General features: G+C 61.2%; 51 protein-coding genes (1 of these 51 running past the window's edge). 44 read left to right on the top strand and 7 right to left on the bottom strand.

Features of this window, described 5'->3' with window-relative positions; genetic code table 11:
• The 28 genes from ABIC76_RS17815 to ABIC76_RS17680 form a co-directional block, all read left to right on the top strand.
• Positions 1–431, top strand: partial view of a flagellar biosynthetic protein FliR gene (locus tag ABIC76_RS17815; protein ID WP_354534786.1) — the 3' portion only. 415 nt of this gene lie to the left of the window's left edge; only the last 431 of its 846 coding nucleotides appear in the window; its start codon lies beyond the left edge, outside the window; it ends in the stop codon at positions 429–431.
• Positions 431–1522: an EscU/YscU/HrcU family type III secretion system export apparatus switch protein gene (locus ABIC76_RS17810; RefSeq protein ID WP_354534785.1), complete on the top strand. Its 1092-nt coding sequence runs from the start codon at positions 431–433 to the stop codon at positions 1520–1522. The genes ABIC76_RS17815 and ABIC76_RS17810 overlap by 1 nt, the downstream gene beginning before the upstream one ends.
• On the top strand, positions 1519–3594 hold the full coding sequence (gene flhA, locus ABIC76_RS17805; protein WP_354534784.1) for a flagellar biosynthesis protein FlhA: 2076 nt from the start codon (positions 1519–1521) through the stop codon (positions 3592–3594). Before ABIC76_RS17810 ends, flhA begins: the two co-directional genes overlap by 4 nt.
• A gap of 36 nt (positions 3595–3630) precedes the next feature.
• Complete coding sequence (locus tag ABIC76_RS17800; protein WP_354534783.1) at positions 3631–4392, top strand: flagellar hook-basal body protein; 762 nt, start codon at positions 3631–3633, stop codon at positions 4390–4392.
• A gap of 41 nt (positions 4393–4433) precedes the next feature.
• Entirely contained in the window at positions 4434–5225 is a 792-nt protein-coding gene (gene flgG / locus ABIC76_RS17795; RefSeq protein ID WP_354534782.1) for a flagellar basal-body rod protein FlgG, read from the top strand.
• Between the two features lie 26 nt (positions 5226–5251).
• Positions 5252–6316 carry a flagella basal body P-ring formation protein FlgA gene (locus ABIC76_RS17790; RefSeq protein WP_354534781.1) on the top strand — a complete coding sequence of 355 codons (1065 nt, stop codon included), beginning with the start codon at positions 5252–5254 and terminating at the stop codon, positions 6314–6316.
• Positions 6313–6903 (top strand): flagellar basal body L-ring protein FlgH, encoded by a 591-nt coding sequence (locus ABIC76_RS17785; protein ID WP_354534780.1) that lies wholly within the window; start codon positions 6313–6315, stop codon positions 6901–6903. Before ABIC76_RS17790 ends, ABIC76_RS17785 begins: the two co-directional genes overlap by 4 nt.
• Positions 6903–8042, top strand: a complete 1140-nt coding sequence (locus ABIC76_RS17780) for a flagellar basal body P-ring protein FlgI (protein WP_354534779.1) — start codon at positions 6903–6905, stop codon at positions 8040–8042. Before ABIC76_RS17785 ends, ABIC76_RS17780 begins: the two co-directional genes overlap by 1 nt.
• Before the next feature lie 35 nt (positions 8043–8077).
• Positions 8078–8461: a flagellar basal body rod protein FlgB gene (gene flgB, locus ABIC76_RS17775; protein WP_354534778.1), complete on the top strand. Its 384-nt coding sequence runs from the start codon at positions 8078–8080 to the stop codon at positions 8459–8461.
• A gap of 11 nt (positions 8462–8472) precedes the next feature.
• Positions 8473–8946 carry a flagellar basal body rod protein FlgC gene (gene flgC / locus ABIC76_RS17770; RefSeq protein WP_354534777.1) on the top strand — a complete coding sequence of 158 codons (474 nt, stop codon included), beginning with the start codon at positions 8473–8475 and terminating at the stop codon, positions 8944–8946.
• Complete coding sequence (gene fliE, locus ABIC76_RS17765; protein ID WP_354534776.1) at positions 8943–9263, top strand: flagellar hook-basal body complex protein FliE; 321 nt, start codon at positions 8943–8945, stop codon at positions 9261–9263. The genes flgC and fliE overlap by 4 nt, the downstream gene beginning before the upstream one ends.
• 67 nt (positions 9264–9330) lie before the next feature.
• Entirely contained in the window at positions 9331–10827 is a 1497-nt protein-coding gene (fliF, locus tag ABIC76_RS17760; protein ID WP_354534775.1) for a flagellar basal-body MS-ring/collar protein FliF, read from the top strand.
• Entirely contained in the window at positions 10824–11531 is a 708-nt protein-coding gene (locus ABIC76_RS17755) for a hypothetical protein (RefSeq protein ID WP_354534774.1), read from the top strand. The genes fliF and ABIC76_RS17755 overlap by 4 nt, the downstream gene beginning before the upstream one ends.
• Positions 11528–12346: a FliH/SctL family protein gene (locus ABIC76_RS17750; protein WP_354534773.1), complete on the top strand. Its 819-nt coding sequence runs from the start codon at positions 11528–11530 to the stop codon at positions 12344–12346. Before ABIC76_RS17755 ends, ABIC76_RS17750 begins: the two co-directional genes overlap by 4 nt.
• Positions 12343–13698: a FliI/YscN family ATPase gene (locus ABIC76_RS17745; protein ID WP_354534772.1), complete on the top strand. Its 1356-nt coding sequence runs from the start codon at positions 12343–12345 to the stop codon at positions 13696–13698. The genes ABIC76_RS17750 and ABIC76_RS17745 overlap by 4 nt, the downstream gene beginning before the upstream one ends.
• A 24-nt stretch (positions 13699–13722) precedes the next feature.
• Complete coding sequence (locus ABIC76_RS17740; RefSeq protein ID WP_354534771.1) at positions 13723–14193, top strand: flagellar FliJ family protein; 471 nt, start codon at positions 13723–13725, stop codon at positions 14191–14193.
• 116 nt (positions 14194–14309) lie between these two features.
• Complete coding sequence (locus tag ABIC76_RS17735; protein ID WP_354534770.1) at positions 14310–15137, top strand: hypothetical protein; 828 nt, start codon at positions 14310–14312, stop codon at positions 15135–15137.
• Complete coding sequence (locus ABIC76_RS17730) at positions 15134–15538, top strand: flagellar hook capping FlgD N-terminal domain-containing protein (protein WP_354534769.1); 405 nt, start codon at positions 15134–15136, stop codon at positions 15536–15538. The genes ABIC76_RS17735 and ABIC76_RS17730 overlap by 4 nt, the downstream gene beginning before the upstream one ends.
• 33 nt (positions 15539–15571) lie before the next feature.
• Complete coding sequence (locus tag ABIC76_RS17725) at positions 15572–16759, top strand: flagellar hook protein FlgE (RefSeq protein ID WP_354534768.1); 1188 nt, start codon at positions 15572–15574, stop codon at positions 16757–16759.
• Positions 16756–17757 (top strand): FliM/FliN family flagellar motor C-terminal domain-containing protein, encoded by a 1002-nt coding sequence (locus ABIC76_RS17720; protein WP_354534767.1) that lies wholly within the window; start codon positions 16756–16758, stop codon positions 17755–17757. Before ABIC76_RS17725 ends, ABIC76_RS17720 begins: the two co-directional genes overlap by 4 nt.
• Positions 17758–17806: 49 nt before the next feature.
• Positions 17807–18211, top strand: coding sequence for a FliM/FliN family flagellar motor switch protein (locus ABIC76_RS17715; RefSeq protein ID WP_354534766.1), 405 nt, complete (start codon positions 17807–17809; stop codon positions 18209–18211).
• Between the two features lie 208 nt (positions 18212–18419).
• Entirely contained in the window at positions 18420–18833 is a 414-nt protein-coding gene (locus ABIC76_RS17710) for a flagellar biosynthetic protein FliO (RefSeq protein WP_354534765.1), read from the top strand.
• On the top strand, positions 18826–19647 hold the full coding sequence (fliP, locus tag ABIC76_RS17705; RefSeq protein ID WP_354534764.1) for a flagellar type III secretion system pore protein FliP: 822 nt from the start codon (positions 18826–18828) through the stop codon (positions 19645–19647). The genes ABIC76_RS17710 and fliP overlap by 8 nt, the downstream gene beginning before the upstream one ends.
• 148 nt (positions 19648–19795) lie before the next feature.
• Positions 19796–20500, top strand: a complete 705-nt coding sequence (locus ABIC76_RS17700; protein ID WP_502947867.1) for a sigma-70 family RNA polymerase sigma factor — start codon at positions 19796–19798, stop codon at positions 20498–20500.
• A gap of 290 nt (positions 20501–20790) precedes the next feature.
• Positions 20791–21399: a hypothetical protein gene (locus tag ABIC76_RS17695; RefSeq protein ID WP_354534762.1), complete on the top strand. Its 609-nt coding sequence runs from the start codon at positions 20791–20793 to the stop codon at positions 21397–21399.
• Positions 21400–21507: 108 nt separating this feature from the next.
• Positions 21508–21954, top strand: a complete 447-nt coding sequence (locus tag ABIC76_RS17690; RefSeq protein WP_354534761.1) for an SMI1/KNR4 family protein — start codon at positions 21508–21510, stop codon at positions 21952–21954.
• Positions 21955–22409: 455 nt separating this feature from the next.
• Positions 22410–22832, top strand: a complete 423-nt coding sequence (locus ABIC76_RS17685) for a hypothetical protein (protein ID WP_354534760.1) — start codon at positions 22410–22412, stop codon at positions 22830–22832.
• A gap of 90 nt (positions 22833–22922) precedes the next feature.
• Positions 22923–24068, top strand: coding sequence for a tetratricopeptide repeat protein (locus tag ABIC76_RS17680; RefSeq protein WP_354534759.1), 1146 nt, complete (start codon positions 22923–22925; stop codon positions 24066–24068).
• On the opposite strand, the gene ABIC76_RS17675 is transcribed toward ABIC76_RS17680, so the two are convergent.
• The 3 genes from ABIC76_RS17675 to ABIC76_RS17665 form a co-directional block, all read right to left on the bottom strand.
• Entirely contained in the window at positions 24065–24457 is a 393-nt protein-coding gene (locus tag ABIC76_RS17675; RefSeq protein WP_354534758.1) for a hypothetical protein, read from the bottom strand. The genes ABIC76_RS17680 and ABIC76_RS17675 overlap by 4 nt on opposite strands.
• 209 nt (positions 24458–24666) lie before the next feature.
• Positions 24667–25242, bottom strand: a complete 576-nt coding sequence (locus ABIC76_RS17670; protein ID WP_354534757.1) for a tetratricopeptide repeat protein — start codon at positions 25240–25242, stop codon at positions 24667–24669.
• Between the two features lie 185 nt (positions 25243–25427).
• Positions 25428–26468, bottom strand: a complete 1041-nt coding sequence (locus ABIC76_RS17665) for a putative Ig domain-containing protein (protein WP_354534756.1) — start codon at positions 26466–26468, stop codon at positions 25428–25430.
• Between the two features lie 239 nt (positions 26469–26707).
• On the opposite strand from ABIC76_RS17665, the gene ABIC76_RS17660 reads away from it, so the two are divergent.
• Together ABIC76_RS17660 and ABIC76_RS17655 are read left to right on the top strand one after the other, a co-directional pair.
• Positions 26708–39703, top strand: coding sequence for a LysM peptidoglycan-binding domain-containing protein (locus ABIC76_RS17660; protein ID WP_354534755.1), 12996 nt, complete (start codon positions 26708–26710; stop codon positions 39701–39703).
• Positions 39704–39713: 10 nt separating this feature from the next.
• Complete coding sequence (locus ABIC76_RS17655; RefSeq protein ID WP_354534754.1) at positions 39714–40112, top strand: hypothetical protein; 399 nt, start codon at positions 39714–39716, stop codon at positions 40110–40112.
• A 169-nt stretch (positions 40113–40281) separates the two neighbouring features.
• Here the strand turns inward: ABIC76_RS17655 and ABIC76_RS17650 are convergent, their stop codons facing one another.
• Positions 40282–40428, bottom strand: a complete 147-nt coding sequence (locus tag ABIC76_RS17650) for a hypothetical protein (RefSeq protein ID WP_354534753.1) — start codon at positions 40426–40428, stop codon at positions 40282–40284.
• Between the two features lie 179 nt (positions 40429–40607).
• Between ABIC76_RS17650 and ABIC76_RS17645 the strand changes: the two genes are divergently transcribed.
• The 5 genes from ABIC76_RS17645 (at position 40608) to ABIC76_RS17625 (ending at position 45323) form a co-directional block, all read left to right on the top strand.
• A complete protein-coding gene (locus ABIC76_RS17645; RefSeq protein WP_354534752.1) occupies positions 40608–41261 on the top strand; it encodes a hypothetical protein in 654 nt (217 codons plus the stop codon).
• Between the two features lie 692 nt (positions 41262–41953).
• Positions 41954–42343 (top strand): hypothetical protein, encoded by a 390-nt coding sequence (locus tag ABIC76_RS17640; protein ID WP_354534751.1) that lies wholly within the window; start codon positions 41954–41956, stop codon positions 42341–42343.
• Positions 42343–42810 (top strand): DUF2846 domain-containing protein, encoded by a 468-nt coding sequence (locus ABIC76_RS17635; protein ID WP_354534750.1) that lies wholly within the window; start codon positions 42343–42345, stop codon positions 42808–42810. The genes ABIC76_RS17640 and ABIC76_RS17635 overlap by 1 nt, the downstream gene beginning before the upstream one ends.
• Positions 42811–42874: 64 nt before the next feature.
• Positions 42875–45118, top strand: coding sequence for a YcaO-like family protein (locus ABIC76_RS17630; protein ID WP_354534749.1), 2244 nt, complete (start codon positions 42875–42877; stop codon positions 45116–45118).
• 13 nt (positions 45119–45131) lie between these two features.
• Positions 45132–45323, top strand: a complete 192-nt coding sequence (locus ABIC76_RS17625) for a hypothetical protein (protein ID WP_354534748.1) — start codon at positions 45132–45134, stop codon at positions 45321–45323.
• 61 nt (positions 45324–45384) lie between these two features.
• Here ABIC76_RS17625 and ABIC76_RS17620 read toward each other — a convergent pair whose 3' ends face one another.
• A complete protein-coding gene (locus ABIC76_RS17620) occupies positions 45385–45978 on the bottom strand; it encodes a 2OG-Fe(II) oxygenase (RefSeq protein ID WP_354534747.1) in 594 nt (197 codons plus the stop codon).
• Between the two features lie 173 nt (positions 45979–46151).
• Between ABIC76_RS17620 and ABIC76_RS17615 the strand changes: the two genes are divergently transcribed.
• Entirely contained in the window at positions 46152–47138 is a 987-nt protein-coding gene (locus tag ABIC76_RS17615; RefSeq protein ID WP_354534746.1) for a hypothetical protein, read from the top strand.
• An 11-nt stretch (positions 47139–47149) separates the two neighbouring features.
• Here the strand turns inward: ABIC76_RS17615 and ABIC76_RS17610 are convergent, their stop codons facing one another.
• Entirely contained in the window at positions 47150–47473 is a 324-nt protein-coding gene (locus tag ABIC76_RS17610) for a type 2 periplasmic-binding domain-containing protein (protein ID WP_354534745.1), read from the bottom strand.
• A gap of 219 nt (positions 47474–47692) precedes the next feature.
• Between ABIC76_RS17610 and ABIC76_RS17605 the strand changes: the two genes are divergently transcribed.
• Positions 47693–48307 (top strand): response regulator, encoded by a 615-nt coding sequence (locus tag ABIC76_RS17605; protein WP_354534744.1) that lies wholly within the window; start codon positions 47693–47695, stop codon positions 48305–48307.
• 973 nt (positions 48308–49280) lie between these two features.
• Positions 49281–50504, top strand: a complete 1224-nt coding sequence (locus tag ABIC76_RS17600) for a porin (RefSeq protein WP_354534743.1) — start codon at positions 49281–49283, stop codon at positions 50502–50504.
• Positions 50505–50749: 245 nt separating this feature from the next.
• Here ABIC76_RS17600 and ABIC76_RS17595 read toward each other — a convergent pair whose 3' ends face one another.
• Positions 50750–50992 carry a hypothetical protein gene (locus tag ABIC76_RS17595; RefSeq protein WP_354534742.1) on the bottom strand — a complete coding sequence of 81 codons (243 nt, stop codon included), beginning with the start codon at positions 50990–50992 and terminating at the stop codon, positions 50750–50752.
• Positions 50993–51502: 510 nt separating this feature from the next.
• Here ABIC76_RS17595 and ABIC76_RS17590 point away from each other — a divergent pair.
• The 6 genes from ABIC76_RS17590 to ABIC76_RS17565 all read left to right on the top strand — a co-directional run.
• Positions 51503–51889 carry a hypothetical protein gene (locus tag ABIC76_RS17590; RefSeq protein ID WP_354534741.1) on the top strand — a complete coding sequence of 129 codons (387 nt, stop codon included), beginning with the start codon at positions 51503–51505 and terminating at the stop codon, positions 51887–51889.
• Between the two features lie 330 nt (positions 51890–52219).
• Entirely contained in the window at positions 52220–52663 is a 444-nt protein-coding gene (locus ABIC76_RS17585; protein ID WP_354534740.1) for a hypothetical protein, read from the top strand.
• 16 nt (positions 52664–52679) lie between these two features.
• Positions 52680–53432 (top strand): tetratricopeptide repeat protein, encoded by a 753-nt coding sequence (locus tag ABIC76_RS17580; RefSeq protein WP_354534739.1) that lies wholly within the window; start codon positions 52680–52682, stop codon positions 53430–53432.
• Positions 53433–53958: 526 nt separating this feature from the next.
• A complete protein-coding gene (locus ABIC76_RS17575; protein WP_354534738.1) occupies positions 53959–54156 on the top strand; it encodes a hypothetical protein in 198 nt (65 codons plus the stop codon).
• A gap of 235 nt (positions 54157–54391) precedes the next feature.
• Entirely contained in the window at positions 54392–55603 is a 1212-nt protein-coding gene (locus ABIC76_RS17570) for a hypothetical protein (protein ID WP_354534737.1), read from the top strand.
• 125 nt (positions 55604–55728) lie between these two features.
• The coding region (locus tag ABIC76_RS17565; RefSeq protein WP_354534736.1) for a response regulator at positions 55729–57671 on the top strand (1943 nt) is incomplete at its 3' end.

The raw sequence follows: 57671 nt of genomic DNA, 5'->3' as shown, positions 1-57671 counted from the left end.
TGGTGGTGTTCTTTCTTGTGAATGGGCACCACGCGCTGCTGCGCGGTTTGGCTTACAGCCTGGAGCGCTTCCCGCTGGGGCGGCCCTGGCCTTTCGCCGCGGCCATTGCACCGATCACCAAACAGGCGGCGGGTCTGCTGGGCTTGAGTTTTGCGCTGGCTGCACCGGTCGTGTTCTGCCTGCTCCTGGCGGAAATGGCTTTAGGCGTGGTGGCCAGGAATCTGCCGCAGATGAACATGCTGACGATGGGCATTCCCGTCAAGATCGCGGTTGGGGTGATTGCCGGGTCGATGTGGTTTGCTGGGGTCGGCAGCGTGATGTCGCGCGCCTACGATGAGATCTACCGTGTCTGGGGCGCAATCTTTGCGCCGGCGGCAGTGGAAGAAGGAGCGAGTCGCCACGCCCTCGAATCGCTTGGCGGGGCGCGCTGATGGCTGATTCAGATCTGCATAAGAACCAGCCGGCCACGCCCTACAAGCTGCAGAAGGCGAGGGAACGCGGCCAAGTCGCCAAGAGCCGGGATTTGATCTCTGCGGTGACCTTCACGGTCGCCATGGTGTTTCTGACATCGCAGGGCTGGCAGACGTGGCGTCGCCTATTTCAGTTGGACCGTCTGATTCTTGCACAGGCCGGTAGCGTCGAGGCGACGCAGCCCGCCATGCTGCATCTGGTCGATCAGTTGCTTTGGGCCGCGGTCGAGCTGGGCGGGCCGTTTCTGGCGACCCTGATGCTCTCGGCGGTCGCCGCCAATCTGCTGCAGACCGGTCCCATTCTTTCGTTTGAGCCCGTCAAGCCCGCGTGGGAGCGCGCTAACCCGATTCAAGGGTTCAAGCGGATGTTCTCGCTGCGCACGCTGTTCGACGGTGTACGCGCGTTGCTCAAGCTCTTCCTGCTCGGCCTGGTGGCGTACTTCTCGCTCAAGAGTCTGGCCCCGCAGTTTTATCACCTCGCAAGCCTCCCGGCGGTCCGGTTCGCGCAGACGCTGTTGGACGACATGGCGTCGCTCGGCATGAAGATGGCGGCGATGCTGATGTTCATCGCGTGCCTGGACTTCATCTACACGCAGCGCGAGTTCAGCAAGAAGATGCGGATGAGCCACAAGGAACTCAAGGACGAGTTCAAGCATCGCGAGGGCGATCCGAGAGTTCGCGCTCGGCTGCGCAAATTGCGGCTGGAAATGCTCAAGCGCGCCCGGTCAGTTGCTAAGACTCCTCAGGCAGACGTGCTGATCACCAACCCCACGCATGTGGCCGTGGCGCTTCGCTATGCGCATGGCGAGATGGAATCTCCGCTGCTGATTGCGAAAGGCGCAGGCGCGCTGGCGGCGGTGATGCGCAAGATCGCAGCGAAGCACCATGTTCCCGTGGTGCAGAACCGGGCACTGGCGCGCGCGCTGTTCGACACACTGGACGTCGACCAGTGCGTGCCGCCTGCGCTGTACGCGGACGTGGCCCGCATCATCGTGTGGGTGCTGGCCATGCGCGAAGCGCGCGAGCGGACGCTGATGGGGCAGGTGTCATGACGTTGCTCAAGCGCTTCTTCGGGGCCAACAGCGACATGGCCATGGTGGTGCTGATCCTCGGCGTTCTGGTCGTGCTGTTCGCGCCCATTCCGTCGGGGGTGCTGGACTTCCTGATCCTGACGAACGTCAGTTTTGCGTTCCTGATTTTGCTGCTGACGTTTTATATGGCGCGGCCGGTGGAATTCTCGACCTTTCCATCGCTGCTGCTGATTGCAACCTTGTTCCGTCTGTCACTGAACGTCGCGGCGACCCGGCTCATTCTCTCTGATGGCAACGCGGGGAGGGTGATTGCGGCGATTGGCTCCTATGTGGTCGGCGGCAACTACGTGATCGGGCTGATCGTCTTCCTGATCCTGATTGTCGTGCAGTATGTGGTGGTCACCAGCGGTGCGCAGCGCGTGTCCGAGGTGGCAGCGCGCTTCACGCTCGATAGCATGCCCGGCCAGCAGATGAGCATCGACGCGGATCTGAACATGGGATTCATCGATCAGGCCGAGGCGCAGCGCAGGCGCAAGAACCTGGAGAAGGAGGCGGCCTTCTATGGGGCGATGGACGGCGCCAGCAAGTTCGTCAAGGGCGATGCCATCGCCGGCATCGTCATCTTGCTGATCGATGTCGTGGGCGGTCTCGTCATCGGCGTGATGCAGCACGGTCTGCCGTGGGCGCAGGCCCTGCAAACCTATACGCTGCTCACCATTGGCGATGGCATCGTGACGCAGCTGCCGGCGCTCGTGATCGCGGTCGGTACCGGCATCATCGTGACCCGCTCGGCTTCGGACGAGAACTTGAGCCAGGAGGTGCTGCGCCAGATCACGTCTTTTCCCAAGACCCTGCTGCTCGTCGCCGCAGCGCTGGCTGGGTTGATGTTGTTGCCCGGCATTCCGGTGGTACCCACGCTCGCGTTGCTGACTGTATTTCTGGGTGTGGCGCTTGTGCTGTACCGCTCCGCGCGTCCGCCTGAGGCCGCCAGCGAAGCGGTCGCGGGCATGACCGAGGAGAAGCCGGCCGACGCCGACACGGACCCGTACGCGCTGCTCGCGGTCGACCCGATCGAGATCGGCATCGGCGCGAACTGGGTGCCCGTCGTCAATCGATCCGGCAGTGTGTTCATGGAGCGCATTGCGGCGTTCCGAAAGCAACACGCCCAGGATCTTGGCGTGGTGTTGCCGCGCGTGCGCTTCAAGGATTCCAGCCGCCTCGCGGCGGATCAATACGAGATCGCCCTCGATGGCGTGGTCTACGCCAAGGGCGAGGCGCGGCAGGACCGCGTGCTGGCGATTCACCCCACGGGCGATACCCGCGCGATCCCTGGTGAAGTGACGCGAGACCCGACCTATGGTCTTCCGGCGCTGTGGATCGAAGAGCACCAGCGTCAGGCCGCGGCCGCCGCTAAATATACGTTGGTGGACGCACCAACGGTCTTCATGACGCACTTGAGCGAAGTGCTGCGCCGGGAATCTTCGGCACTGCTGACCCGTTCGGAGACGGAAAAGCTTCTTACACGCGTGCGCCAGTCCCAACCGGGACTGGTCGAAGAAATCGTGCCAACCGTCCTGTCGCTGACCGACATCCAGAAGGTGTTGCAGAACCTGCTCAGGGAGAAGGTGTCGATCCGCAATATCGACGCCATTGTTGAGGCGTTGGCCGACGCCGGCCGCGGCACCAAGGACGCAAACCTACTCACGGAAGCGGTTCGTCGGCGCCTGGGCCACGCGATTTGCCAAGGTCTGCTGGGCGAGGCTAATGCCCTGCAGGTACTGACATTGGATCCCGCGATGGAGGGGCAGTTTCTGCAAAGCGTGCAGGCCGCCAAGGGTGCCGATCCCGGTGGCGCTGCATCCGGCCTCTTCGTGGTCGAGCCGAAGCTGGCCGAGCAGTTCATCGCTCGCTTGGTGCAGCAGGCCGAAAAGATGATGAAGAGCAATCTGCTGCCGGTGCTGCTGTGCTCGCCGGAGTTGCGGCGCCATATCCGCGCGATCTCGGAACGCGTGGTACCCCATCTGCGGGTGTTGTCGATGGCGGAGATTCCCCAAAACATCGAACTGAAATCCTGGGGTGTCGTCACGCTTTGACGCGCTGACTGCCTCGTCTTTTACCGCAAGCAAACCATGCAAGACGTCCTCGCAATCACCTTGGCCAGCATGCACCAGGACATGGCCCGTCTGGATGGCGTGGCCATGAATCTGGCCAACCTGTCCACGCCGGGCTACAAGCGAGGTGTGGCCGCCCCGCAGTCCTTCTCGCAGATCGTCGAAGCATCGGCGGTGCAGATGGGCGAGAGCGCCGCCAACAGCGACGTCCAGATGTTGAGCGACATGCGTCCTGGGACGGTCAAGCTGACCGGCCAGACCCTGGATGTGGCGCTGGCGGGCGACGGATTCTTTGAGGTGACCACGCCCAATGGACCGGCCTACACGCGGCAGGGGAATTTCCGCACCGACACGCTGGGTCGCCTGGTGACGACGCAGGGGTATCCCGTGATGGGCAAGAACGGCGAGATTTTTCTGACGACGCAGACACCGGTGATCGACGCGGTGGGGAATATCACCGAACCCAACGCGACGACGGGCCCATCCGCGGTCGATCCAGGCACACCGATCGCGCAGCTCAAGGTCGTCAAGTTCGATTCGCCCAAAACGCTGCAGCGCCTGGGCGAAGGCATGGTGGCCGCCGGCGCCGGCATGAACCTCGTCGAGGATGCCAACGTTCAGATTCGCCAGGGAGCGTTGGAGAACGGGAACGTGAATTCGATGCAAGAAATGATGCAGCTGATCCAGACCATGCGCCATTTTGAGTCCATACAGAAGGTGACGCAGGGGTATGACGAGGTGCTGGGAACGGCCATCAGGAAGCTGGGCGACCTGTCTTGAGCGGTCGGTTTTATCACAAGGGTTTCGGAGCGGGATTCACCATGTTTGATGCACTTTATATCGGCGCCACCGGCATGCAGGCGCAGCAACTGAACGTCGATACGATCGCGAACAACCTGGCCAACATGAACACCACGGGGTTCAAGAAAAGCCGCGTGAGTTTCACCGATCTTGTTGCTCAGGAGGCTGCCCGGCTCCAGCCCATGAGTGACGCCCCATCGGGCCCGTTGTCCGTGCTGCCAAGGCTGGGTGCCGGCGTTGGCGTGTCGAACGTCACCAAACTCTTTGATGCCGGCGATCTGCAGCAAACCGGCTCGCCATTCGACGTCGCGATCCAGGGCGATGGGTTCCTGGAAATCGCCCTGCCCGATGGCAGCCGCGCGTTTACGCGCGGGGGCACCTTCAAGGTGAACGCGAACGGCATGCTGGTGACGCAAGCGGGTTACGTCGTCAAGCCCGGGATTTCGGTGCCCAGTAACGCGAAGAATCTGACAATCACCGCGGACGGCCACGTCAGCATGGCGGTGCCGAATCAAGCCGCACCGGTTCAGGCCGGGCAGCTCGAACTGGTGCACTTTGCGAGCCCTGGGCTGCTGCTGGCGCAAGGCGACAACCTGTATCGCTCTACGGACGCGTCTGGCGAGCCCGTGGTCGGCAAAGCGGGCCAGGACAACCTGGGCACCTTCGCGCAGGGCTACCTCGAAGGCTCCAACGTCAAGATGACCGACGAGATGGTGGGGCTGATGGTGGCACAGCGCGCCTACGAGGCCAACGTCAAGGTGGTGCAAGCGTCGGACGAGATCCTTGGCATGGTCAACAATCTTCGCAAGTAGTCGTGTCGCAGATGCTGGCCCACTGCATGCAACGATGCCGATCGACGCGCTTGTTGGCGGCGTTTGGCGCAACTGTGGCGGGGGTGTTGTTTGCCCTGTCGAGCGCCAGCGCCCACGCGCGCCTGTTGCCCAATGCGCCGGATGCGTCGGGCGCCGAACCCGCATGGGGCGGCACGATGATCGCTCGCATTGCACTGCCCTCTGTGGTCGAGGCGAAGCACAGCGATGTCTCACTGGGCGAGGTCGCGTCCCTGGCCTCGCCCAGTCTGTCGACGTTGCGCAAGTTGATGCGCCTACCGCTGGGCAGGTTGCCGAAATCGGGGGAGTCCGCACACCTGAACCGGGCAGCCCTCGCCAGTTGGATTCGCGCGCGTGCGGGAATCGATCCGCGACGTATCGCCTGGAGCGGAGCCGAAGGGGTGGATATCACGCTGTCGACGCGCGAACTGGGCGGCGAGGCACTGGCCTCGGCCGCCGCGGCGAGCTTGCGGAACTGGCTCGCCACCCGAAGCACGCGCTCAAGTATCGAATTGAGCCGCACGCCGGGCAACCTCATCGTGCCTGCCGGCAAGGTCAAGCTGCAGGTGCGGCCGATTCCCAATGCAGCGTTGCTGGCCAAGCGCATGTCGGTTTGGGTGGATGTTTGGGTGGACGATCGTTTCATCCGGACCGTACCCGTGAGCTTTGAGGTGAGTGCCTATGAGCGCGGCTATGTCGCTGATTTGGGCGCAGCGTCTGGCAGTCCGCTGGACCAGGTGGCGATGCAGCCCCGGGAAGTCGATCTGACCACGGTGCCGTCCAAAACCGTGCTGACGGATTGGAAGTCGGCCTCGGCGGACCACCTCAGGCTGCGCCATGCCGTTGCTGCTGGGGAGATCGTGACGCGCGACAACGTGGAATTGCGTCCGGCCGTCTCGCGCGGCGATTGGGCGACGTTGCACGCGACAGAGGGGGCGGTGAATCTGGAGGGCCGTGTCGAGGTGCTGGAGGACGGCCGCACGGGGCAACTGGTCCACGTGAAGCTGTCCAATGCCACGGCACCGATGCTGGCCCGCGTTGTTGGGGAACACATGGTGGAGATCAAGCAATGAGCTATCGCTCCACGGTTTGGCTTGTCGTTGGCCTGCTTTGGCTGGCGATGAGCCCTCAGTTAGCTCGTGCGGAGAGCCTGTACAAGGAAGGGACGTACCGGCAGTTGACGTCGGACAACAAGGCGTTCCGGGTGGGGGATGTGATCACCGTCCAGGTCTACGAGAACTCCAGCGCGACGACGAGCACGGATACGACCAGTCAGCGCAAGAACAACCTGAATCTCGGCATCAGCACGCTGCCGGCCTTACGCCAGATCGGTGGGACGGCGGGCGTGGCTGGGGATTTCGAGGGCGGCGGCACCACGCAGCGCGCTAACAAGCTGCTGGCGACCATCACGGTGGCCGTACAGGAAGTTCTTCCCAATGGGGATCTTCGTATCAGTGGCGAGCAGCTGCTGACGGTCAACGAGGAGCAGCACAAGGTCGCCCTCGAAGGCCGCGTGCGTCCGCAGGATATTTCGGACGGCAATGTCGTGCTGTCGACGCGGCTGGCGGAGGCCCGCATCAACTATGTCGGCGACGGGGATCTGTCCGATCGCCAGCGGCGTGCGTGGTGGCGCAAGGTGCTCGATTTCTTGGGGTTTTAATGCGTTTCGGTCACCGGATTTTCCACGTTGCCGTCTGTGCCTGGCTGCTTTGCACGTTGGCCGCATGGGCGGGTGGCGCGCGTGCCGACAGCACGCGCATCAAGGATCTGGGCAAGGTCCAGGGCTGGCGAGACAACGTGCTGGTGGGCTATGGGATCGTGACGGGCCTGGCCGGCACGGGGGATGCGCCGACCAATCGGACCACACGCCAGGCACTGTCCAACGTGTACTCGCAATTCAATCTGACCGTGCCGCCCGAGCAGGTGCAGAGCCGCAACGTCGCCGTCGTGATGGTGTCGGCCTCGTTGCCGCCGTTTGCGCGCGAAGGCGACACGTTGGACGTGACCGTGTCCTCGGCGGGCGACGCTCGCAGCCTGGTGGGCGGCACGCTCTTGCTGACGCCGCTCAAGGGTCCAAACGGGCGGGTCTACGCGCTCGCGCAGGGTGCGCTATCGGTGGGTGGCTACCGGTACGACGCGAACGGTAACGTGCTGCAGAAGAATCATCCGACCGTCGGGTCGCTGCCGAACGGCGCCACCGTGGAGGTGGGGGTCAACGCCGAGGTGCTGGACGCGAACCAGAGCGTCACCTTCGTGCTGGCCGACCCCGACTATACGACCGCCAACCGGATCGCCTCGGCGATCAACAGCCAACTGGGTGGCGCAACCGCGAAGGCGCGGGACGCGTCCGGGATTGAGGTCCGCGTGCCGGATGGGCAGCGGGATCAGCTGGTCAGCTTTGTTGCCAGGCTCGAGAACGTCACGGTGGAGCCGGACCGTAGAGCCAAGGTGGTAATCAATGAGCGCACCGGCACCGTGGTGTCGGGTGGGGACGTGAAGATCTCCAAAGTTGCGGTCTCGCACGGCGATCTGAAGATTTCCATTGCGACGCAGAACACCGCGTCGCAGCCGGGTGATGTGATTTTTCCGGGGCCTGGGGTGCGCACGGCCATCGTGAGCAACACACGGATGGAGGCGTCCGAGCAAAACGGGCCCGGCTTCGTGCCGCCGGGCGCCAACACCGTGGCCGATCTGGTCCAGACGCTGGCCAAGCTGCACACGAACACGCGCGACATCATTTCCATTCTGCGTGCCATCAAGGCGGCGGGCGCGCTGCATGCGGAGCTGGTCGTCCAGTAGCGGCGGCACATACGAGGAAGTTGGGGAGTCCAGGCATGACGGAAGGAATCGAAGCAATCACCACCACGCTGATGGGCTTGGCGCTTGATGCGGCCAGCCTGCGCCAGCAAGTCACCGCGGCCAACATCGCGAATGTCGAGACGGCGGGCTACGCGCCGATGCGGGTCAGTTTCGAGGCGCAAATGGCAGAGGCGCGCAGCGCATTGGGAAGCCACGCTCAACTTGATTCGACGTCGCTCGAAGCCATGCAGCCGAGGATCGTACCGGTGCTCGATGCCGCCGGATTGCCTGCGAAGGTGATGCTCGATGTCGAGGTCGCGAACCTCGCGCAGAGCGCCGTGCAGTACCAGGCGCTGGTCAAGGGCTTGTCGAAACACTACGCGATCTTGTCGAGCGCGGTGAGCGACGGCAAGAGATAAGGAGGGGAGACATGGATTACGCACGCGCGTTTGCAATCAGTGCGGCAGGCATGGCGATCGAGCGGACCCGCGTGGATGTCGCGGCGCTGAATCTCGCGAACGCCAATACGATTCTGGGCGCGGATGGCGCTAACTTTCAGCCGCTGCGGGTGGTGGCGCAGGCCGTACCGGTGGGGTTGAACCAGGATGCCGGGTTCGTGAGCTTCGCGGATCAGGTTGACCAGGGGCTGGACGCGTTCGAGTCCACCTCCATCAGTCTTCCGCAGATTCGGACCGAGCCGACCGGCGTGCAACCGCGCATGGTCTATGAGCCCGGCCACCCGCTTGCGAACGACAAGGGCTTTGTTGCCTATCAGGGCGTCGACACAGCCACCGAAATGGTGACCTTGATGGGCGCATTGCGCGCGTACGAAGCCAACGTCGCGGCGATGAACACGGCACGCACGCTCTCGCTCAAGGCGCTGGATATCGGTGGCGCGTCATGACCTGGGAAGCCATTCAAGCCGTGGCGCAAGCCGGCCAAAGTGAGGTCGCATCCCAAGCACTGTCCGGTGTGGGCACGAGTGCGTTCGCCGCCAGCGGGGCGCATTTTGCGGACATGGTGAGCCAAGGCCTCGGGGACGTGAATCGGCAACTGTTGGTTTCGCAAGCGGATCTGCAGCAACTGGCGGCGGGGAACGTGCAGAACCTGCATCAGGTCATGATCCGGCTCGAAGAAAGCCAGCTCTCGTTTCAGTTGCTGATGCAGGTGCGCAATCGCCTGCTGGAAGCGTATCAAGACGTCATGAAGATGCAGGTGTAGGGATGAAAGAACGCGTGCGGCAATGGAACGTTGAGGGGCTGGCTGCCAGCTTCCTGGGAGGCATTTGGTGATCCGGGATTTGTGGAAAAGCCTCAGTGCGTTGGCAAGGGCCGGCCTGATGGCAGGCGTGGTCTGCATCGTGGTCGCGATGGCCCTGGTCGCCTATTGGGCGCTGCGCACCGACTATCAGGTGCTGTTTGCCGATCTGGGGCCCCAGGACTCGGCCGCCATGGTCGCTGAGTTGGACCGGCTCAAGATTCCCTACCAGTTGGGCGACCAGGGCACCGCGATCCTGGTGGATCGCAACCAGGTGTACGCGACGCGCATCAAGCTGATGGGTAAGGACTTGCCGCTGCACGGCGCCGTGGGGCTGGAGCTGTTCAACAACAGCGATTTCGGCATGACCGAGTTTGCCCAGAAGATCAACTATCAGCGCGCGCTGCAAGGCGAGTTGACACGCACGATCCTGTCGATCGCCGAGATTCGGGATGTGCGCGTGAACCTGGCGCTTCCCGAGCAGGGGCTCTTCAAGCAGGCCAGCAGTCGGCCCAAGGCGGCGATCACGCTGACGATGAAGCAGGGCCAGGTGTTGCGGCCGGAGCAGATCACCGGGATCCAGCGTCTTGTTTCTGCGGCCGTTCCAGGAATCGCGACCCAGGACGTCACGATCGTCGACCAGCACGGCGTGGCGCTGACGCGCGCCGCGGGCGCGGAAGACGGAGCGGACGCCGGCGGCGCCGGCCGGCTGGACCTCAAGAAGGAAACGGAGGCCTACCTGCTGCGCAAGGTGGGGGATGTATTGGAGCGCAGCTTCGGGCCGGGGCAGGCCATCGCCAGCGTGGACGTGACGCTCGACATGGACCGCATTCAGACCACGACCGAGGATGTGGTGCCGGCCCCTGGCCGGGCTGGCCAAGCACTGAGCGGCGTGGTGACGCGCGAGCGCGAGAACGTGCGCGAAACCGGCGCGCCGCTGGACGCGCGTGTCGCCGATGCGGCGGGAAGCGGGCGCGGTGGCAGCTCGCAGCGCGAAACCGATTATGCGGTCGGCCGCCGTGTCGAGCAGGTCGTGAGCCAGCCGGGCTCGGTGCGCCGCATTCAGGTGGTGGCCATGGTGCGCCAGCCGCTCGATACCAATCAGCAGGAACGGCTGCGGCGCTTGGTTGCCGCTGCGGTGGGCGCGTCCTTCGAGCGCGGCGATACGGTGGTGGTGCAACCGCTGGACGCCTTGGTGTCGGGTGCTTCCCCGTCAACTGCGGCGACGCCGGCTGACACGGGGACGGCTCCGAACGTGCCTGCCGATATGGATGCAAGGGGAGCGCTCACGCTGTTGGGCAGCCGGCTCACTGACCGGGCGCTGGCGGGTGTGGCGCTGGTACTGATCCTTGCCGGCGCGCTGGTGGGGACGCTGATCGCGCGGGTCGTCCGCCGGCCAGTCCCAAGGAACGCGCCATCCGGCAATCCAAGGCCATTGTCAACGGCGCAGCGTGAGGCGGCGCTGGCGCAGGTCGAAGCCTGGATGCGGGGGGATGCCGCGCGAAGCGGCAGAGGTGGTGCGCCATGATTGCGCGTGAAGAGGCGATCGGTGAACAAGCGGCCTCACCGGCGAGGAGCGCGGCGTTGCTGCTGCACGCGCTTTGCGAGTCGGACCGCGACTGGCTATTGCAGCAGCTGCGCCCGGAAGACAGCAGCGCCTTGCGCGGCATGCTCGCCGAGTTGGGTCAGATGGGCATTCCGGCGGATTGCGCTTTGGTCGACGGCGCACTGGGCGGCGTGTCGTGTCTGAAAGCTTCCGATACCGGCACCCACCATGACGCGACGCAAGTGCACAGGCCGGCGCTGCCCGGCACATCCGATGCGGACGTCATCGCTGATCTGCGTCAAGCCACACCGGTCATCCTGGCAGACGTGCTTCGCTCGGAGTCACCCTGGGTCATTGCAACTTTTCTGCTGGCCGCTGACTGGTCGTGGCGGGAGCAGGTCTTGGCGCAGTTGGGGGCACCCGCACGCGGACGGGTGGAGTCCGCCATGCGCGACCAGCAGCGCGACAGCGCTCGCATCCGCGCGGCGTCGGCATTGCGGGCGAGCTTGTGCAGACAGGTACACAAGTGCCTGGACGCACGGACGCAGCACGGGCGAGCCGCACTTGCGCAGAACAATGGACAGCAGCCCAGTCTGGGTGAGGCAAGCGGCCAGCGCGATCGCGCATCGGCACACCGACGCTCATCTTGGCCTGCGTGGTTGAGTAGATTGGGGTTCCGGCGATGAGCACACCCAAAGCAGAATCAATGATGGGGGCTGCCGTCGCGGTCCTGCGCGATATTTCCGTGCAGGAAGTCCCGCGCTTGCTCACGAGACGCCGGCATACGGCGACGCCCGGCGATTCCTTGGCTGCGGGCCTGCGCTCGGTACCACACTCAGGATCTGAGCGACCTGCGCCTGGGGCTTTGGCGCACACGCCGACGTATGAATCGGGCTGGCAAGCTGGACATCACGAGGGCGAGCTGCTTGGGCGTGAGGAAGGGTACCGCGCCGGGTTGCAGAGTGGCCGCGAGGAGGGGTATCAGCAAGGCTTGAAGGAGGGCCGCGCGGATGGTTTGCACGAAGCCCACGTCGCAGCCCGGCAGGCGGTGGAGGCGCCGCTGCGTCAACTGGATCAGCTGCTGTCGGCGCTGCCCGGCGAGATGCGTAAGCGCCTGCACGAATCGGAAGAGGAGATGGCCGCGCTGTGCTTCGAGGTGATCTGCCGGATCGTGGGCGATGCCGTCGCCTCCCCGCAGACCGTTCGGGAGGTCATTCGGCGCGCTGTCCAGCAGTTGGGTAGCCAACTGGTCGCGGTGCACGTGCACCCGGCCGACCTGGAAGACCTGCAAGCCGATACGGAACTCAATACTTGGCTTGCTCGGCAAAGTACCCAGGGCGGCTTGCCGGTCCAATGGGTGGCGGACGACAGCGTCGAGCTTGGCGGGTGTGTTTTGCGCTCGCCCCGGGGCAACCTCGATGCCCGGCTTGAAACGCAGTTGGCAGCGGTACGCGACGTGATAGCCGGTCGCCACGCCTTGTCACGGGAGGTCGCATCGTGACGGATCGGGACCTTCGGCAATTGCGCACTGCGTTGCGGCAAGCGGAACTCACGCGGCGCACCGGTACCGTGCGAAAGCTGACGGGGCTTGCCATTGTGGCGCAGGGCCCGGATGTCCGGGTTGGTGAGCTGTGCGCGATCTCGTCAGGCAAGTCGGGGGCGAAGCAGGTCCTGGCCGAGGCCGTTGGTGTTGAGGGCGACCAGGTCACTCTGATGCCGTTTGGCGATGTGCAAGGGTTGGCTGCTGGCAGCGAGGTGATCGCGCTGGGCAGTCTCGCGGAGTTTGGCGTGGGCGATGCGTTGCTCGGCCGGGTGATCGACGCATTCGGTCGGCCCCTTGATGGCTTGCCACCGCCCGTGCTGACGATGAGCCGACCGCTCAAGGCCGCATCGATCAATCCCATGCAGCGCCCGCGGATCGACTCGGTGCTGGAGACCGGAATTCGTAGCATCGATGCGCTGCTCACCCTGGGACGCGGGCAGCGTGTGGGGATCTTTGCGGGCAGCGGCGTTGGCAAGAGCACGCTGCTCGGCATGATTGCTCGCCACGTGGATGCCGAGATCAACGTGATCGCGCTGATTGGCGAGCGTGGCCGGGAAGTACGGGAATTCATCGACAAGCAACTCGGCCCCGAGGGGCTCAAGCGTTCGGTCGTGATCGCTGCGACGGCCGACCAGCCTGCCTTGGCACGGGTGCGCGCGGTCTATGCGGCGCTCACCGTCGCGGAATTTTTTCGCGACCAGGGCGCACAGGTGGTGCTCACGATGGACTCGATGACGCGCTTCGCGATGGCCCGCCGCGAGATCGGTCTGGCGGCGGGTGAACCGCCGACGGCGCGCGGTTACACGCCGTCGGTCTTTGCCGAGCTGCCGGAGCTGTGCGAGCGGGCGGGAACGGCATCGTCCGGCGGTGCGATCACCGCGCTCCTGACGGTGCTGGTGGAAGGCGACGACTTGAATGAGCCGATCTCCGACGCATTGCGTGCCATTCTCGACGGGCACATCGTGCTGTCAAGACAGATCGCCCATCAGGGGCAATACCCTGCGATTGATGTTCTCAAGAGCGCCAGCCGCCTGCTGCCCGATCTGGCGACGCAGCAAGAACGGGAGTTGGGAATCCAAGCCATCCAAGTTTTGGCCATGCTCGAAAGAAACCGCCAGATGGTAGAGCTGGGCGCCTACGAACACGGCACGAACCCAGAACTCGACCGCGCTTTGGCTTGTTCTTCGCATCTGAAGGCATGGCTCAGTCAGGCTGAAGGTGGCGTGAGCCGGGCGGAGGCGTTGCGTTTGCTGGCCGATGCGCTCACGGTCGAACGGGCAACGCCGTCGTCGCAACAACGGGTCGCGTGATGAACCACCTTCGGAGAAGTCGTCATGATGGCTGATCTGCGGGGCTTCGAGTATGCCCTGGAGCCGCTGCGTCAGCAGCGGCAGTGGCACCTTGACAAGCAACTGGCGGAATTGGGCCGCCTGCAGCGGGATGTCACGCAGGGCCAGGGCGAATTGGCGCGCATGAAAGCCCAATATGACGATGCCGCCCAAGCATCTTTTGATGCGGCTCGGCGGTGGTTTGATGTGGACGCGTACCGGCGCGGGATCGCCTGGTTGGCAGCGTTGCGCTCGCGGTTGATCGAGCAGGAAGCCACGCTCGAATTGCTGCTGCGTCGCAAGCAGGCAGTGCACTTGGCCTGCGTGGCAGCCCAGCAAAAATTGGACGTGGTGGAACGGCACCGCGAGGACAGTGTGGCTGACTATGTGCAGGCACAGAACAGCCGCGTAGCGAAACAATCGGACCACGACTGGATCGCAAGGCAGGGCCAAGGTGTTGCGGAGGGCCGCGTATGAAAATGGAACACAGCATCCACGTGCCGGCGACAGGCCTTGCCAGTCGATCGGCCTCGCCAAGTCAGACAGGACTTGCTGGCGGTGCGTCGGTGCGCAGTCAGGCTTGGCAGCGCGCTATGGAGCAGGCGGATTTTGCCGGGTGGTTCAAGCATTCGGGCGGTGACGGTAAGGAGCACGGTAGCGCTACCGCGCCGCACGTGGATGTTTCACGCCAAGCGACGACGCAGGGTGAATTGGCGGCGCGTCATCAGAAGACCGCAGCCGGCCACCATGCAGAGCGCGGTGTCCAGATGAATGCGGGCACGGCACAGGCCGGCTGGTTCGGTGCAGCCGTTTTTACAGGCAACGGTTTCAGCCCGGACGAGCGGCACGCGGCCAAAAGCGCTCAACAGTCAAGCGCATTGGCTGCGGCGTTTGACGAAGCGGTGCGTTCGTCGGTGAGCAGCGCGGTCGACGTGGAGATTGCCGTGACCACGCCGGCTGCGATCACGTCAGCTAATCCGGTTAAGGCAGCGGTTTCGTCGCCGGTGGGGGGCGCCGCTGTCGCATCGTCCGCGCAATCGCCGGAGAGTTCGCGTGAGGCCGAACCACCGTTGGCGTCCACGCGATCGGCATCAGCTGCGCAGGCGCCCAATCCCAAGGTACGTGTTCACGCGCAATGGACGGACGCGGGGGTGCGTGTGTGGCTTGGGATCGACCGCGATGCCAGCGCGGCGTTGCCTCAGATTCAGCGGCAGCTGGAACGCGTATTGGCGGAGAGCGGCAATCAGTTGCTTGGCCTCGTGTGCAACGGCCGCCCGGTGGCGGGTGCAACGGCGCGCGGCTGGATGAAGAACACTCAACTGGCCCAGCTGCAAGACAGCGCGCGCCAGCAGGGTCTGCAGGACGGTGGCGGGTCTTCTGGCCAGCCGATGTTTCAATGTGATGAGCAGGTACAACGATGACGATCTCAGCAGCAAGCAGTGTGGCCGGTGCGACAGGGTCGCAGGTCAATAGCCTGAACATGCAGGATTTCCTGAAGGTCCTGCTCACGCAATTGACCTATCAGGATCCGCTCAAGCCCATGGACAACGAACAGTTCATGGCACAGATCGCCCAGTTCACGGCGCTTGGCCAGACCCAGCAGATGAACAACAACATCGAGGCGCTGGTCTCGAATCAGGCCGCGTTGCAATCGGTGGGCTTGATCGGCCGAACCGTCGACATCACGACAAACTCGGGCACCGTGACCGGCACGGTCTCGGCGCTTTCGCTCTCGGGAAGCTCCCCGCTGCTCACCGTCAATGCTGGCAGCAGCGGGACGCTGACCAACATTGGCCTGAGCCAAATTGTCGCCGTGCGGTAAATCCCACTCATCCATCCAGGCACGGAGTCCTCAATGCTTGATTCCATCTACGTCGCGATGACCGGCCTGCACGGCTTCGAGGGCGGGTTGCGGGTGATCTCGAATAACACGACAAACATGAATACCCCCGGCTTCAAGGGGTCCTCGCTGCAGTTCACGGATCTCTTCTACTCGACCAAAGGGTTGGGTGGGCAACCTGGCGAGCAGACGGCCAGCCAGTTTGGCTACGGCCTCAATACCGTTGGAACGGTGCTCAATTTCCAGCAAGGGCAGTTACAGACCACGGGCAATGACCTGGATGTGGCGATCAATGGCCAGGGCCTGTTTGTGCTGCGGGCGGCCGATGGAACGGTTCATTACACGCGAGACGGACAATTCAAGTTCAACACCGACGGCAATCTGATCTCGACCGCCACGAACGAGCAGGTGATGGCGCTGGATTCGACTGGGAACCTCACCCCAATCAGCATTGCGGCGCTGAGGAGCAATCCGGCCAAGGCCACCAGCACGGTGACCTTCAGCGGCAATCTGTCGAGCACGTCCACGGGCCAAACGGTCGGCAGCATCTCCGTGATCGACGCCTCGGGCAGCACGCACACGCTGTCAGCCAAGCTCGCGCCGGTGAGCGGAAAGTCCGGTAGCTGGACAGTGACGCTGTTGGACGGCACGACCACGGTAGGCAGCGGCACGATCGCCTTCCTCAACGGCCAGCCGGATCCGGCCCATTCGACGGTGGCGGTGACGTACACGCCGAGCGGGAAAGCGGCGATTCCGCTGACCCTCGATTTCTCGAAGAACGTCACGTCGTTCGATTCCGGCAGCCAATCAACAGTGGCGGTTGCCTCCCAGGATGGGTACGGCGTAGGCAGCCTGACCAAGGCCACGTTTGATGCGACTGGAACGCTGGTGCTGACGTACTCCAACGGTCAGACTGTCAAGCCCGCCCAGCTCGCCCTGGGGCGCTTCAATTCACTGGATGCGGTGAACGCGGTCGGCAGTAACGAGTACGAAGTGGCCAACGGCGCTGCGTGGGAAACCGGGGCCGCCGGCAGCGGTGCGTTCGGAACGCTCCAATCCGGCTCGGTGGAACTCTCGAACGTCGACCTATCGCAGGAGTTCAGCAATCTGGTGATCATGCAGCGCGGCTATCAAGCCTCGTCACAAGTGGTGTCGACCGCCAATGACATGCTGGCCACGCTCTTCTCGATGCGCACGCAATGAATGCCGTGAATAGTCTGCTCCCCGTTGAACAGCGGTGCTTGGCCGCGGCGCAGGAGGCGGCCTTCGCGCGGCCGTTGGTTTGGTGGTCAGAGGGGCAACTGGAGCGGTTGGTTGCTGGCGCGCGGACGCTGTTTGCACAGTGGGTCCTGGACTGGGGACTGCCAGGCGCGGCACCCGGTCCAGAGGTGGCGCATGAAGCAGTGCCGGTGAGCGTCTATTTGGACACGCGGGACGCGGATAGCGCGCGCCTTGTCGCCGGGCCGTGGCTGGCGTTGTCGGCCGATCTTGCCGATCAAGGCTGCTGGTGGACCTTGGAGGTTCCTGAAGCGGGCGTTGGCATCGTGGGTGACGAAGACAGTCGGTACGGCGATCGCGTGCGTGAACAGGCAGCCGTGGCCGTGCAGGCAGCGCTATTTGGCGCGTCTTCCCTCGCACGCAATGACCCACAGGGCGATGTTGGGTCCTCTGTCGCGGGCGGTGTTTGCGCCGATGCCGTGGATGACTGGTGCGCCCGCTTGCGCGAATGGTTTGGCGCGAATGAAGGGGATGCATCCTGTCCCTCCGATGCGATGCTGCATGGCTTGCCGGAGCACGTGCGGCAGCCGTGGTCTGGGGCGGTGTGGCTCTCCATGGGTTGGTGTTGGCAGCGTTTTCACCTGGTCATGGATTTCAACTGTGCCGCCCATCTTCTCGGGCAGGACAGCGCGGTTTCGACGCAGGCCCGGAGTGGGCAGAACGCATCCGGCGCGGCGCGCGTTCCCGTGCTTTTGGCGCTGGCCGATGAAACGCTGTCCATGACGGTGGAGTTGAATCCCGTCACGATCGAGTTGGGAAATTTGGCGGGGCTGCGCATTGGCGACGTCGTTCGCACGCCACACGCGTTGGAGGCGCCACTGTCTGTGCGAGCGGAGGACGGGACGGTGTTTTGCCACGCCTTTCTGGGCAAGGTTGATGAGGATCGGGCGGTTGAACTGCTTCCGGTCGATGCAGCGAACTGACAGCGCATCGCAGTGAATGCGACGCAATGTCGAAGAGTTTGAGTTTTGAATGGAAACGGTCATGGAGCATGTTTTGAACCCGGTTGGCGATGACGGGAAGCTTGGTACAGCGGCGTCGGGTGAATCCTTGCCGGTTGCGCAACCATTGGCGCTCACCGAACTGCATGCGGCAGGCGGCTCGGGTTCCCGTGCGCCGCTGCATACCGAGACGTTACCTACGAGTCCTTTGGCCCGGGTCAAAGCGCAACTGACGGTGTGCGTGGGCACCACCACGCTCACTGTCGGTGAGTTGATGGCGGTCCAGGAGCAGCAGGTGCTCCGTCTGGACAGCAAGGTGGCGCAACCCGTGGATCTGTTGCTGGAAGGCAAAGTGGTGGCGCGAGGCCAACTGGTGGCGGTCGATGAGCATTTCGGGGTGCGCATCACGGAACTGCCGGTCGCGCTGAAGGTATAGGGCAGTGGCCTTGCGTCCAATTCTTGATTCGGTGCCCCCCGTGCCTCCGAGCCGGAACTTTGCGCGCAGCATTGCGCTTGGCGCAGTGCTGCCAGGCCTGCTGATTCTATCGAGCCTGCACGCGCGGGCGCAGACGGCCCCGTCTGCTGCATTATCAGCACCGCCATTTTCGGCGCAGTCGAGCGCAGGCGATGCGCACGAGGCTTCAGTGCCTGCCGCCGAAACGCCGCAGGCGGGGCGACTGCCGCAAAGCATTCCGTTGCGCCGGGAGCCGGATGCGAATGGCGCTGCGGGTTTCAGCGTGCCGCAACTGCTGGCGGTGATTGCCTTGCTCGGGGTGGCGCTGTGGTGGTTGCTCCGGCGGCTGCGCGGGAGTGCACCGCGGCAGCGTCGGGCGAACACGTGGAAGGACCGGTTTGCGGCGCGCTCTGGCAGCGCCGACGTGCGCGTCGTGCATTCGTCGCGTCTGGCGGACAAGGTCAGTTTGCACGTCATTGAATGGGAAGGGCAGCAATGGCTGATTGGCTGCACCGAGCACGCAGTATCGCTGCTTGCCAAGGGCTCGGCTGGTTCCGGTGGTCAGGCGAGGGGCGTTGCGCCAGAGGTGGGCGAGCATGCTTAGACACCTCCTGCGCGCGGCTCGTTGCCTGCGTGTGCCGCCGTGCTTTCTGAGCCTGCTCCTATGCGCAGGGATGCTGCTGGCACCGTTGCCGGGCAACGCCGCGGTGGGGGCACCCGCTGCCGCTATGGCCATCACGCCTACCCCGTCACATCCTGCCGCCAAGGATCAGCGCGCCACGCCATCCACCGAGACCGCGCAAGCCTTACGCGTCGTGCTGGGCCTGACGGTGCTGGCGATCCTGCCCGCATTGCTGGTGTCGGTGACGTCCTTTCTGCGCATCATCATCGTGCTGTCGATGCTTCGGCACGGTCTTGGCATGCAGGAGACGCCGCCCAACACCGCATTGATCGGCCTAGCGTTGTTCCTGACCCTGTTCACGATGTCACCGGCGATCGAGCAGATCAACACCCAGGCGTTTCAGCCCTTCATGACGGGCGCCATTTCCATGGAGACCGCCTACGAGCGCGGTGCCGCGCCACTGCGGGAATTCATGGTTCGCCAGACCCGCGAGCAGGATCTGGCCCTGATGGTGGAGCTCTCCAAGGCGAAACCGCCGCAGTCGATGGAGGACATCAGCAATGTGCAGTTGATTCCCGCGTACATGCTCTCGGAGTTGCGCACGGCGTTCCAGATCGGCTTCGTGGTTTTCTTGCCGTTCCTGCTGATCGACCTCGTGGTGTCGAGCATCCTGATGGCGCTCGGCATGATGATGATGCCGCCGTCCACGGTTTCGCTGCCGCTCAAGATTCTGATGTTCGTGCTGATGGATGGCTGGGGCTTGCTGCTCAAGGCTCTGGTCGGGTCGTTTCACTGACGGTGCGCCGAATGCATGAGAGCGCATGAGAGAGCCAAGCGACGCGCCACCGGGAGAATCGCGGGACAACGCTAGCGATCGGGTTCGGCAAGCCGAGGCTGGCGGGCGGGCTGGTGAGTCCGAGGCATGGTCGCCCGCAAATGAAGCCGTGCTTTGGGAGCAATTACGCTCACACGGTAACGTTACGGCACGCGACGCGCTGGTGGAGCGCTATCTTCCCTATGCAAAGGCGCAGGCGGCGAGTCTTTATGCTAAGCGTACCCATGATGCCTTCGAATTTGCGGAGTATCTGCAGTTCGCGGTGGTTGGCCTGATGGAAGCGCTCGAGCGTTTCGATCCGGCCCACGGTGCGCAGTTCAAGACGTTCGCCACGCCACGCATCGTGGGGGCCGTGCTAAGCGGGCTTGAGCGCCTGAGCGACCAGCAGCAACAGATCGGCCTGCGCCGCCGTCTCGCGGCAGAACGTGCCGCATCGCTTGCCAGCGAACCGCCGTCGGATGGCACGGCAGAGAAGTTGTTGCGGGAGTTGGGCGAGATCGGCGTCGGTATCGCCCTGGGCATCTTGCTGGAAGGCACCGGCATGATGGCAAGCGACGATGAAGCCTTGCCGGACAATGCCTATTCCAAGATCGAGTTGCGGCAGTTGTGCCGGCAGATCTGGAATTTGGCGCAACAGTTGACGCCGCGGGAGCAGGATGTCATCCGCCTGCATTATCAGCAGCAGATGCCTTTCGAGGACGTGGCTGCGCAACTGGGGCTGACCAAAGGCCGGGTGTCGCAGTTGCACAAGCAAGGCCTGCAACGGTTGCGTGCGCTGGTCACGCGACAGGGGCGATGTGATATTGCGTACTGACGGCGTGCGGGCAGGTGGCCTGCGCGATGACGGAAACTTTTCGGGTATCCGCGTTTTGCGGTCAATTGCGCCTTGTGCGTTGCAAGTACAAGGTATTTGGTGAGGGTAAGTCAGGAGGCGTCGCAGAGCGGCCAGAAGCAGCCGTACGGTAGTCGAACATGGACACTGAACAATTAGCTGAGGAGTTGCTTCAGTGGGACTACTGTGCGACCTTGTCGTGGCTAGCCTGAATGGTGCTTCTCCTCTCCACCAATGAACTATTTTCGTGAACCATCGAAGTCAGGAAAATAATGAGAATTTCTTGGAAGGAAGCGACCGCAGTCTTTACATTTCTCCTGCTTCTTGCGGGGGGAGCTTCTGGGTTGGAGTCACAGCAGAGTTGGGAGGTTAGCGGTACGGATGCAGACGGCACTGCTCGGGTGGCACGCATTGTCGAGAGCCGATTCAAGGAAATCAAGCCCAGTTTCTTTGATTCAGTGAGCGCACAAGCAAACGGCAACCTAGTTTCAATTCGCTTCACTGGATGGCAGCCAAGCCCAAAGCAACTGAACACGCTGACACAAACGAAGGGCAAGCTTCGCATCACACTTGAAGTAGCTCCTGCGGAGCCATTGATAACTGAAAAGGATGTTGAAAAGTCGGGATTCTTGGCGAGTTCAGATGTTGCGATTCGATTGACCGATTCAGCGGCGCAGCGCGTGGCGACACGTACAGCTAACGCAAGGGGGGGCTTGGCCGTCGTGCAATGGGATGGGCAGGTCATTGGACGGTTACGTGTCGCTGGTCCGTTACGGCGTGACATAGGTATTTCTGCATCGTCAGTGGAGGATGCCCAGCTCATTAGCGCAGTTCTCACCTCAGGTCCACTCCCCGAAGGCGTATCGCTCAAAGCGCGATAGCTCGCGAGAGAGGATGTTGGGTACAGCGGCGTGCCAACGTTGTGCTGACTCACAGCCATTAGCAGCCCGCTCTCGGCCAGAAGCGGGCAATTCGCACAGGAGTCCTCCTTGGATGCCATAGACAAACTGATTGAGAAAGCACGTGGGGCCGGTACTGAGGTTTGGATTGCTGGCCCAACGACTACAGCGGACATCGATGAAGTCGAGCGCGCTCTACAAGAGGAGTTTCCGCCGTCATACCGAGAGTTCCTTGCGAACTATGGCGCTATGAGCTTGGGGGATAACGCCGTATCGGGAACCACTGATGAGGGCGCGCTCGTAGGCAACGGTGGAAGCGTTCATTACGATACGCTACGACTACGTGCTAAGGCGGCATTGCCTGTTCAACTTGTCGTTGTCGGAGTTCATGAGGACGGGGCTTATTGTCTTGATACGAGCCGGCGGATGCTTGGTGGGGAGTGTTCAGTTGTGAATTTCGAATATCACTCAAACCAGCACGGCGTGCCGATTGCAGCAGATTTCCATCAGTGGCTACTGCGCTTTGTTCTCGGCTGAAGGATTCGCCATCCGATGTCTCGGCATACCTTATACGCATATGTTGATGGCGCAGACCTGAGCGACGTAGCGGAGCCTATTGAGCATCAGCTTCGGTTATTTGTTGACGCCGAACAGTGGTCTGGCGTGCAGCCAATAGTCATCAACCAACGCGCGCCCGAGTCCACTGCTCAAGCTGGCGACTTCCCAAGCTGGGACTTGGGGCTGAACCTTGGCTGCCCGACAGGGGAGCGGAACCGCCTGACTGGTTCCAAGACGTGGAGACAATTGCTCACTTTATGGGGCGCCTTCACGCTCTTTTCAGCCGGGACTTTGTTATTGGCGTCTGTGACAACGTGACGGGCATAGCGGAAGACCTGTACTTCGTGGAATCCGATGTTCCCGACCTGAGCAAGCTCAGAGATGTCGTCGGGACCGGTGGCTCTTCGGCATCATAGGAACCAGGGCTATTTGAGATGAAGTACTTCTTTCTTGAACCAGAGGCGGCGGGAGGATTGGGCGAGAACACGATTCTCGATGCCAGCTTGCATCCACCCAGGATAGACAGATTACATGTCGAGTTGGGCGGCTGGCTGGGGGATGCGATATTAGAAACGTTCCCTTGCGTGATGGCAACAAAGCTTGCGGCAGAAGCCCTCGAGAGGAACGGCGCAACGGGGATTGAGTTGGCAGAACTCGAGGTTTCGGCTTCTGCGGTGTTCCATGAGATGCATCCGGCACGCAAGGTGCCGAGTCTGTACTGGTTGAAAGTCACCGGTGACGCTGGCAAGCATGACTTTGGTATTGCCACAGACCTACGCTTGGTCGTCTCTGAGAAGGCCTTAGACGTTCTCCGGCCATTTGGAATCCAACACGCGTTGATAGCGCCGTGCGTGTAATGGAACTTGCCAATGAAGCGGAATGGGCAATCGTCGTCCGCTCCCGGCCACTAACAGACATTCAGGTACCCAATTCTCGAGGAAATTCTGATGCAACCTAACCCAGCTGTTGCGCAACGTTTGGCGAACCTGCAGACGTATCTGAAAGCGGATCCAGAGAACGCGCAGTTGCGTGCGGACATCTTCGATGCCGCATTGGAGGCTGGAGATTTTGAGCTGGCCCAGCAACAGCTTGAGGCTGTGCTGGACAAAGGTCGTGCGCAGGCGTCGTGGCTGCACCGCCAGGCCGTGCTGTTTCTCGCGCGCAAGGATTACCCGGCCGCACAATCCCTGCTGGAAGACTTGGTGGTGGCGGGCACCGATGACGTTGCGGTTCAAACCAACCTCGCCTATGCGCTCTTCGTCCAGGGCGAGATCGAAGCGGCGCGCAACCGTCTGGAACCGATCGTGATTAGCGCTGGCGAAAGCATGCAGCCCGCATTGGCGCTGTGGTTGCGGTGCCAGCACCATCTGGCGCAGTTGGATGACGGACTGCGCAGATTTGACGACTACGTCGCCGCGCATCCTGCCTCAGCTGAGGTATTCGGCGTAGCCAGCTTGATGGCGCTCGACGCCGGCCGACAGGAAGATGCGCAAGCGTGGTCCGCATTGGCGCTGGGCCAGAATGCTCACCAACTGGAGGCGCTTGCCGTCCAAGGGACGTTGGCGCTAGGCAGGCAGGATACGGCGGGTGCGCAGACGGTATTTGAGCTTGCGCTCGCGATCCATCCGACAGATGGACGCAGTTGGTCGGGGCTGGCTTTTACCTATCTGCTGGAGCAGCGTCTGGACTTGGCGCACCAGGCATTTCAAAACGCCGTCCGCTATTTGCCCAAGCATATCGGGACGTGGATCGGTCTTGGCTGGTGCGAGTTCATGCGCCGGAATCTGCCCGCCGCCCACGAGGCCTTTGCCAGTGCGTTGGCGCTGGATCGGAATTTCGGGGAGAGCCACGGCTCTCTGGCCGTCGTGCTGGTGGCCGAAGGGGAACGGACGGAGGCTGCACGGGAGATCGGTTTGGCGCTTGGGCTCGACAAGACTTGCTTGTCGGCGCGCTATGCGCAAGCGATGCTGTCCGGTGAGGTGAACGATCCGGCCGCCTTCCGTCGGTTGGCCCAACGTGTGCTTGCCCAGCATCGCGGGCCACGCGAGGGCCAGTCGCTGGCCGACGCGGCCTTCCAGCCGGATCGCCACTAACGCCGGGTTGCCCGCGCGGTCTCCAGAAGCAATTCGCCCGCGTGCTCCATGGCCGACTGCAGTTGGGCGTCCCGTTCCATCGTATCCTGCACGCGCCCGACCAGATCGTCGAAGCCGGGATCGTTGAGCAGATGGGTGCCGAGTTCGCCCGCCAACACCGAGCGCAAATAGATGCGAAACGCCTTCTTCTTGCGCAGTGGATCGTCGGGGTCGATCGCGACGACCGACTGCGCGACGTTCATCAGAAGATCGTCCGCATTGCGCGGTGTGCGCGGCGCGGACGGGGCGGTGGTGCCGCGCGCCGTGCCAGCGGGCACTTGACGCTGCCACGCAAGCGCCTCGGCGCGGATGTGCGCGAGAAGCTTGCTAGTGAGATCAATCGTGCTCATGAGACAGGGACGTTGGGCGGCGTTTCAACGCGCGGGCAGAGCGGTCTGCATGCGACGGAGCAATCCGGCGCGGATGCGGGGGTGTCCATTGTATCGCTTCGTCGAGCTGGCAATGGTCTCGGGCTGCTACCCATAAGCGACCACACACCTGTCCATGCGGAGCAGGTGAGGGAAGCGGTTACCCACGAAGGCCTAACAGCGAATGGCGGTCAGTGCACTGTGTTGTACGTGGACAGCAGGAAATGCGCCCCCACTTCCGACTCCGGCGACACGGATTTCTCCGGCTCCGGTGAGTCAACCACTGCACCTTCCTTGACGGAAGCCCCAAGCTTGCCGAGCAACATCTGCATGTCGCGGTTCAACGGTGCATTGTCGGTGTTTTGCCGCATGCCCTCGCGCAGATATTCGCACGCCGCAGGGATCTGGTCCTCTTGCAGGCGCTCAAAGGCCTTCTTGAACAGGCGCAGCGGGTGCATCTGTTCCAGCAGATCGAGCGGCGCCCACGTGATGAAGGCCGTCGCCGGCCGCGAACTGGTCAACTGCAGCAGGCCCAGCTGAAAGCGCGCGATCGCCAGGTCGGGTGCCATGTTCAGCGCGGCGATGTAGGTCGCCTCTGCCCGATCCGCATCCTTGAGTTGCATATAGTGCGCCGCCAGAAGCAGCAGCACCTGCGGATTGCGGGGATTGCGGTTGACGGCGGCCTCCAGCAGCGCCAAGCCGCTTGCGGCATCGCAGGCCGCAAGCTGGCGCACCAGGTCGGCAATCGGGTTTTGATCGACGGACATGCTCTTTCCGGGAATGGTACGTGGGGCGAGGTTGGCGCCCTGTATGGCCGGTCTCCCAGCCTTCATCGAATAGCCCAGCCCTGACGTGGCTAGCCTATACCCAACTTATCCAACGAAGCTGCAGCAAGTTTAGGGCTGTGCGTGAGAATACTCTTGCCTGTCCTAAACTTGGAGCGTCGTCCACCTCAATGAACATTGATGGTGCTATCGACAACTTCCACGCCAAGCGCTTCCGCAGCGGCTCCATCTGGTAGCGAAAGCTGTTCTGAGTCGGCCACTAGATAGGTTCCTGGTGTAGCAGGCGACGGCGTTTTACCTGGTGTTATGGTGATGATCATGGTCGAGGGATTAAACACCACCTTGGTCATCAAATCGCCGGCCCCTTGGATGGCATTACCAGTTACCGTTGTGCCAGGTTCGACAAAAACAGGCATGGAGACTGGTGCTGCGGTCTGTCCGGCATGCTCCTGAATCGCTGCTGCAACAGAAAAAGCGGCCGTGCAAACCACGGTAGTTTTTTGACCTTGATTTGGGATAGAGACCTGCACTCTCGTGAACCACACACCCGGGGTGGTTGGCGTTCCGCTAACGGCGCCCGTGTTTGGATCCAGGCTCAGGCCAGGTGGCATAGGCACGCTGCCGACCACACTGAAGAGCAGTCCCGCAGGTTTTGAGATCCTGGCAGCGGTGGCTGTGCCGGTTGGCATATTGAAGGTGACAGCGGACGGCTTGGCAGCCACACCGGCAATCAGGCCGTTGAGAGGTAAGCTGGCGGTTCCCACCTGATAGGTCGGCGCCGCATACATCAGCTTGGGCTCGGTAATGTTGAGCTGCACATCGGTGCTCAGCGATCCCGAATATCCATCCACCGTGAGCTGAATTTGGGCCACATACGAGCCGTCAGCGGTGGGCGTGCCAGACAACGATCCAGAACTGGCATCGAGCGTGATCCCGGGCGGGAGCGTACCGCCCTTCAATACATAGTGGGCACTGCGTCCAGCTGTGGCACCCGCGCTGTTCGGGGGGACGTTGACTGGGAACAGACGAAACAGGGTAGACGCAGAGTACGACAAACTCACGCACAGATTAGGCGCACAGGAGTTTTGGCCTGCAGTGCCGGTTGCGCTCAGCGAGCCGCCATTGGAACCATCTCCGCCACCACAAGCGACAAGGAAGAACGAAGTCGACACCGCCACGACGGACCCTAAACACTTCTTGAGATTCATTGGCATCCTGATGCGTATTGCTTGAGATCGCCAGCCAAGCGCATTAGCCGACTGAGCCTACATCCAACTTATCCAAAGAACCTGCCCGTAAGTTTAGGGCTGCGCGTAAAAATACTTTTTTGCACGCAGCCCTAAACTTTTTTCGTCGCCTCTGGATAAGTTCATCAAGAGCAGTCAGTTCGTGGGTGCCCCGGGAGTGGGTGCCTGTTTGGCAACGCATTCGATGAGACGGCGACACCATGGTAGCTATTGTCAGCGGCAACAATCTGGGCCTGAACCTGGGATCTCTGGCGAATCTCGGGAATAAGGGCCAATTTGGCACGGCCACTCAGGGGCGCAACGGGGAGCATAGCTACGTCAATGTCTCGACGGGCGATCTGGTGCTGCAGGACGTGGATGGGTCGCTGGCCGGTGTGGGCTCCAATGCCGCGGCGGTGCGCACCTACAACAGTCAGGGCAATTTCAGCACGGCGGGTTGGATCGAGGCGCCGACCAAATCCGTCACAGCAACCGGCAACGGCACGCTGCAGCGCACGGATATTGATGGCTCGGTCAATGTTTACAACTGGGATGCGGCTCGCCAGTTGTACGTGGCCACCAATGCGGGCGGATCGGCGCTGGACACCATCAGTGTCAGCGGGACGGGATATACCTGGACCGATGGCGCGAGCGGCAGTCATGAGACGTATCAGGGTTCCGGGGCGGGGCTGCTTTTGTCGTCGACGGATACGAGCGGCAACACGCTGACCTATACATACGGCGCCAACAATGCGCTGATTCGCACCACCAATGCGGATGGCGAGTCGATCAACTACACGTATTCCTCCGGTGGCCTGCTGAGCTCGGTGAGCACAACACTGCAGTCCGGCCAGGTTGTGAACGAGGTGTCCTACACCTATGACTCGCTCAACCGGCTGCAAACCGTCAGCGTCAACCTGAACCCGTCGGGAACGGTTCCAGCTGGCAGCGACACACTGACCAATTACGTCACGACATACAGCTACGACGGCACCAGCACCCGGGTGACGGGTGTGACGCAGAGTGATGGCACCAGCTTGGCTTTCACGTACGCGCTGGTGGGCAGCAGCTACCGGGTGGCCAGCGTCACCGACGGTAACGGACAGGTGACCACGTTCGCCTATAACACCGCCAGCAACACCACGACGGTGACCGACCCGCTGCAGGTGTCGGCCGTCTACCAGTATGACAGCAAGGGAGAACTCACCCAGATCCGCAACGGCGTGACAGCCAGCAATGCGGCGGGGCTCACGCAGCTGAACTATACGTATACGGCGATCGGCGACGTCGCGACGGTGACGGATGGACTCGGCCACACGGTCAATTTCCAGTACGACGCCAACGGCAATCTTACAAGCCAGGTCGATAGCGCGGGTAATACGCAGACGCGCACCTACAACGCCCAGAATCAGGTTTTGACGGAAACCGTATACGCCGCGCCTGCCAACGGATCGAGCGTCGCAGGGCAGGCGCAGACGACGCGCTACGTGTACGACGCCGGCAACCGGAACCTGCTGCGCTTCGCCATCAGCCCCGAAGGGCGCGTAACCGAGTACCGCTACAACGCGCAAGGTCTGCGCACAGCGGCGATTGATTACGCGGCCGGCACGTACGATACCGCCAGCCTTGCCCAGACTGCGTCGCCCACCGAGGCGCAAATGCAGACCTGGGTGTCCGGTCAGGATCTAACGCAGAGCCACCGCACCGATTTTGCGTACGATTTCCGTGGGCAGTTGCAGAACAGCGCCACCTACGCGAGCATCGATGCAACAGGCAACGGCGTGGCGAACAGCGCCGCTGTCACGCGATACGTTTACGATCAGCAGCACCAGTTGCTGCAGACCATCAGCCCCGATGGCAAGAGCATCAGCCAGACGATTTATGACGGGCTCGGTCGGGTCGTGTCGTCGACTGCCAAGTCGGCCGATGGCACTCAGTCGATCACCACCCTCACGCAGTACGACGACGCCAACGGCAAGACCACGGTGACGCTGGCCAACGGTTTGGCGACAACGTCCGCCTACGACAAGGCTGGACGCCTGGTGAGCGTGATGCAGTCGGCTGCTGGCAGCAACCTGGGCACGACGGCCTACGCCTATGACGCGGACGGGCGTCTGCTGATGACCCAGGACCCGACCGGGCAGCGTAGCTGGTTTCTGTACGACAGCGACGGGCGCAAGGTCGCGGACATCGATGCGAACGGCAAGCTGACCGAAACCGTCTACAACGCCGACAACCAGGTTGCCGAGACGATCGCCTACGACACACCGGTCGACACCACGAAACTGGTCGATGGCAACGGCAAGCCGACGACCGCCTACAACGCCAACCCGGCAGCGGCACCGGCAGGCACGACGCCGGTCACGCTGGCGTCGATTCGGCCGGCGGGTACCGCCCAGGATGCCAAGACCTGGGATTTCTATGACGCTGCGGGCCGCTTGGCCTGGCAGGTCGACGCACTGGGGCGCGTCACGCAGACCCAATACGATGGGGCTTCTCGCGTCATCGCAGTGACCGCGTTCGCGACGCCGATCAGTACCACGAGTTTGGGCAATGGTGTCGGCGTGACCCTCGCGCTGGCGGGCAGCCTCAATGCCGGTCAGGCCGGCGTCGTCACCGTCAATCCGAACGCAGCTGACCGCACCGTCACCCGCATCTATGACAAGGATGGCCTGCTGCGCGCCACCATTGATGGCGAAGGCTACCTGACCGAGGTGCGTTACAACGCCGCCGGCGAGCCCGTGCAAACCATCGGTTACGCCACCCAGGTGCCGGGCTTCACCAGCGCCGCGAGCATTGCAGGGGCGGTGGCGACCGCACGCAGCAGCGACTCGCTCGCCGGCCTGTTGCCAGCGGCCAGTGCGAACGATATTTGCACCTACACCGTTTATAACGACCGTGGTCAGGTGGTGGGGCAGGTCGACGGCGGCGGTTACCTGACCGAGACCGTCTACGATGCCAATGGCAACGTGGACCAGACGATTCGCTACGCCAACAAGGCCAATGGTCCGGCGAGCAGTGCGTCGACCTTGGCCAGCCTGCGTCCGGCCTCCAGCCCGCAGGACCAGGTGGCCGCCAACACCTGGGATGCCCTGGGACGCCTTGCCACGCAGACCAACGCCGAAGGTACCGTCACCCAGTACGCCTACGACAGCGTCGGTCACCTGATCGGTACGACCACGGCCCTCAATACGGCCGACCAGCGAACCCTGTTGACCCACTACGACGTGCAGGGACGCGTCGTGGGCGAACTCAGTGGTGTGGGCGCAGCGCTCATCACGGGCAACCAGATGCAGGCGCAGATCGACGCCATCTGGCACCAATACGCGACCACCTATTCCTACGATGCCGCTGGCCGGCGTACCAGCCAGACGGATGCCAACGGCAACCGCACGGTGTTCTTCTATGACAATGTGGGCCGGCTGCGCTATGTGGTCAATGCCGTGGGCAATGTCACGGAGAACCAGTACGACGCTCTGGGCCACCTGACCAGCACGACGCAGTACGCGACTTCGGTCGATGCGCCGACGCTCGCTGCCTTGCAGGGTGGCCTGTTGTCCGCCACGGCCAACCAGAGCGCGGGCGCCGCCTTGGCTGCCGCCAAGCAAGCGGCGGCACCCCAAAACAGCACCACGCTGTTCGCCTACGACGCCGACGGCGAGCGCATCCAAACCGTGGACGCGTTGGGCGGCACCACGACGGCGAGCTACGATGCCTTCGGCGATCAAATTTCCACCACGCAATCCATCAGCGCGGGCACCAGTGTCACCAACACCGCCAGCTATGACCGGCGCGGCCTGCAAACCGGTTCGGTCAGCGATGTGGGCGGGCTGAACGCCACCACCAGCGCGCAGTACGACGCCTTCGGCCGCCTGATCCGCTCGGTCGATGCCAACGGCAACGTCAGCCAGGAGCGCTACGATCAGCTGGGTCGCGTTGTCAGCGTGACCGACCCCACGGGGGCGACGCGCGGCAGCACCTATGACGCCTTCGGCCGCGTGCTTACGCAGACTGATGCGCTGGGTAATCAGACAACCTACAGCTACAACACGGCGCAGCGCAGCGTCACGGTGACCTTGGCGGATGGCGTCAGCATGACGACTGTTCACAACCGCGAAGGCCAGACCGCGAGTGTCATGGACGGCAATGGCAACACGACCACGTATGCCTATGACCGCGACGGCAACCTGCTGTCGATCACCACGCCGCTGACGGTCACCCGCAACCAGTACGATGCCGCCAACCGCCTGATCCAGACGACCGATGCGGACGGCCATTCCGTCGTCTACGCCTATGACGCAGCCAACCGGCTGCTTAGCCGCACGGTCGATCCGAGCGGCCTGCACCTCGTCACCACCTATCAGTACGACGCGAAGGGGCAGCAGGTCCAGGCGACGGATGCCAACGGCGTTGTGACGTTGACGTGCTACGACCTGAAGGGCGAAGTCGTCAGTCAGACGGTCGACCCGATTACGTCGACCCACCCCAACGGCCTGAGTCTCACCACCACGTATTCCTACGATCAGCGTGGCGAGCAGCTCACCGTGACGAGCCCGGGCGGCACCGTTACGCAGTACGTGTACGACAAGCTGGGGCGGCGCACGCAGACCATCGTGGATCCCAGTGGTCTGCACCTGGCGACGAGCTACGCCTACGACAACGACGGCAACGTCGTCGCCACCACCGACCCGCAAGGCAATGTCACGCGCTACGCGTATGACGGGAACAATCGCGTCGTGTATGCGGTGGATGGCGCGGGCGATGTCACGCACACCATTTACGATGCGGATGGCCGCATCACGTCGCAGACGCGTTACGTCACGCCGATCAGCCTGGCGGGCCTCGGAAATGCTGTCAGCGCCGCCACGATTGCCAGCCTGGTGACGGCCAGCCCTGGGCAGGATGTCGTGCAAAGCAACGTCTACGATCCCGCCGGTCGCCTGACGTATACCGTAGATGGGCTGGGTGACGTCACCAAATTCGCCTATGACGGCAATGGCAATGTGGTGGACCGCGTCGCCTACGCGAACCGCATCAACCCGGCGACTTGGACGCCGGGCTCCGTGCCTGCCGTGGTGGCCGACCCGGCGCACGACGAGGAGGTGCGCACCGTCTACGACGCGCTGAATCGGGCCATTTATTCGCTGTCCAGCACGGGCAATGGCAGCCAGGTTGCCGTGGTGGCGCAATCCTACGATGGCGTGGGCAACGTGCTCACGCGCACCGCGTACGCCAATACCATTCCGGCCACCACCGCGCCCAACGCGGCGGCCGTCGCTGCCGCGCTCGGTTCGATCACGCACACGCCGGCCGATGTCAGCGTGCGCAATGTCTATGATGCCGCCAACCGGCTGACCTGGACCGTGGATGGCGTGGGCGCGGTGACGCACTTTACCTACGACAATGACGGCAACGTCACAAGCAAGATTCAGTATGCGACGGCGCTGCCCACGGGCGCCAACCCGTCGTCGGTGGCCGTGAGCAATCAGGATCGGGAGACCGACTGGTTCTACGATGCGGCCAACCGGGCGATTTTCCAGACCCAGACGCTGGGAGACGCCAACGACTTCGTCGCGGGCGACCTCACGCACATGCGCGCGCTCACGTCGTACCAGTACGACGCGAATGGTAACCGGGTGCGGACCATTCAGTTTGCCGCGCCGGTCTTCGACTATGCATCCCAGACCGCGCAGCAAATCTGGAACGGCATGACGGTCACGCTGGCGCAGGACCGCGTGCAGTCCTCGGCGTACGATGCGGCAGGTCGCCTGGTGTACGCGCAGGATCCGTCCGGCGCGGTGACGCACTACAGCTATGACGGCGCTGGGCGTCTGACATCCGCGACGCAGTACGCGAACCCCGTGCCGGTCGATGAGTCGTTCAACACCAACACGGATGGATCGCAGGGGTTCCTCAGCCACGTGCCGAGCGCGGCCCAACTGGCGCAGGCCGTGCAGGCAAGCGCCGGGCTGGACCGCACCACGCAATACGCCTACGATGGCGCGGGGCAGCAGGTGTACAAGGTCGATCCGGCAGGCTTTGTGAGCCAGACCCGCTACGACGGGATCGGACGTGTTACCGCGTCGACGCTGTACGCGAACGCGGTGGCCGTCAACGCCCAGGGCAACGCTTCGACCGTTGCCGCGGCCGTGGTCGCCAATGCTGGCGCCGACCAGACCACGTCGACGGCCTACGATGCCGCGGGCAATGTGGTGTCGACCACCGACGCCCTGGGTGGCGTGCAGCGCTATACGTATAACGGCGTTGGCGACAAACTTTCCTACACGAATCAGAACGGCGCGACCTGGACCTACGACTACGACGCGGCCGGGCGACTGATCCGGGAAACCGATCCGGCGGTCGACGTCACCTCGGTGATGCAGGATTCGATGGGCAATCTGGTGCCGGCACAGACCACCGCAGTCAATCTGGTGACGGTGCTCACGTACGATGCGCTGGGCAACCTGACTGCACGCACCGAAGCGGCGGGTACCTCCAGCGCACGCACAACCCAGTACCAGTACGATGCGCTGGGGCGCCAGACCAAGACGATCTATCCGCCCGTTGGCGTCTATGACGACACGGACCTCAATAACCTGACCACCGATGGTGCAGGGGGCTGGGCGCGCACCGAATCCGTACGGTCGCTATCGACCCAGGTCATCTATGATGTGTTCGGCGACGCGGTAGCTAACATCGATGTGGCGGGCAACGTCAGCACCAAGACATACGACCGCTGCGGCCGTGTCAGCTACGACGTGGACGCGCTGGGCTACGTGACGGGCTACCACCGCGATGCATTCGGCGACGTGACGTCCTTGACCCGCTACGCCAACGCCACCGGCGTGAACGCGGCGGTGACCGTCTCCGGCGCCAATGTGCCGACCACGGATCAGGTGACGCAGGCGCTCACGGCGAGCAGCGCTGACCGCATGATCGTGACCCAGTATGACCAAATGGGGCGCGCGATCGAGGTCACGCAACCGTCGACGTGGGTCGACAATGGCAACGGCCAGGGGTATATGGCGGCCGCCATCACCCGCAGCACCTACAACGCCTTCGGTCAGGCTGTGCAGGTGTCGGTGCTCGCCGATGCGGCCGGTGGTTTGTCCAATGCGACCTGGGCGACCACGACGAACTACTACGACCAGCGCGGCCAGCAGGTCGGCACAGTGGACGCGCTCGGCTACGTCAGCACGCAGCGCTTTGATGCGGCGGGCAACCTGGTTGGGCAGACCCAGTACGCGCAGGCTGTCCCCGCCGGATGGACTCCCGCGAGCCTGACCCTGCCGCCGAGCAGCGCCAATGACCGCACGGTCAACTACACCTACGATCAGGACAACCGCAAGACCAGTATGACGCAGGTCGGCGTCACGGTGTCAAGCGCGTGGGCAACGGGCCCCAACAGTGCGCCGCAGGTGAGCACGCAAACCGTTAATCTGACCACGACGTACGGGTACGACGCGCTCGGCAACCAGACGCAAACCACCGATGCGCTGGGCAATACCACGTACACATACTATGACGCACTGGGCCGCACGATCGCGGTGGCAGCGCCCTCGCGAACGATTACAACGGCGTTCAGCAATGTCTGGTGGTCGCTGCGCCCGCTGACGGTGTTTGCGCGCGATGCCTTTGGTAACGCGGTGGTGCGCACCGACTACGCCAATGGCACAAGCGATGCAGGCGCGGGCGGCTACACCGCCGCCTGGCTGAGTAGCGGTGACCGGACGACGCTCACACAGTACGACAGCCACGGCAACGCCATCCAGACGACCGACGCGAATGGCCACAGTGCGTTCATGTCGTATGACGTGGCTGGGCACCTGGCCAAGTCCTGGCAGGTTGTGACCGGCAACGATGGGATCGGCCATACCCTTTATACCGCGTTCCAATACGACGCACTGGGACGGCAGACGGCGATTATTACGCCGGGGTCATCCAGTGTGGTGAGCGGCGCGAGCATCGTCAACGAAAGCCAGCAGCAGGCCGGATCAGTGACGACCGGCATGACGTACAACGCGTTTGGTGAAATGGTGGGGCGCGGTAGCTTCGCAACCGGCAGCGCTGCGCAGTACCAGGAGTATTTCAACTACGACAACGCCGGGCGCCTGTGGCGGACCAACGGTGGCGACGGCAACGTCAAGGTCGTGCTGTATGACCTGCAGGGGCGCCAGACTGCCCAGATCACGAGCGCGGGCAGCGTGGGCGGTGCCAACGCGGGTACGGACTTGTCCCAGTTCGCCAATGCGCAAAGCGTCGATCAGCTCGGCAACGCGGGCCTGCGCCGCATTGACAGTCAGCTTGACCTGCTGGGCCGCGTGACGCAGCAGACCCTGCCTGTGCGTTACGACAGCACGGACACGCAGACGGGCGCTTACCGGCCGGTGGTCTATCAGACCTTCGACCGCTGGGGCAACGTCGTGAGCCAGAGCGACGTGCGCAGCGCCGCCTGGGTGACGCAGTACCAGTACAACGCCAACAACCAGGTGGTGCGCAAGACGCAGCCGGACGGCAACGGTGCGATCAGTGCCGACAGCCCGGTCACGCAGCTCTTCTACGACGCGCTGGGTCGCCAGGTGGCGGTGACCGATGCCAACGGCAACACCAACGCCCAGGTGTGGGATGCGGGCGGCCCATTGCTGCAGGAGCTTCACGCCGATGGCGGTGTCGTCCAGCATTCATATGATGCCTTCGGCGAGCAGACGCAACTGGCCGATGCCATGGGCAACGTCACCCAGTACGGTTACGATCGTCTGGGGCGCAACACGACCATCACTACGGCGCCGGTGGGCGTCTATACGGTCGCGGCAGACAATTCCGTCTCTGGCACCACCCAGCAGTTGGTCACCACCATGGTTTACGACCAGGCGGGCCACAAAATTCGGCAAACCGATGGCGCGGGCGATACAACGTCGTACGCCTACGATCTGCGCGGGAATGTGGTGGCGGTGACCGATGCCGACGGCTACACGCACACCGCTGCTTTCGATGCACAAGGCAAGCAGATCGCGGCGCAGGATGCCAATGGCAAGCTCGCGACCTGGAGCTACGACTATTTTGGGGAGCTGAACGGCCACACCGACATTGGCGGCGCGAACTACCAGTTCAGCTACGACGCCGCGCGTCAACTGGTCGCGCAATCCAACAGCCGGGGTCAGAGCCTGGCTTACCGCTACGATGCGGCCGGACAGTTGACCGAGATCGATGACAACTCGCCGCTGAATCAGCAGACCTACTACGCCTACAACGCTGCGGGCCAGCATGTGCTGGAGCAGACGGTGCAGGGCGGTACCACCTACCAGAACCAGGTGCTTGCTTACGATAAGCTTGGACGCTTGGCGCACGTGGAAGGAATGGACGGTGTCACCGTCGACATCGCCTATGACAAGGTCGGCAACAAGCTGCATCAGCACACCACGTACAACACCGAGAGCCAGCAGACTGTCATCGACTATGCCCAGGTGCAGGTCGGTACGACGACAGACGAATCGGGCACAACGACGACGGACGAATCGGGCACAACGACGACGGATGAGTCTGGCAGCACGACCTCAGGTACGGGTACGGGCACGCCGATTTATCAGACGGTGGCCATCGGTAGCCACACCGTCTATGCCACCACGGCGCACGTGCAGGATCAGTGGTTTGCCTACGACGGCATGAACCGCCAGATCATGGTGGATGGCGCCGTCGACGGCAATGCGCAGAACCTTGCGAACATCGTGCCGGGCCAAGGTCACCTGCTGGGCTATGACAAGAACGGCAACCGGATCGAGGACCAGTCGTGGGGCACGCAAGTTGTGCCGCAATACACACAGCCCGTGGACGAATCCGGCAATCCGACCGGAGCGCCGGTTCTGGCGGGTTATGCAACTCACACCGGCATTACCACCACCTGGTACAGCTATGACGGCCTGAACCGCCTGTCGACGGTCTCAACGGGCGCTTATGCCCTGGTGCAGACCGGTCAGCAGCAGACCGGCACGGACGAGGCGGGCAATCCGATCTACACGCCGACCTACACTCAGGAGGCACTGGATCCCGGCCAGGGCATCCAGCTGGACGTGCGCCGCTATGACGGCGCCAGCCGTGTGGTGGAGAGCGGTCCGGACAGCCTGCCGTCCGATGGCACGGGCATGACGACAGGCCTCGCGCTCAGCAATGGCGGTACCACGGGCCCGCTGCAAACGTCCTATATCGCGGCATTGGCGGGTTCCAACACCGACCAGCCTGGCGCCACGACCACGGTGACGCGGTACGACGCGGACGGGCGCGTGCAGAGTCAGCACGTGGTCAACCAGGTGGATTCGAGCAAAAACTACGATGTCGTCTACCAGAAGACGGTCGTGACGGGCACGCACACGGTGCAGGTGCAGACTGGTACGACGCCCGTGCTGGACGAGTCAGGTAACCCGACTTACGACGAATCGGGTAACCCGATCACCACCCCGGTGTACACCACGCAGACGATCACAGACACTGCGCAGGCGTCTACCTACGACGCTGCGGGCAATGCGCTTGGTTACCGGGTCACGCAAGGCGACGTGACGACCGATTACACGATGGCGCAGGCCCTTTATGAGGGGTACCAGGAGGGTTCGGTCTCGGCGGTGAGCACCAACACCAGTTCGGGCAACCAGACCAGCGGCACCACGACCGAGCAATACGATGCGAATGGTTTCCTGGTGGGCATCACGGATTCCGCCGCCGGCGCGAACAACCGCAGCTTCATCAACGACGCCAGCGGCCACATTCTGTTCAAGAATCAGCAGGGCAACCTGTTGCGCCAGTTGGTGGCCAACGGCCAGGTGATGGGAACCTACGGTTTCGGGGTCGACCCCAACAACCCGACCAACTCCGACGGCTCGCCCAACTACGTCCAGCAAGGTAACTTCGATCTGGGCTACCAGCCCGTGACCAACAGCTATCCGGCGGCGGCCACCGGATCTTATCCGGTCAAGAGTGGCGACACGCTGCAGAGCATTGCGCAGGCCGCGTACGGCGACAGCGCGCTGTGGTACCAGATCGCACAGGCCAACGGCCTCACCGGCAATGCCGACCTGCGTGTCGGGCAGATTCTGAACATCCCGACCCGGGTGGGCGGCACACACAACACCGCGAACACCTTTGCGCCGTACGACCCGAGCAAGGTGCAGGGCAGCACCAGTCCGAACCTGCCGACGCCGGCAGGCAATAGTGATGACAGCGGCTGCGGTGGGCTGGGCGGTATCCTCGTCATGATCGTGGTGGTGGCGGTGACGGTCGTGGCTCAGCAGTATGAGTTGCTTCCGGAGGAACTCACTGCAGAACTCGGTACAACGGGCACGGCGATAGCCTATGCCGAGGTTGGCAACTTGGCGGGACAAGCTTTCGGTAACGCAATTGGCGTGGAGCACGGCTTCGACTGGAGCAGCGTTGCTACCACGGCCATCTCAGCCGGAATCACGAGTGGCTTGGGGAATGTTTCCGCCTTGAGCAGCGATTCGCTTGGTTCAGTGGGTTCGGCAGTTGCAAAGGCCACCATCGGCAACGCCTTAACCCAAGGGGTCGAGGTTGCCGTTGGGCTGCAGAAGCAATTTAGTTGGCAGCAGGTGGCGGGCGCGGCTGCAGGCGCGGGACTCGCGTACGAGGCGGGTGACGTCTTCGCGAAGAGTGATGTTGCCGGCAGCATGGGTGCCACGACGGCACGCGTGGTTGGTGGTGCTCTGTCTGGTTTCGTGGGCGGTGTCACCACGAGTCTGATGCGCGGTGGCCGGATCACGGCTACGCAGGTTGCGACCGATGCCTTTGGCAATGCGCTGGGGGCCTCCCTTGCACAGGCCAGCAGTGCGCCAACGCCGCAGGCGTGGGATGGTTCACTGTACGGCTCGGCACCCAGCTACAGCTACCGTGACAACACGCCTACCACTGGCGTGTTCACGCAGCCGAGCAATGCAGCGTCAAGCTTCGATTCCGATGCGGCGTATAACCAGTTGGTGGAGACTTTTAGCGCGTCACAAAACGGCACCAGCGGTCCGCCGGATGTGCTGCTGGCGGGCCGCGCCAACATCACGAGTGACGCGCCGACGCCGCTCGAAGAAGGCCTCATTCGAGTGGGAGATGGTGATCGGAGTTATGTAACGCGAAAGTACCAGGATGACTCCGGCACGACTGCGTTCGATATGGCGGACAAAACCACTTCTGCCAAGCGGTTGGGAGACCTGACGCTCTACGGAGTGAGTTCCGCCCCGAGTCCGAGCTATGTCTCGGATTGGATGCGCGATATGACGTCAGAGCCTATGTTCGGTGGCGGGATCGCAGATCGGTCGTACGCCGGCAGCGGCGGGTATGCAAGGAGTGACTATGTAGGCGCCGACGGTGTTCTGAACGTGCAGATATGGGGCGGAGGCAATGGTGCGCCGACGCAGTCCCCGGGCCCGCAAGGTCTCGTCGATGATTCATGGTCTCGTAGCCCAGCCGAGCGAGCCGCAACGGCGCTGCCCGAGGAGTTGCAACGCCTGCAAGCGGTGTTGAGCCGACCCACTGGGCCACAACTCGTGGCAGGCCACGGTGATGCTGAGAGGACTGCTGCATTCAATCGTTACTTTAATGCGGTGCAGGGGCAACCTATTGGAGGCTTGTTCGCGACGGGAGCATACCTGGTCACGAATGATCCGAGGCCTGCGGGTATGATCGCGGATGCGACCGAGCCTCTGGATTCGATGTGGGCGCCGGGGAGTACACGTGGATCTCGATCGGCCGCATCTATTCGGCGCAGAATGGTCGATGTTTCGGATACTGTCAATGGATGGACTCCCCTTGCTAGTCGTAGCCGAGCTTATGTTAGGGATATTGAGTCTCAAACCGGTATGCCATTGACGCGATCACAACGCGAACTATTGGTCGATAATCTTCGAGAGAATGAATACACTCGATTGTCTCCGGAAGCGGCAGCGAAGCATCGTGTGGAATTTAACAGGGTCAAGGGTGACTTGATTTCGGAGTGGCAGGCTAATACAGGACAGGTATGGCCGACCTACACAGAGCCGGTGCTTTCCAAGAACGGTACGGTGCTTAGGCAGATAGGACAACCATACGATGCCCATCATGTAATTGAAAGCGCTTTTGGTGGGCCAAATGAATGGTGGAATATGCATCCCGCAAGGTTCCCAGATCAACACCAAGGTGGGATTCACCGCGCGGACGGCCCACTGAGGAATATATTCCAACGCTGAGAGATGGAAAATGGGTTATTACGATGATCTGTTGAAGACGAAGGGGAGTGGAACACCATTTGATAAATTGGTGCCCATTTCGGTGGTGGGAGATCCTTATGTAAAACTTTCGGCATCGAAAGCTCCGAGAGACTTCATTGAGTTCCTGGTTGAGATTGGCTCCGGTGAATTGGGGAATGCTGCTTACATGCTTTATGATGGGTTGGTGGAGCCTGGCGAGATATATGGCTACGTGCCGGCCGGGTTGGAAAATGTCCTTCTGTTTGGGGATGATTTTCAGGGATTTAATGCCGGATTTTCCGGGGGCGATTGGAGCGTGGTGGAGATCGATCCTACCAACATGCAGGTAAATACAGTTGCTAAGAATTTTTATACATTTATTAGAGGAAAGATCGCTGATTTGTCTTAGTTGGAAACCCAGGGGCAAGAGGTCTTGCATGAACGCCAAACTAGCGAATCCAGGTTTTGAGGCGTCAGCGTTTGTGTCAGCTACAGCATGTGCGGCTCCAATGTGGCCCGCTACGTGGTTGCTGGGGCGTAGGCACGTGGTTGTTGCGTGAGGCACCATGACGAGCCGGTTACTCCAGACCCTGTATGAGACGGCGCAGGACTTCGTGCAGGGCGGGCTGACGGATGAGCAGGCCCTGCGCGAGTTCGATGCTGCGCCTGTAGCCGCTGCGCGCTTGGCCGCGCATGCAGATCAAGATGGCGATGCCCCCTGCCAAGACGTTCTCCCAACGCTTGCGACAGGCTGATGCAGATGCGCTACGTTGAGCAGGCCGCGCAGGACGGCGGTGTTGGAATGCAAGGCGTTCTTGTCAGAATCGTTCATGATCCTGGTCAGAAAAGAACGTCGTCGCCCTTTGGTTTCGAGTGAAGCAACTGTCTAACCTGATCAACAGCAATGAAGCGATCGATCCACATTCTCCTGTTGGGCGCAGTATTTATGTTGTCGGCTTGTTCCGGCATGAATGACCGGAAGGCAGATAGAGGTCTTCTCACGCGCGTGAAGACGGCCAACATAGACAAGGTAGTCGTGATGCCGGAGTCTGGTTTGGATTACCGTGATCAGACCAACATCATCGCAGGCTCCTTGGGGCGCGCGATCGGGGCCGTCGCTGCGGTTGCCATCAACAAGACGCCAGCAGGACAGATCGCCGCGGCCATGGAGGAGAAAAACATCTCTATTTCCGAGATGGTGCTGGTTAAGTTTGCCGAGGGTGTGACAGAGACAAAGATGCTGTCTTTGAGCGATGACGGCGCTTCTGATGCCAAGTTCAAGTTGACGGTTCTAAGATACGGCCTCACGACTCAACCTTTCAGGCATGATCTTCAGCCAGTGGTTTCCGTGCGTGCGGACTTGATCAGGAACGACGGAACGGTACTTTGGAGCAAGACGCGAAGCATGAGCAATCACTCGGACGCCAACACAGTGCCGGCATATCGATTTGACGCCTATCAGGCGGACCCGGAACTACTTCGCAAGGGATTTGATACGGCTTGCAACGTCGTGGTTCGCGACCTTGTCCAAAATCTCAAAACGCAATGGCGGGAATAATACGCAGCAAGTCTTGATGCGGGCATCCATGCGGAAATACCTTGGCGTGAAACGGTGGCGTGATGCCACCAATCCTGGATGCATCCCCCTGACTTGGCGTGCCCCTGGCGCTGTGGTCCCAAAACCGCACATCGGGGCCATCAACTCCAAAAAGCTTGATTCTGAATCGTACGTCGCGCCGCAAAGCCGCGCCCACTAAGGCGTCTCGGGCGATATAGGTACGACTTCGCCGAGGGCCTGATGCGTTTAGGAATGCGCTAGGCAGCAGCTTGGCGCAAGCCAATAGCGCGCCCGCAACGCAGGCGTGGGATGGCTCGCTGTACGGTTCCGCGCCCAGCTACAGCTACCGTGACAACACGCCTACCTCTGGCGTGTTCACGCAGAGTTCCCAGCGACCGTCGCTGCGCCAGCACGGCAGCATAGCCATTCGTTTGCAGTTCAAGCTGGGCGGCCTCGACTTCGGGGCGAGGCACGAGCTGTCCGCTCATCATCAACATGGGGCCGCAGAGGCGGTGACCGGCCACCGGGGACGACACAATTATTTTTGCATGCAGCCCTAAACTTTTGCTCGGTTCTATGGATAAGTTCATCGAAGGCTGCCGGTTTCTGGGGTGCCAAGTGCCCAGATAGCCAGGCAATTTTTCTGCGCCAAATCCCGGAGCAATGCCGTGCGAATGAGAAGATTGGATCGTTTGACGACACCACTTGTGGTGACACTGGTGCTGCAAGGTGGAACTGTCCTCGGTGGCTGTGCGCCAGCCATGCCGGTGCAGGACGCGCACCTGAGCACGCCAGCGACCGCAATGCAACCCGCGAAAGTGCTGCAGCGAGAAGTCACAGTGCGGTTGTCCTCCGGCTACGAGCGCAAGCTGGTGACGGGTTCGCACTGGCGGCCGGCCGGCTCGTTGGTGCAGGGAGAAGTGCTGCGCCCGGTGGACGGCATCTTCACCATCGAAGGGCGCCAAGTACACGAGGCTTACCTGGTGGTTTCCGGCACAAACCTGGTGGGCTTCTACCTGCCGGGCGAGGAACACTTCTCGCCCCTCGATAACCCTGTTTCCCTCACCTTTGGAGAACCTTGATGCGCAAGCTATATCGATCGCTGCTGCTGTGTACCGCCACTTTGGTGACGTTGGCGGGCTGTGCCAGCGGCCCGTCGTACAAGGAGATGGCTAGCTCGATTCCGACGCTGTCGTCCCAGAACGGCCGGGTGTATTTCTTCCGCTCAAGTTCTCCGTTAGGAGCGGCGCTGCAGCCGGACATCAAACTCAACGGCGAGAAGGTGGGCGAATCGAAGCCCGGCGGCTTCTTCTATGTGGACAAACCGGCAGGCCGGTACACGGTTTCAACGGCGACTGAGACGGAGAAGACGCTGAGCTTGGCGCTGGACGCGGGTGAGACGAAGTACGTGCGAACGTCGCCGTCGTTGGGCCTGCTGGTAGGCCGCGTGGTGCCCACGTTGGAGGATGCAGCGGCGGCACAGAAAGAGATCGAAGGCCTGAGCTACGCACCGCCGCAGGATGGTGGCAAGGCAGCCAAGCGCCAGTGATGGTGCAGCGCTTTGCGGCTGGCTGGCCAATGGTGGCCGGCCGAACTTTTGCAAGGAAGTGTGTGTGACCCAAGATGTGCTTTCGCCGGCGATGCCCGCCGAAATCCTAGCGGCCCTGGACGACCCGGACCGTGTCAGTCCGATGCTTGCTGGGCCGTGCGTAATGGACGGTGACCGGCTGTCATTGCATCTGGCCGACGGCGACATCACCGTGCAGGCCGAGCGCCGCTTGTTTCGGCAAATCGCTGCACTGTGCGATGGTACGCGCACTCAAATAGAAATCCTCGATTCACCGTCGGTGGCCAAGAACCGTGATGAACTGGAGCGCTTCATGGCGTTCCTGTTCGATGCAGGTATCTTGATCGACGCCAATCGCTTTTGCCAGACGGCGCTGCGCTACGCGCGCCAGACCAACCCGTACGGCAAATCAGCTGAATGGGCGTCGACCGGCATGATTGCGCGGCGCTTTTCCCCGGATCGCCGGGACGAGAGCGGCGTGTTCGAGCCAGTGGGCGATACGCCCCTGGATGCGTTGTTCGAGTCGCGCAATTCAGCCCAGACGTTTGCGGGTGGGCAGGTCGAATATGAAGCGCTCAAGTCGATGCTCTGGTCGATGTGCGGCGTGGTTTCCACACACCACGAGCGTCTGGGCGCCTTGGCCGCACGCCGTACCGTGGCCTCGGCCGGCGCCATGCACCTGCTCAAACTGTTCGTGGTGTTACGAGGGCCAACGGGGCCACTGGCGCCCGGCGTCTATCGTGTGCTTTTCCCGACGCGCAAGACGATTCACTTCGAAGCTATTTCGGAGGACGCCGCGCTGCTGCCTCGCGCATTCATCAAGCCATGGTTCCTGACCTTCGCGGCTGGCGCGGTGTTCATGGCGGGCGACGCCACGATTGGCTCCATGCGCTATCGCAACCGGGCCCTGCAGTATCTTTTCAGCGAAGCCGGAGCAGCGCTGCACAACGGGGGATTGGTCGCCCCCAAGTTGGGGCTGGGTTTCCTGACCTTTGGCGGTTACTACGAATCGGTGGTCGAGCAGATGTGCCGGCTCGAAGGCGACGTGGTGCTCGGGTCGGCCATGTTCGGCAACGCGGCAACGGAAAGTCAGCGCGCCTTGCTGGATACAAGCCGTTCGCTGGAGTTCGGATGGTCGGAGGTGCGCTCGGAGCATTTCTCGATCCCGCATTTTCTGGCGCGTGCGCGCATTGAGGGCAACGACGGCAACGAGCCAACCTGGGGTCGCGATGCCGACCCGTGGAACGCCTATGTCAAGTCAGTTGCCGAAGCGGTGGAGCGCCAGGGGTTTCGTGAGCCAAGCCCGCTTGAGTTTGGCAAGATCGACACCGTCGCCGATGCGATTGCACCTGAGGCGTTCCTACGCTACGGCAAGGCTCAGCTGAACGCCTCCGGATTCCCATTTTCGGCCTTTGATCCGCAGCAGCCATATGCGTGGGTCACCGGCGTGCGGCAATCCACGGGGCAGCGAGTCCGTGTCGTTTCCGATCTCGTGCACCCTCGCCAATACATCCAACACGAAGGACCATTAGGTCCTAAGATCACTGCCCCGACTTCCTCGGGGTGCGCTGCACACGCGGATTGGGATGAGGCTTGCGCCCGAGCGACGCTCGAACTCATCGAGCGCGATGCCTTCATGCGGCATTGGTTCGCGCAACGCCCCGGTGTCGCCATTCGCGCCGAAACCTTGCCTGCGGCGATCGGTCAACGGCTGACAGCCTTGCACGACGCCGGTTGCCAGGCCGGCATCCTGTGGCTGGACTCCCCCTACGTGCCATGTGTGCTCGCATGGGCGCAGCATGAAGAGCGCGGCTTCACGGCAGTGGGCGGCGGTTGCGCGCTGGATGTCGCAGCAGCGGTTGATTCTGCGCTCAGCGAAGCCGAAACGCTGGTTTTTGCGCATTTCAACGATGGCTTCGACGTCAAGGTCAAACCGCAGGACGTGCTGCAACCGATCGATCATGCCAACCTGTACGGCCAGAAAAGGCATTTCCGGCGAGCAGACGGCGTGCTGCGCGCGCAGCGCGAGGTGGATTTTGCGAGCGTCGTGCAGGCGACACCGGTATCGATCGAGGCGCTGTACGAGAAGCTCGCCGAGGAAGGGCGTTCGCCGCTCTTTTTCAATATCACACCGCTGCGTCCCACGATGGATCAGGGGCGCACCAGTCTTCGTGTGTGCAAGGCCCTGATCCCTGGGCTGATTCCCATCTCATTCGGCCGTGGACTCGAGCCGAGGGGCATGGTCGACAACATCCATCCGAGTTCGAAGTTCCCACACCCATTTCCTTAACAAGGAGCATGTCATGAAGGAAACCAACAAGATCGATTTTTCGGTACAGGGCGCAGGCTTCAAGAGCACCCCGATGGAGAACGAGCAGCGTACAACGATTAAGGCCAAGAGCGACCCTTGGTCGGTGGTGCGCCGTGTACGCTTGCCGCACAAGCCGGGTGCGCCGCTGGGCAGCGGCGGCGGCTCGGATGGCAGCAGCGCTTGAGTTCAGGAAGCGGGGCAGGAAACGCGGCACCGCGTTTCCTGCTTCGATGCAACACGCTCTGTCAGCGCAGCCAGGCCTTATAGGTCAGGACCCGGCGATCGACCAGGCAGTAGCGCGAGACCCCGCGTGCCACGTGATACGGGTCACCGCGCAGAATCGAGATACGGCCGGGCCTAGGCAGCACGGCGCGGGCAATTTCGTTTTCGTGATCGAACACCATCGTCTCGCCGCCCCAGGTTAGATCCCACTCGCGATTGCAATAGACCAGGACTGTCACGTGGTTCGGCCGCTTGTACGGGTCGGGGCAATCGAAGTGCGGCCGGCCTTCCAGCCCATAGGGGTTGGCTGTCACCATGCACTCATACAGCATCGGTGAGTGGCCCAGTCGCGCTCGCAATCGGTCCCACACATCCACAACGGGTCGCAGTGTTTCATCGAGCGAGCGCAATTCCGGTTCTCGATCGATTTCCAGCGAGTCATCGCGCTGCACCAGCGGATAGCTCCAGTGAATGTCGTAATCGGGCGCGCCTTTGACGTGCGCCTGCCGATTGATGTAGTACGCAGGCAACCACTGAACCACATCAAGCAATTCAGCGAGTTGCTCCGCAGAGAAGAAGTCGTCAATGACTTCGATACCGACCGTACGGCTGTTCATGGAGCAAGAGGGAGGATTGGGTTCGAATTGCCGCCCCACATGGTCGGCAAGGTTCACGCTTCACAGACTAAATGCCGGCGCTGGCTGCTGCAACCCTCCATCGCACTGCAAGATGATGGCGCGCAAGTGCTGACAGCTTGATCCGCCTTGTTCCGCAACCAAACTCGAATCGCATGTTTTTCTTCACACAGATTCTCGAACACCTCAAGGTCGTGACCGCCTGGACGAGAACCAACCAGGCCACCTGTGTATTGTTCCCCGACACGTTCGCGCTGGGCATCAAGAAAGAAGGCCTGAATTTACTGATGAGCCCACGCTTCGTGGCCACCATCAATGGGCAGACGGCCTACATTGACAGTTACCACAATCACGAGTGCGGGTTCGTTGGGTGGTTGCCGTACCGTACCAAGCGCTGGCCGTTGTCCACCGAGAAGCTGATGTTCAAACACTATGCTGCGGAACATGGCCTAACAACACCGCTGCACTGGCGCGATGGCCCCTGCCGAAGCGAACATTTCCTCGTCAAGCCCACGCGCGGCTCGTTTGGCCACGGGATTCGAGGACCCTTTCGGGCGGGCCAATATGAGGAGGTGGTCAGCACGCTGGCTGAAGGCGAGTATTTCGAGGCATACGCGATCGGCCGCAGCACCAAGATCTGGTATTGGAGCGGCGTGCCGTATGCGATGGAAGTGCTGGCACCTCCCGTGCTGTATGGCGATGGCCGTCGAACGGTGAGCGAGATTGCCGGCACCCGTCGTGGGAGCTTTGATCGTGCGCACGATGTCAGCGGCAGCGTGGCCGTGTTGCGCTGGCAAGGATTGTCACCCGACGCCATCCTGCCCAAAGACGCGACTGTACTACTCGACTTCCGTCACATTTCCGCTTATGACCCCATCATCCTGCGGGACCGGGAGTCGCTGTCGCGCGCGACGCCTGAAGTCCTTGCGCAAGTGCAGCACATCGGACGAGTGCTACTCCTTGGTATCCCGGAGGAGATGCGGGCGAACACGCTGTTCACCGTGGACGCGGTGCTCGACGGACAGGACCAGTTGACGCTCTTGGAGATGAACAGCAATCCGATGGTGCATCCAAAGGTGTATGGAGCAATGCTGGACGAGACATTTGCCATGCACCGGCCAAGTGTTTCGGAGCACAGTTGACGGCATAGAAATCACAGTTGAAGAGTGCCGTCCGAAGAGGGCAAAAGAAAAAGGTTCGCAGTGCCGGAAATCCAGTCGAATATAACCGACTGGTCAGTTGCGTTTCCAATTTGTGCCTCGGTCCGTGCTCGCTCTGAGTCGGTCAAGACCTCTTCCAGGATCTCGGAATTCTGGATGGAGAAGGGCGAGAATGCGAGATTCAGCTCATTGGCATGCATAGCAACCGCATGGGCTTCCCACGATGACGATGCGGTCAGATGCGGTTGCAACGCCGGCGCCAGGCGCTTGATCCATAGCAGGAAGCGACCAAGCAGTGCATCGTCTAGCGGCCACACGACTTTCTCTGAGTTCTTGCTTGCTAACGCGGCTTCGTGCGATTGCTCTGCTTAACAAGGGCACGCGAGAGAAACGTTAACAATTGCCTGTAATGCCCATGCTACCGTCTTTATCTGATTCGTCAGGCTTGAATCTGCGTATGCGGAAACTCGATCGGATCAAGCCACTTAATAGATTCATATCATCCATGTTTTGGCGCTTAAGATAAGGTTGGACTCATGGAACAGGTGTCTGAACGGGGTGTCGGAGCCTCCGGCCGATTCATTTCCGTCGTAGCTATTGACTCGCATCCGATCGTGTTGGATTCCGTAAAGCGATTGCTTTGCGACTCACCGTATATGAGGCTAATCGGGGACGCGACGGATGGGGTCGACGGGTTAGAACGTATCCGGCAAATGCAGCCAGATGTCGTGATTATCGATATCAATCTGACAAGACTGGATGGACTGGAGTTGGTGCGCCGCGTACGCGCGCAACATGCGATAGGCATCGTGGTGACGTCAGGTGGCAACTCAATCGAGGACTCTCGCCTGGCATTTCATGCCGGTGCAAACGCGTACGTCAATAAGTCAGCACCGATTTCGGTACTAAACGCAGCGTTGATCCTGGCCGGAAATGGCTACGTTGGCTTTCCAAGTCGCTCCATTAGCATCACGTTTTCTAAGCGAAAGGTGGGCGCGAGCGGAAAGCTAACAGCACGTGAGCTGCGTGTTCAGCAGTTGCTGGCCGAGGGCTGTCGAAATGTCGAGGTCGCCCAGCGTCTTGGTGTGTCACCGAAGACCGTAGCCACATTCAAGAATCGGATTCTGAAAAAGATGTCCGGAGAGGGCTGAATGTAGGTTACATGGGGACCGAGCGGCCGTATCGGCTAAGCGGTACTTCGCCCATCGCCTCGCGGTTAGCGAGCTGATGAACCCGGTGAGACGTCCGTTGCGTATTACCCCAGCAGAAGCCCCGATCTCGCACACCGTTGCCCCCGCGGTACATATGGCGACGATCTTGTACCCAACGGCTTTGAGGCGTCGCTCGTATTTGAAATCAGAGCGACCCGAAGCCGCCGCGGTCACGGGTACCTCGATGCGATCGAAGCATTCTCCGTCAACGCCGTCTGGTGACGCCCGTGCCGTTGCGCGGTAAAGGTGGCTGGTTTGGCTGCACCTGAAGGATGGCCGAGTGGTGGTTCGGCTTACGCCCAGCGTCCGCTGATCAACGCTTTCTTGAGGGCCAGCATCGCCGCATTGATGTCTTCGGTGGCCATCGGACCGCTGCTGAATTAGTCGACGCAGTTCAGCGTGGGTCGCTAGCAGGTCCGCCCGCTCGGCTTCCGCTGTGCAAGGCTAAGGTTCCCAGAAGCACGTTACGCCTTGAACACGAAATTACAGATAGGCCCATCGAACAGGTCCAAGGCCCATTCCGTAAGCCATCGCTCCGATCCCAAAGAAGAGGGGCCGTAGAAATTACGGCCCCTTAAGGTCGATATGAAGCATAGATATGCCTTGCTTCAAGGTGGAATGATATTCCAAATCGATTATGAAATAGGATTTATTTTAAAAAAGCAACCGGCTTATTTCGAGGATAAAAAGACGGACGAATTGCGATTGGTTGCCTTATTTATTTGAAATTTTGCCCTACAAAGTACGTAGGTCATTGTTAAGTTGCTGAAACATATTGGGATTTTTCTGCCTGGGGTTGCAGTATCTAATTTGCAACATCATTCGGCTTGGTCTTGGATTGGACGAATTCGTCATCTCATAATTTCCTCGCCACGTTAAGGCGTGGCCTAATTTAATTTCTTTGGGAATCGATATGAAGATCAAGATGTTTGCGGCGGCCGCAGCGGCCCTGATGTCGACCGGCGCCTTTGCGCAATCGAGTGTGACCCTTTACGGTGTTGCGGACGTCGGTGTTGAATGGGTGAACAAGGTTCCTGGTGCCGACGGCAATGGACACTCTCGCGTTGCAATGCAGTCGGGCAACCTGTCCGGATCGCGTTGGGGCCTGCGAGGTGTCGAAGATCTAGGCTCCGGTCTGAAAGGCATCTTCAACCTTGAAAGCGGCTTCAATCTTGACACGGGAACGTCCGCGCAGGGTGGACGCCTGTTCGGCCGTAACGCCTTCGTTGGTCTGCAAGGCCAGTGGGGACAATTGACCTTGGGTCGCCAGCAGAACCTGCTGTATGACTTCGGCACGAACTTCGACCCGATGGGTATCGCCGGTCGTTACTCGCTGGGTTCGCAAGACAACTTCATCGGTTCGGGCCGCGCTGACAACTCGCTCAAGTACGTTGGTGCGTTCAACGGGGTGTCGGTTTCTGGCCTCTACGCCCTGAACTACAACGGCAATGAGATGGCTGGCGTGAACAAGCTTGGCCGTGAATGGAGCGCCGGTGTGGGCTACGCCGCTGGCCCGCTCGCAGTGGGCGCCGTGTATGACCAAACCAACGGGTACTACAACGCACCGAACCCCACCACGCTGACCGGCGCGCAGATTTTTGCCAACTCGGCCGCTGCAGCCGAGCGCAAGGAACAACGGGCAACCATTGGTGCTTCGTATGCCGTTGGCCCTGCAAAGCTGTTCGGTGGCTATCGTTGGTACAAGGCAAACTTCCCGACCGTCGCCAATATTGACGCTGGCAACGTGCGTTCGAACCTGTACTGGTTGGGCGTTGCCTACCAGGCAACGCCGGCGCTCAGCCTGACTGGCGCGGCGTACTATCAGCAGTTCAAGAATGCTGTGGCCATGAATACGGGTGTTCTGCCTCCCCAAGCCCAGAGCATGGGCAATCCGTGGCTCTTTGTGGTGTCGGCTGACTATGCACTGTCCAAGCGTACCGACGCATATTTGAATTTGGCGTACGCGAAGAACAGCAGCGGGTCGGGCCTGGGTGTGGCCGGTCTGAACGACAGCAACTATGGGATCGCAGGTACGCCTTATACGCTGACGAGCGGCGGCCAGCAGGTGTTCTCCAATGTGACCAATGGAAGCTCCAACCAGTTCGGTGCGGTGGTGGGGGTTCGCCACAAGTTCTAAATCAGCGGCGAAAGTTGGACAAAAAAACGCGAGCCTGTGCTCGCGTTTTTTTTTTGCCGCGCAGGCTTCTTTGATGTGCTATGGGCTCACATCAACTTGCGCTGGAAGGGGCCTTCGTCGACCTGCGGACGGCAACGTCGTCGCCTACCTGCGCGAATGTATGCGAACTGAAATCCCAGCCGTCTATCGCAAGTGCTTGAGGACGTGTTGGGTGCTACCCGCCGGGCACGCCGCTGACTGTGCGATCAGCACCGAATACTCGGACCCAGAACGTAGTATCCGATCACGTGCCCCACAATGATGCTGGTACCGGCTAGCACCACCCAGACCACTACAAAGGTGTTGTCGCGCATAACATGCACCTGCTCAAGCGCTGATAGGTCTTCCGAAGGATCTGGCAGGACTTTGATGCAGAGCGTCACTGCAAAGACCGTGCATCCGATCAAACACGCTGCGACCAGCAATCCCTGGGGTTGAATGGTGTCCATGTGGTTCTTGGGGGGGAACGTGCATTTGTCTCGATTGCTCGAGAAGGTGACGAGCGAAGGCCAGTCTAGCTGGCGCGCACGCATGCAGCGACACACTTTCGTGCCTAAGTCTTGATCTTGGGCGAAAGAAGGTCGGCGTGAGCCTGCCTGTCACAAAAAGAATGTGCATGGCATGTGGCGCGGATGCCAGGCGCCATGGACCCAGTTAGACACATTCAAATTCGGCCAGCGTTCAGAGCAAAGACGCTGGCCCAGTTCCCAAATAGACCAGACGGTGTTTGCCTGATTTTAGCGAGCGTGCAGGAAGTTGCATGCTGCCCTGCTGTTTTCAGAAAATTTTCAATCTCTCAACAATTAAATATATTTAATATCTGATCCGGATTTAATTCACTGTTGCGATCCGTCAATTGATACAGTGATTAACATTCACTGCGCTTTGGCTGCCTTACGCTCGGGACCCAAGAAGAAGTTACAAAAAATTGGATCGTCTCGTTTAGTGAGAGTGCCCTCTTGGAAATCAGCAAGGATTCTCACGCTGCGTTGAAGGTGTGCAAGGAGAACGCAGCCCGCATCAATGACGTCGATGCGCTCAAGCAGTGGATACGTACCGATGTACGCCGTGTGCTACCCCATGGAACCTGCGCGTGGGTGCACGGACGCCTATATGGCGTTGGTGTCTCGCCCGACTATGTGGTGGCGGTGGACTATCCACTCGCGCACTTGCGTGCGATCCGCAATGCCTCTGGCCACATGGACACGCCGCTTGCCGAACGCTGGTATGCGCAGCAGTCCCCCGTGTTCTTCGAATGCGAGCCGTGGCCTGAATTGTCGGCGGCATGGCTAAAGAGTTTCCGTGAGCATGAACTGCGCACGGTGTTGCTAGCCTCGATTAACTGACGTACTGAGCGTAATACTCGGCACGCTAAAGCTCCAGCAACAGGCAATGAACAATGCATCGAAAGACACAAGGCAATACGTTTCCAACCATGAGCGCGGAACCAGTGGCAAGCACTTCATCAATTGAAGGACATCGAACTCAAATGAACATCTTTGCCCGGTTTTTTTTGTGTGGTTGCTGGCCTTGGATTGGCAGCGCTTCACGGTGCGGGTTTTGCGGCGGATGCGGTCGGGCTCAGTTCCGCCGGGGGAGCCTCAACGACCGTGCCATCTGTCGCCCAGACGCCTGCCGCCCCGGAGTGCTTGGCGCTGGCCCACTTACGTAATGACATGACGCCGATCCAACTCGACCGGGTGCTCGCAGCGTGCGTGAGTCTGAACCAGATGGACAACGCCGCGCTTGCCTTCATGTTGAGTGGCGCCTATGGCTACTTTGATGGACTTCGGGTGGTAGATCGTTCAGCGCATCAGGCTCCCAAGGTGATGCTCATGTACACCCTCGGGTCCTTGCCAAATGACAAGCGACAGGAATTTGAGAAGCATCTCAAGGCAGTCATGAATGACCCGCAGCAGAAGCAAAAGGTCTGCATCTCGGTGCAAAGCTTTGGCCCGCCGGCCTACTACCCGAAATACATGATCGATCACGGGATGGATGCAATGCTCGCGGCTCAGTCCGGGGCCACGTTGCCGAATCGAGGGTTGGTCGATCCGTTTGATGCTGCCAATGCCTGGAGAACAGCTGTGAAAGCCTATCTACTGTGTGAGGCACCCTGAGCGCGTACCGCTCCATATGCCTGAACTCATGCCGTCTGGCGCCGAACAACGCAGCACTATCGGCGGCGCGTCATCCTCCACACCACGATTCATCATGCGAAGACTATTTCTTGCCATCCTTGTCGCTGTTGTTGAGTCCAGCGTCAGTGCAGCTGAGTATGGGCATTACGATACAAGTCGTCTGCTCATTGTTTCGGACACGCCTGCGGGCAAGACGTTCGGTTTTGACGGTGCCTATCTCGAGCAAATGCTTGATGATTTGTCGGTTCATGCGAAGAACTATCCACCGAAATTCGATACACCGCAGGATCAACAGCGCGCAACCCAAGACGTAAAGGCGCTGTCAGGCATGCTCGACATTCTGTTGAATGGCCCAACGTCAAGCCCTCAGCTCCTTGCCCGGGCGGCCTACGTGAATAGCATGGGACACAATCTCGACGTTCCTGGAGCCGCCGAAAAGGCAAATGCGATTTTCTTGCGCTTGCTTGCGGCTACACCGTCTGATCCGCAAGGCAACTACCGGTACGGAACGTTCCTGGCAGGCGTGGGGAAGGGCAGGGAAGCGCTGCCGTATCTTGAGAAAGCGCTCTCCGTAGGTGTCGTTGATGCTGCCTATGCGATCGGAATGACCTATTTGGCCCTTGGGGATCAAGAACAGGCGCTGAAAAGCCTTGAAGACTACAAGCGTCGCAAACCAGGCGATGCAAGCGTTGACAAGCTCATTGACGCTATCCGTCATGGGCAAGTCCAGTTCAAGACGGCGCGCTAGCTGAAGTCATGTGCTCGTAGATGGTCCCCTGCGACAGGCGCTAATGTCTCTGCGTGAATCTTCATGCCGTGACTTACCGCCGAGAGGCGCGAAGCATTGAGATGGGAACTAAATGCCCAGACCAAAGCTGGTAAAGCGTATCCGGTGGCCGTGGTGGGTACCTTGCTCAAGAGCGCCAAGATCACACAATAGGCATGAAACCGAGAAGAAAATATCAACAGGGCGTGCAGACATGTTCCTACGTGGGTTGCACCGTGGTCGCCGTGGCTCGCCCGAGGAAGCCACTGCGCAGGTGCCGATAGAGGTCAAACGCCGCCTGACGTCTTCAATGGAAGCAGAGTTGCATGAACGCACCGACATCCAATACACGCGCGAAGACGGCGACCCGCAAAACTAGTGCGGGTTCGCAACGTGCCCGTCAGGAGTGACCGAAACGATGGTGCTGGCGTTGCTCACGTGCAATCCGTTGAACTGTTACAACGCTACTCAGGTCGCACGACAATTGGGCTGTAGCACCAAGCGCAGCATGACGATGCTGCGCGCACTTGCCACGCGCCGAGCCATCCGGATCACCAATAGTCCGATCGGTGAGCCACTGTTTAGCGTGCTGATGCAGAGCCAAGGTTCTGGCTTACAACGTATCCGTGAGCGAGGTGATTTGCGCTTCGATCACAACGGCGCGCTGCGGCACTGGCAATTGGCAATGGCAACGCGACGCGTTTAAGCGCGACGTCCCATGTCATTGCGAAACGCAGCCTCAAGCTAGCTAAGTGGCAAACGCATTCGTAAGTTGATACACCCGCTTCTGTGGTTGTTGGATACGGTGAGTAGGTGGTGGCTCCTTCAAAGCTTGTGAGTCATGCACTGATTTCCCTAGAGTTGAACGATCGCGAGTCAATTCCGACCCGTGACGCAGCGCCGAGTATCCGGCGCGACTTCAACCTAAAGGGAAATAGATCATGGCGTTTATCCATAGCGAAGGGCCAACTGAAAATCATGCGCAGCTGTGCGGGGACCATGCACCGCTCTTGCTGAAACACACAATTCAGCCGGAAGAAATTAGGGACAGTCTCCCAAGGGGCCAGGGCGGTGTTGGTTTCCTCTTTCATGCCACCGACTGGAATACGTTGTCCTTCTCGTTTCACAACGTCAAACAGAGAACAGCCTCTTTCGAGGAAGAGCTTTGGAGAACACCTCCCTTTATCGCTTCCCCGATTTATTCGGGCTCGCAAATCATCGGGGCCAACATTGCATGTCCTGTTCCGCTGGAACTTTGGTTAGGGAGCCCACGTGGTATTAAACGATTCCGAGAGACACAGTTCTTCCCGGCCTTGGAACTGGCTAGGCAGGCCGGACTGAACATGGTGGCGATGGGTGCATCAACACCGTACGCGTGCAACTACGGGACGCTTGCACGCCCGACCAAGCCACCGCTCATCACCACGGGGCACGCGGCGACCGCTGCGATGCTCAAGGACTGGGCCATCCACTGCTGCAATGAAGTGGGCCTTGAGTTTGGCAACACGAAGCTCGCGCTGTTCGGTGCTGCAGGGCGGCTCGGAGTCACGGTCGCAAAATATGTGGCCTACAAAGACGCACCGAAGGAGTTGGTATTGATCGACTTGCCGGACAAGCTGAGCTTGTTGCAGGAACAGGCGAGGGAGTTGCTGGCATCCGATCTTTTGGGGCGCATCAAGATATCCGTTCACACCTTCAGTCCGGATACACCCCTGCCGCAGTTCGATGGCGCCATCCTTGCCAGCAGCACCAGTGTTCCGTACCTGACGGCTTCTGATCTCAAGCGAGCGCAGTTCTGGATTGACGACTCGCACCCGCGAGCAGCCAGCGTCGAAGCGGAACTCGCCTCGCGCGGTCAGACGCTCTATATCGAGTGCTTCGCGCGCGGTCCGGCAGAACTGAATACGGCGTTTCCTTTCAGACTGCCGAGCAATCGCGATTGCTACACGTGTTTTGCCGAGGGTTACTCAGCGTGGCAGGAGGGCATCGCTTCTGATTTCATTATTGGCAGTCCGCCCGTGTGGTCGGTTTCCTACACGCATAGTTTGTTGAAGAAGCACGGATTCTCGGTCGGACCGCTGCATGGGAAGAACGGTTCGCCTATCGAGTTGGATGTCCAACGCGATATGCAATCCGAGTTGATCGCACTGTAATAACGTCATTGGGGGGGGGCCAGATGCAGATGCCGCGCGAAAGCATGCGGGACATGCTGGAACGAAGTCGGCTTGTAATTCGATGGGGAGGCATACTGGGCCTCCTATGTCACCCCATCTACTACGTGGTCTGGACCTATGTCCTGCCGCAGCCGTACGACAATCTGCTTCTCCGACTGAGCGCGGCGCTTGTTTGCATTCCTTTAATCTTTCAAGCGCGCTGGCCAAAGCGGTTGGGCAGTGCTCTGCTCATCTACTGGCATTGTTGTCTGGTCTACGTACTGCCGTTTGTCTGTACGTTCCTGACGATCCGCAATGGGTTCTCCACGATGTGGATGATGACGGAAGTCATGATGATCTTCATCCTGGCCTTGTGTATCGACTGCCCCCCTTTGTTGATGGTCTGCATAGGTGTGGGCATGGTTTCCAGCGCAACGGTAGCCGTGCTTACGTCCCCGATCTCGATTGTTTTGAGTGCGACGGATCTGTCAAACATCGCGTTGTTGCCTGTCGTCACCCTGTGCAGCATGGCGTTCAGTTATGCCATCAGTAAGGGGCGTACCTCAGTCGAAAGGAACCGAGCGTTAAAAGCCCTCGCAGGCTCGATTGCCCACGAAATGCGCAATCCTTTGAGCCAACTGAGACATGTGCTCGACGGTATGGAGGAAGCGCTCCCTGTGTCGAGTGACGGTGACCGTCCGTTGGTGCTGTCGCAAACGAATGCGGCATCGCTCTACCGTCATCTCGCACAGGGTCAACTGTCCATCGAGCGTGGGCTGCGCATCATCACGATGACGCTCGACGAAGTCAGTGCGAAGCCCATCCGACCCGACCGTCTCACCTATCTTGGCGCGGCCGATACTACCCGCAAGGCACTGGACGAATACGGTTTCGCCGACGAGAACGAGCGCCGTAAAGTGAAGCTTCACGTGGTCGAAGACTTCACCTTCAAGGTCGACGAGACGGTCTACCTCTTTACGCTCTTCAACCTGATCAAGAATGCGCTGTGCCACATGGCTGCGCGCCCTGGCGCCACGCTCACGTTGACGGTTGACCGTCATACCGTTGTCGTACGCGATACGGGCCCCGGCATATCTCCCGACATGCTGCCGTATTTGTTCGAGCCCTTCCGTACCGTAGGAAACTCGGCTGGAACCGGGCTCGGACTGGCGTATTGTCAGCGTGCGATGTACGCCTTTGGTGGAACGATCAGCTGTCGCTCCGAAGTCGGCAAGTTCACTGAATTCACCTTGCTTTTTCCGCCCGTGTCGCAAAGCGAACTCGACTCGCATTATCAAGCCATCTGGCAGCAAGCGATGTCCGCCTTCGTTGACAAGCGCATTCTGTTGGTCGATGACACCCAGGCTGAGCGTTACCTGCTGCGCCAAAAGCTGAATGGCTTGCCCGTGCACTTCCATCATGCCGAGAGCGGTTTGCAAGCGCTGCAGATGATGCGGCAGCATCACTATGACTTGATCCTCATGGATCTGAGCATGCCGGTGCTCGATGGCTACGCGACCACCGAGAAGATCCGCAGCGGCGAAGTGCCCGGCTACGAATCGGTGCCGATCGTCGCGTACACGAACGAACCGCCGCACATCGCCAAGCTCAAGGTTGCCAAGGTTGGCATGGCGGGCTTCGTGAGCAAGATGTACAGCCGCTGGGAAATGGTCCAGATTCTGCAGCACGCACTTGAGTCATCCCTCCTGACCGGGTGCGAAACAGCGATGCTGGCGGGCAAGACCGTGCTGCTCGCCGACGATGATCTCTACGGGCGGGCCATCGTGCGCACGTTGCTGCAGAAGCATCGCATGCAGGTCGTCGACGTCGCGCACGGACGGGCCGTGCTGGACTACCTTGCGAGCGGCGCGCCCTGCGATGTTTGTGTGCTGGATATCAACATGCCGGGCATGGATGGCGTGGAAGCCGCGCGCACCATTCGTGCGCAATCGTCGATGTACCAAAGCGTGCCTATTGTCGCGCTCACCGGCCATACCCACGAGGCGATCCTCGAGTCCGCCCGTACCGCCGGCGTGGATGATTTTCTCATCAAGCCCGTCGACTCCGG

The sequence above is a fragment of the Ralstonia sp. 1138 genome (assembly GCF_040544795.1).
Classification (GTDB): Bacteria; Pseudomonadota; Gammaproteobacteria; order Burkholderiales; family Burkholderiaceae; genus Ralstonia; species Ralstonia flatus.
Note: the sequence above shows the minus strand (reverse complement) of the source record. Positions and strands in the feature narration are given on the sequence as shown.

Bases quoted from the DNA above. Each gene is read 5' to 3' on its own strand.
- ABIC76_RS17810 (WP_354534785.1), top strand. From the start codon at position 431: ATGGCTGATTCAGATCTGCATAAGAACCAGCCGGCCACGCCCTACAAG.
- flhA (WP_354534784.1), top strand. From the start codon at position 1,519: ATGACGTTGCTCAAGCGCTTCTTCGGGGCCAACAGCGACATGGCCATG.
- ABIC76_RS17800 (WP_354534783.1), top strand. From the start codon at position 3,631: ATGCAAGACGTCCTCGCAATCACCTTGGCCAGCATGCACCAGGACATG.
- flgG (WP_354534782.1), top strand. From the start codon at position 4,434: ATGTTTGATGCACTTTATATCGGCGCCACCGGCATGCAGGCGCAGCAA.
- ABIC76_RS17790 (WP_354534781.1), top strand. From the start codon at position 5,252: ATGCAACGATGCCGATCGACGCGCTTGTTGGCGGCGTTTGGCGCAACT.
- ABIC76_RS17785 (WP_354534780.1), top strand. From the start codon at position 6,313: ATGAGCTATCGCTCCACGGTTTGGCTTGTCGTTGGCCTGCTTTGGCTG.
- ABIC76_RS17780 (WP_354534779.1), top strand. From the start codon at position 6,903: ATGCGTTTCGGTCACCGGATTTTCCACGTTGCCGTCTGTGCCTGGCTG.
- flgB (WP_354534778.1), top strand. From the start codon at position 8,078: ATGACGGAAGGAATCGAAGCAATCACCACCACGCTGATGGGCTTGGCG.
- flgC (WP_354534777.1), top strand. From the start codon at position 8,473: ATGGATTACGCACGCGCGTTTGCAATCAGTGCGGCAGGCATGGCGATC.
- fliE (WP_354534776.1), top strand. From the start codon at position 8,943: ATGACCTGGGAAGCCATTCAAGCCGTGGCGCAAGCCGGCCAAAGTGAG.
- ABIC76_RS17755 (WP_354534774.1), top strand. From the start codon at position 10,824: ATGATTGCGCGTGAAGAGGCGATCGGTGAACAAGCGGCCTCACCGGCG.
- ABIC76_RS17750 (WP_354534773.1), top strand. From the start codon at position 11,528: ATGAGCACACCCAAAGCAGAATCAATGATGGGGGCTGCCGTCGCGGTC.
- ABIC76_RS17740 (WP_354534771.1), top strand. From the start codon at position 13,723: ATGATGGCTGATCTGCGGGGCTTCGAGTATGCCCTGGAGCCGCTGCGT.
- ABIC76_RS17735 (WP_354534770.1), top strand. From the start codon at position 14,310: ATGGAGCAGGCGGATTTTGCCGGGTGGTTCAAGCATTCGGGCGGTGAC.
- ABIC76_RS17730 (WP_354534769.1), top strand. From the start codon at position 15,134: ATGACGATCTCAGCAGCAAGCAGTGTGGCCGGTGCGACAGGGTCGCAG.
- ABIC76_RS17725 (WP_354534768.1), top strand. From the start codon at position 15,572: ATGCTTGATTCCATCTACGTCGCGATGACCGGCCTGCACGGCTTCGAG.
- ABIC76_RS17720 (WP_354534767.1), top strand. From the start codon at position 16,756: ATGAATGCCGTGAATAGTCTGCTCCCCGTTGAACAGCGGTGCTTGGCC.
- ABIC76_RS17715 (WP_354534766.1), top strand. From the start codon at position 17,807: ATGGAAACGGTCATGGAGCATGTTTTGAACCCGGTTGGCGATGACGGG.
- fliP (WP_354534764.1), top strand. From the start codon at position 18,826: ATGCTTAGACACCTCCTGCGCGCGGCTCGTTGCCTGCGTGTGCCGCCG.
- ABIC76_RS17695 (WP_354534762.1), top strand. From the start codon at position 20,791: ATGAGAATTTCTTGGAAGGAAGCGACCGCAGTCTTTACATTTCTCCTG.
- ABIC76_RS17685 (WP_354534760.1), top strand. From the start codon at position 22,410: ATGAAGTACTTCTTTCTTGAACCAGAGGCGGCGGGAGGATTGGGCGAG.
- ABIC76_RS17680 (WP_354534759.1), top strand. From the start codon at position 22,923: ATGCAACCTAACCCAGCTGTTGCGCAACGTTTGGCGAACCTGCAGACG.
- ABIC76_RS17675 (WP_354534758.1), bottom strand. From the start codon at position 24,457: ATGAGCACGATTGATCTCACTAGCAAGCTTCTCGCGCACATCCGCGCC.
- ABIC76_RS17670 (WP_354534757.1), bottom strand. From the start codon at position 25,242: ATGTCCGTCGATCAAAACCCGATTGCCGACCTGGTGCGCCAGCTTGCG.
- ABIC76_RS17665 (WP_354534756.1), bottom strand. From the start codon at position 26,468: ATGAATCTCAAGAAGTGTTTAGGGTCCGTCGTGGCGGTGTCGACTTCG.
- ABIC76_RS17660 (WP_354534755.1), top strand. From the start codon at position 26,708: ATGGTAGCTATTGTCAGCGGCAACAATCTGGGCCTGAACCTGGGATCT.
- ABIC76_RS17655 (WP_354534754.1), top strand. From the start codon at position 39,714: ATGGGTTATTACGATGATCTGTTGAAGACGAAGGGGAGTGGAACACCA.
- ABIC76_RS17645 (WP_354534752.1), top strand. From the start codon at position 40,608: ATGAAGCGATCGATCCACATTCTCCTGTTGGGCGCAGTATTTATGTTG.
- ABIC76_RS17635 (WP_354534750.1), top strand. From the start codon at position 42,343: ATGCGCAAGCTATATCGATCGCTGCTGCTGTGTACCGCCACTTTGGTG.
- ABIC76_RS17625 (WP_354534748.1), top strand. From the start codon at position 45,132: ATGAAGGAAACCAACAAGATCGATTTTTCGGTACAGGGCGCAGGCTTC.
- ABIC76_RS17620 (WP_354534747.1), bottom strand. From the start codon at position 45,978: ATGAACAGCCGTACGGTCGGTATCGAAGTCATTGACGACTTCTTCTCT.
- ABIC76_RS17615 (WP_354534746.1), top strand. From the start codon at position 46,152: ATGTTTTTCTTCACACAGATTCTCGAACACCTCAAGGTCGTGACCGCC.
- ABIC76_RS17605 (WP_354534744.1), top strand. From the start codon at position 47,693: ATGGAACAGGTGTCTGAACGGGGTGTCGGAGCCTCCGGCCGATTCATT.
- ABIC76_RS17600 (WP_354534743.1), top strand. From the start codon at position 49,281: ATGAAGATCAAGATGTTTGCGGCGGCCGCAGCGGCCCTGATGTCGACC.
- ABIC76_RS17595 (WP_354534742.1), bottom strand. From the start codon at position 50,992: ATGGACACCATTCAACCCCAGGGATTGCTGGTCGCAGCGTGTTTGATC.
- ABIC76_RS17585 (WP_354534740.1), top strand. From the start codon at position 52,220: ATGACGCCGATCCAACTCGACCGGGTGCTCGCAGCGTGCGTGAGTCTG.
- ABIC76_RS17580 (WP_354534739.1), top strand. From the start codon at position 52,680: ATGCCTGAACTCATGCCGTCTGGCGCCGAACAACGCAGCACTATCGGC.
- ABIC76_RS17575 (WP_354534738.1), top strand. From the start codon at position 53,959: ATGACGATGCTGCGCGCACTTGCCACGCGCCGAGCCATCCGGATCACC.
- ABIC76_RS17570 (WP_354534737.1), top strand. From the start codon at position 54,392: ATGGCGTTTATCCATAGCGAAGGGCCAACTGAAAATCATGCGCAGCTG.